Annotated in this window: 42 protein-coding genes and 1 tRNA gene (1 of these 43 cut by a window edge); 28 read left to right on the forward strand and 15 right to left on the reverse strand. The window is 31.6% G+C overall.

Features of this window, described 5'->3' with window-relative positions; all coding sequences use genetic code 11:
• Positions 1–122 precede the first annotated feature (122 nt).
• Positions 123–1,301: an ATP-binding response regulator gene (locus ACFSSE_RS08395; RefSeq protein WP_379100863.1), complete on the reverse strand. Its 1,179-nt coding sequence runs from the start codon at positions 1,299–1,301 to the stop codon at positions 123–125.
• Positions 1,286–2,134, reverse strand: coding sequence for a hypothetical protein (locus ACFSSE_RS08400; RefSeq protein WP_379042102.1), 849 nt, complete (start codon positions 2,132–2,134; stop codon positions 1,286–1,288). The genes ACFSSE_RS08395 and ACFSSE_RS08400 overlap by 16 nt, the downstream gene beginning before the upstream one ends.
• Before the next feature lie 334 nt (positions 2,135–2,468).
• On the opposite strand from ACFSSE_RS08400, the gene ACFSSE_RS08405 reads away from it, so the two are divergent.
• Both ACFSSE_RS08405 and ACFSSE_RS08410 read left to right on the forward strand, forming a co-directional pair.
• Positions 2,469–4,304 carry a DNA topoisomerase 3 gene (locus ACFSSE_RS08405; protein ID WP_379042100.1) on the forward strand — a complete coding sequence of 612 codons (1,836 nt, stop codon included), beginning with the start codon at positions 2,469–2,471 and terminating at the stop codon, positions 4,302–4,304.
• A gap of 180 nt (positions 4,305–4,484) precedes the next feature.
• Positions 4,485–6,257: an ATP-binding protein gene (locus ACFSSE_RS08410; RefSeq protein WP_379042098.1), complete on the forward strand. Its 1,773-nt coding sequence runs from the start codon at positions 4,485–4,487 to the stop codon at positions 6,255–6,257.
• Here ACFSSE_RS08410 and lat read toward each other — a convergent pair.
• The 3 genes from lat to ACFSSE_RS08425 form a co-directional block, all read right to left on the reverse strand.
• Positions 6,254–7,585, reverse strand: a complete 1,332-nt coding sequence (lat, locus tag ACFSSE_RS08415; RefSeq protein WP_379042096.1) for an L-lysine 6-transaminase — start codon at positions 7,583–7,585, stop codon at positions 6,254–6,256. The genes ACFSSE_RS08410 and lat overlap by 4 nt on opposite strands.
• Positions 7,586–7,763: 178 nt before the next feature.
• Complete coding sequence (locus tag ACFSSE_RS08420; RefSeq protein ID WP_379042094.1) at positions 7,764–8,651, reverse strand: 1-aminocyclopropane-1-carboxylate deaminase/D-cysteine desulfhydrase; 888 nt, start codon at positions 8,649–8,651, stop codon at positions 7,764–7,766.
• A gap of 71 nt (positions 8,652–8,722) precedes the next feature.
• Positions 8,723–9,805, reverse strand: coding sequence for a DUF6588 family protein (locus ACFSSE_RS08425; RefSeq protein ID WP_379042092.1), 1,083 nt, complete (start codon positions 9,803–9,805; stop codon positions 8,723–8,725).
• Between the two features lie 370 nt (positions 9,806–10,175).
• Between ACFSSE_RS08425 and ACFSSE_RS08430 the strand changes: the two genes are divergently transcribed.
• The 8 genes from ACFSSE_RS08430 (at position 10,176) to tig (ending at position 18,127) form a co-directional block, all read left to right on the forward strand.
• Positions 10,176–11,207, forward strand: a complete 1,032-nt coding sequence (locus tag ACFSSE_RS08430) for an RluA family pseudouridine synthase (RefSeq protein WP_379042090.1) — start codon at positions 10,176–10,178, stop codon at positions 11,205–11,207.
• Positions 11,208–11,246: 39 nt separating this feature from the next.
• Entirely contained in the window at positions 11,247–12,092 is an 846-nt protein-coding gene (locus ACFSSE_RS08435; RefSeq protein ID WP_379042088.1) for an aminotransferase class IV, read from the forward strand.
• 392 nt (positions 12,093–12,484) lie between these two features.
• Positions 12,485–13,237, forward strand: a complete 753-nt coding sequence (locus ACFSSE_RS08440; RefSeq protein WP_379042086.1) for a LytR/AlgR family response regulator transcription factor — start codon at positions 12,485–12,487, stop codon at positions 13,235–13,237.
• Between the two features lie 7 nt (positions 13,238–13,244).
• Complete coding sequence (locus tag ACFSSE_RS08445) at positions 13,245–15,107, forward strand: tetratricopeptide repeat-containing sensor histidine kinase (protein WP_379042084.1); 1,863 nt, start codon at positions 13,245–13,247, stop codon at positions 15,105–15,107.
• Between the two features lie 112 nt (positions 15,108–15,219).
• A complete protein-coding gene (locus ACFSSE_RS08450) occupies positions 15,220–15,351 on the forward strand; it encodes a hypothetical protein (RefSeq protein WP_379042082.1) in 132 nt (43 codons plus the stop codon).
• A gap of 405 nt (positions 15,352–15,756) precedes the next feature.
• Positions 15,757–16,545, forward strand: a complete 789-nt coding sequence (locus tag ACFSSE_RS08455; RefSeq protein ID WP_379042078.1) for an ABC transporter substrate-binding protein — start codon at positions 15,757–15,759, stop codon at positions 16,543–16,545.
• Between the two features lie 82 nt (positions 16,546–16,627).
• A tRNA-Leu gene (locus ACFSSE_RS08460) sits at positions 16,628–16,709 on the forward strand.
• Positions 16,710–16,780: 71 nt separating this feature from the next.
• On the forward strand, positions 16,781–18,127 hold the full coding sequence (gene tig, locus ACFSSE_RS08465; protein WP_379042076.1) for a trigger factor: 1,347 nt from the start codon (positions 16,781–16,783) through the stop codon (positions 18,125–18,127).
• Positions 18,128–18,341: 214 nt separating this feature from the next.
• Here the strand turns inward: tig and ACFSSE_RS08470 are convergent, their stop codons facing one another.
• The 8 genes from ACFSSE_RS08470 to ACFSSE_RS08505 form a co-directional block, all read right to left on the reverse strand.
• Positions 18,342–19,292: a hypothetical protein gene (locus ACFSSE_RS08470; protein ID WP_379042074.1), complete on the reverse strand. Its 951-nt coding sequence runs from the start codon at positions 19,290–19,292 to the stop codon at positions 18,342–18,344.
• Between the two features lies 1 nt (position 19,293).
• Positions 19,294–20,721, reverse strand: coding sequence for an MBOAT family O-acyltransferase (locus ACFSSE_RS08475; RefSeq protein ID WP_379042072.1), 1,428 nt, complete (start codon positions 20,719–20,721; stop codon positions 19,294–19,296).
• Positions 20,722–20,730: 9 nt separating this feature from the next.
• Positions 20,731–21,831, reverse strand: a complete 1,101-nt coding sequence (locus tag ACFSSE_RS08480) for a glycosyltransferase family 4 protein (RefSeq protein ID WP_379042070.1) — start codon at positions 21,829–21,831, stop codon at positions 20,731–20,733.
• Positions 21,831–23,042 carry a glycosyltransferase gene (locus tag ACFSSE_RS08485; protein ID WP_379042068.1) on the reverse strand — a complete coding sequence of 404 codons (1,212 nt, stop codon included), beginning with the start codon at positions 23,040–23,042 and terminating at the stop codon, positions 21,831–21,833. Before ACFSSE_RS08485 ends, ACFSSE_RS08480 begins: the two co-directional genes overlap by 1 nt.
• A gap of 30 nt (positions 23,043–23,072) precedes the next feature.
• On the reverse strand, positions 23,073–24,572 hold the full coding sequence (locus tag ACFSSE_RS08490) for an O-antigen ligase family protein (RefSeq protein WP_379042066.1): 1,500 nt from the start codon (positions 24,570–24,572) through the stop codon (positions 23,073–23,075).
• Between the two features lie 137 nt (positions 24,573–24,709).
• A complete protein-coding gene (locus ACFSSE_RS08495; protein WP_379042064.1) occupies positions 24,710–25,867 on the reverse strand; it encodes a glycosyltransferase in 1,158 nt (385 codons plus the stop codon).
• A 5-nt stretch (positions 25,868–25,872) separates the two neighbouring features.
• Positions 25,873–28,077 carry an exopolysaccharide transport family protein gene (locus ACFSSE_RS08500; protein WP_379042062.1) on the reverse strand — a complete coding sequence of 735 codons (2,205 nt, stop codon included), beginning with the start codon at positions 28,075–28,077 and terminating at the stop codon, positions 25,873–25,875.
• Positions 28,077–28,742 carry a TolC family protein gene (locus ACFSSE_RS08505; RefSeq protein WP_379100853.1) on the reverse strand — a complete coding sequence of 222 codons (666 nt, stop codon included), beginning with the start codon at positions 28,740–28,742 and terminating at the stop codon, positions 28,077–28,079. Before ACFSSE_RS08505 ends, ACFSSE_RS08500 begins: the two co-directional genes overlap by 1 nt.
• 436 nt (positions 28,743–29,178) lie before the next feature.
• Here ACFSSE_RS08505 and ACFSSE_RS08510 point away from each other — a divergent pair, with 436 nt between their 5' ends.
• The 4 genes from ACFSSE_RS08510 (at position 29,179) to ACFSSE_RS08525 (ending at position 35,819) form a co-directional block, all read left to right on the forward strand.
• Entirely contained in the window at positions 29,179–31,725 is a 2,547-nt protein-coding gene (locus tag ACFSSE_RS08510) for a T9SS type B sorting domain-containing protein (protein ID WP_379042058.1), read from the forward strand.
• 4 nt (positions 31,726–31,729) lie between these two features.
• Complete coding sequence (locus ACFSSE_RS08515; RefSeq protein WP_379042056.1) at positions 31,730–32,653, forward strand: PorP/SprF family type IX secretion system membrane protein; 924 nt, start codon at positions 31,730–31,732, stop codon at positions 32,651–32,653.
• 12 nt (positions 32,654–32,665) lie between these two features.
• Positions 32,666–34,771 (forward strand): OmpA family protein, encoded by a 2,106-nt coding sequence (locus ACFSSE_RS08520; RefSeq protein ID WP_379042054.1) that lies wholly within the window; start codon positions 32,666–32,668, stop codon positions 34,769–34,771.
• Positions 34,772–34,904: 133 nt separating this feature from the next.
• On the forward strand, positions 34,905–35,819 hold the full coding sequence (locus ACFSSE_RS08525) for a polysaccharide deacetylase family protein (RefSeq protein WP_379042052.1): 915 nt from the start codon (positions 34,905–34,907) through the stop codon (positions 35,817–35,819).
• Positions 35,820–36,038: 219 nt separating this feature from the next.
• Here ACFSSE_RS08525 and ACFSSE_RS08530 read toward each other — a convergent pair whose 3' ends face one another.
• Together ACFSSE_RS08530 and ACFSSE_RS08535 are read right to left on the reverse strand one after the other, a co-directional pair.
• On the reverse strand, positions 36,039–36,830 hold the full coding sequence (locus tag ACFSSE_RS08530) for a DUF4249 domain-containing protein (protein ID WP_379042050.1): 792 nt from the start codon (positions 36,828–36,830) through the stop codon (positions 36,039–36,041).
• A 4-nt stretch (positions 36,831–36,834) separates the two neighbouring features.
• On the reverse strand, positions 36,835–39,171 hold the full coding sequence (locus ACFSSE_RS08535; protein WP_379042048.1) for a TonB-dependent receptor: 2,337 nt from the start codon (positions 39,169–39,171) through the stop codon (positions 36,835–36,837).
• A 172-nt stretch (positions 39,172–39,343) separates the two neighbouring features.
• Here ACFSSE_RS08535 and ACFSSE_RS08540 point away from each other — a divergent pair, with 172 nt between their 5' ends.
• From ACFSSE_RS08540 to ACFSSE_RS08605, 14 genes are all read left to right on the forward strand, one after another.
• Entirely contained in the window at positions 39,344–39,865 is a 522-nt protein-coding gene (locus ACFSSE_RS08540; protein ID WP_379042046.1) for a DUF2911 domain-containing protein, read from the forward strand.
• Between the two features lie 339 nt (positions 39,866–40,204).
• On the forward strand, positions 40,205–40,906 hold the full coding sequence (locus ACFSSE_RS08545) for an ATP-dependent Clp protease proteolytic subunit (protein WP_379042044.1): 702 nt from the start codon (positions 40,205–40,207) through the stop codon (positions 40,904–40,906).
• Positions 40,907–40,909: 3 nt separating this feature from the next.
• The gene (gene clpX, locus ACFSSE_RS08550) at positions 40,910–42,151 is read left to right on the forward strand and encodes an ATP-dependent Clp protease ATP-binding subunit ClpX (protein WP_379042042.1); all 1,242 of its coding nucleotides are present in this window, start codon (positions 40,910–40,912) and stop codon (positions 42,149–42,151) included.
• Positions 42,152–42,221: 70 nt separating this feature from the next.
• Positions 42,222–43,076, forward strand: a complete 855-nt coding sequence (locus ACFSSE_RS08555; RefSeq protein WP_379042040.1) for an AMP nucleosidase — start codon at positions 42,222–42,224, stop codon at positions 43,074–43,076.
• Between the two features lie 242 nt (positions 43,077–43,318).
• Positions 43,319–45,112: a family 10 glycosylhydrolase gene (locus tag ACFSSE_RS08560; protein ID WP_379042038.1), complete on the forward strand. Its 1,794-nt coding sequence runs from the start codon at positions 43,319–43,321 to the stop codon at positions 45,110–45,112.
• 48 nt (positions 45,113–45,160) lie between these two features.
• Positions 45,161–46,795, forward strand: a complete 1,635-nt coding sequence (locus ACFSSE_RS08565; protein WP_379042036.1) for a T9SS type A sorting domain-containing protein — start codon at positions 45,161–45,163, stop codon at positions 46,793–46,795.
• A 145-nt stretch (positions 46,796–46,940) separates the two neighbouring features.
• Complete coding sequence (locus tag ACFSSE_RS08570) at positions 46,941–49,964, forward strand: SusC/RagA family TonB-linked outer membrane protein (RefSeq protein WP_379042034.1); 3,024 nt, start codon at positions 46,941–46,943, stop codon at positions 49,962–49,964.
• Between the two features lie 10 nt (positions 49,965–49,974).
• Entirely contained in the window at positions 49,975–51,498 is a 1,524-nt protein-coding gene (locus tag ACFSSE_RS08575; protein WP_379042032.1) for a SusD/RagB family nutrient-binding outer membrane lipoprotein, read from the forward strand.
• A gap of 4 nt (positions 51,499–51,502) precedes the next feature.
• Positions 51,503–52,267, forward strand: a complete 765-nt coding sequence (locus ACFSSE_RS08580; protein WP_379042030.1) for a hypothetical protein — start codon at positions 51,503–51,505, stop codon at positions 52,265–52,267.
• Positions 52,268–52,276: 9 nt separating this feature from the next.
• On the forward strand, positions 52,277–53,899 hold the full coding sequence (locus tag ACFSSE_RS08585) for a PKD domain-containing protein (protein ID WP_379042028.1): 1,623 nt from the start codon (positions 52,277–52,279) through the stop codon (positions 53,897–53,899).
• A gap of 58 nt (positions 53,900–53,957) precedes the next feature.
• Positions 53,958–54,998 carry a glycosyl hydrolase family 18 protein gene (locus ACFSSE_RS08590; RefSeq protein WP_379042026.1) on the forward strand — a complete coding sequence of 347 codons (1,041 nt, stop codon included), beginning with the start codon at positions 53,958–53,960 and terminating at the stop codon, positions 54,996–54,998.
• 103 nt (positions 54,999–55,101) lie between these two features.
• Positions 55,102–56,631, forward strand: a complete 1,530-nt coding sequence (locus ACFSSE_RS08595) for a glycoside hydrolase family 10 protein (RefSeq protein ID WP_379042024.1) — start codon at positions 55,102–55,104, stop codon at positions 56,629–56,631.
• A gap of 62 nt (positions 56,632–56,693) precedes the next feature.
• Positions 56,694–57,500: an N-acetylmuramic acid 6-phosphate etherase gene (murQ, locus tag ACFSSE_RS08600; protein ID WP_379042022.1), complete on the forward strand. Its 807-nt coding sequence runs from the start codon at positions 56,694–56,696 to the stop codon at positions 57,498–57,500.
• Positions 57,501–57,524: 24 nt separating this feature from the next.
• On the forward strand, positions 57,525–57,671 hold the 5' portion of the coding sequence (locus tag ACFSSE_RS08605; protein WP_379042020.1) for a sodium:solute symporter. The gene runs 1,332 nt beyond the window's last position; the window shows 147 of its 1,479 coding nt (coding positions 1–147); the start codon lies at positions 57,525–57,527; its stop codon lies beyond the right edge, outside the window.

A 57,671-nucleotide genomic window follows, 5' to 3' on the forward strand; every position in this document is an offset into this window, starting at 1 on the left:
ATACATGCTGATAGGTCACTATGGGCTTTACACCTGAGGCTGTCAGATATTTCCCAAGATGGTTCATCATCCCAAATCTGGCTTCATCCTGAAAGTACAGGTTCACTTCAGTGTACTTATCCTTATCTAGATGGTTTGGTAATAATACCATCAAAACCAATTTTTAGAATTTCTTTTTGTTCGGTTTGCAATACTTGTGCCGTAATTGCATAAAATTTAACAACACTTGGTAGTCGTTTTTTAAGAATCGGAAACAGAGTTAAATCATCTATTTCTGGCATCCTTATATCCATAAAAATGTAGTGTAAATTTTCATCTATTGAGCATTCAATAACTTCTTTTGGCTTATTAAAAATTTTATGCGGAATTTGATGTTGTGTGAGAATCATATCGCATAAGTCTAAAATTAAATGGTCGTCATCAATTACCCAAACGGTTTTGTTTTTAGATAAATAGACTGGCGAATCTTCTGTTTTTAATAACGGAACTATCTTAATTTTGTAGCTACTATAATTTAGTGCTAACTTAAAAATTGAACCATTATTTGGCGAGCTTTCAATATCTATTTGGCCATTGTGCAGTTCTACCAATTGTTTAACAATACTTAAACCTAAACCAGAGCTATTAAAGTTGTTATCATCAATACTGTTTCTATGTACAAATTCATCAAAAATTGTATTTAGTCTATCTGCACTAATGCCAATTCCTGTATCCTCAATATTTATGCTTAATAAGGTTGTGTTTGCAGTTGGTTTAAGCGATGCATGTAATTTTACAAAGCCTTCATTTGTAAATTTTATAGCATTCCCTAATAAATTGTATAAAATTTGCTTAAGTTTAAAGGCATCGCCTTTTAACCACAGATTATCTTCAAAATTTGTTTGAGCCAACAGTTGAATGCTCTTTTCTTGTGCTAATGGTTGCATAATTAAAAGTACTTCGTCAATAACTGGTTTTAGTTCAAATTCTTCAGATTTTAAGTTGAATTTACCAGATGCTATTCTGCTGTAATCTAAAATTTCATTAATTAAGTATAGAAGGTGGGAAGAAGACTGATAGATTGCATTAACAGCCGCACTTTGTGGGTTGTGATTGTTTTTTATGATTTCTGAATAACCAATAATTGATTGCAAAGGTGTCCGTATTTCGTGGCTCATGTTAGAAAGAAAACGCTGTTTGGCTAAGCTGTTGTAATCTGCATCTTCTTTTGCTTTTTCTATGGCTAATCTGTATTGGTTGCTTTTAGAAATATCTGTAAAAATAAAATAAATTAAAACGATGGTAATTAGTAAAAAGTCAATAAAATAAGTGAAATATGTCTAATGCCTTTATTAACTACATTTCTAGCATGTTTGCCATTTAATTCAATTTGAATTAAAGCTTCATTTCTTACTTCTAATAAAATAGCTAACATTTGTTGCGTTAGTTTATTAGAATTAGTGGCTAATCGGGTTTCTTCAGCAATAAATATGCTGCTTTTTAATTTTTGCCTATTCTTAATCAAATTTAAAGAAGCCTCCATGTTCTTTAAAATACTATCCTCGGCAAAACCATCTAAAGTATCTCTTTTAATTTTTAACTCCTCGCTAACAACTTTGTAAGATTCCGTTTTCTTTTTCCCGAAAATTTTATTGAAAATTCCTTTCCTTCCATCCTCGCTGTTTAGCGTAGTAGTGGATGTTTTATTTTCTGTGGTGTAAATTGCACTGTCAGATTGAAATACCCTTTCAGAGAAAATGTTGTTTAATTTTTCAATTTCATTAGAAAAGTTTTTTGTGTTTAATAAGCTATCTCTTACCCTTAAATATAAAATAAACTGTTTGTCTCTTTCTGCTAATAATTTCCTAATAGATTTTATTCTTCTAAGCTGTAAGCTATCTAAAATATAAAGCTCCTTTAAACTATCTAAACTTGACTTTAAACTTCTTGAATCTTTTAAAAAACTAGTGCTTTTATTTTGGTTGTTGTTATCAATATATCTTTGACTTTGGTCTAATCTTGATACCCGATTGAAAATATCGTTAACTAAACTTAATTTTTCATCAGGTACTGAAACCCTATCATCTGTAGTTACCATTTCGTCAAAAACAAATTTGCTAACTCCCCACGCAGCACCTAAGGCAAGTATAGCCATTAAAAAACCAAAATAATTTTGCCTTTAGTTAGCAAAGCAAATCTCTTTTTAGTTTAAAATGAAATTGTTTAAGCATAATTAAAATACTTTTATATATGTTCAAACGCAATATTGATAATTATCGTACCAAAATAGTACATCAAATTGGCTTAATAATTAGTAAATATTTTCAACATAGTGTCACTTGATATTCAGTAATTTAAAATCTGTTATTTTTAAATCTTCAATAATGTTAGTTCTTTATGCTTTATTAATTAGTTAATCGGGTAAAAAATGTAATAATTTAGTAAGCTGTTATAATATGATTAAACCATAATTATATTTTTTTAAATAAATGAAGATTGTAATTGCCGAAAAGCCATCAGTTGCCCGTGAATTAGCGAAAGTATTTGGTGCTACCAATAAGAAAGCCGGATATATTGAAGGAAAAGGCTATTCTTTTACTTGGGCTTTTGGTCATTTATTACAATTGGCGCCACCGCAAGATTATGGTTTTTATGGTTGGAAGCAACAAAATTTACCCATGCTTCCAACAAAATTTAAATTGGCGGTACGAAAAATAAAAACAAAAGATGGTATTGTAGAAGACCCTGCGGTTAGAAAGCAGTTAAACGTAATTAAAAGTTTATTTGATGAATGTACTGAGATTATTGTTGCAACAGATGCCGGGCGAGAAGGCGAACTAATTTTTAGGTATATCTACTATTATTTAAAATGTAAAAAGCCATTCCGTAGGCTATGGATATCATCGCAAACAGACCAAGCTATTAAAGAAGGTTTTAGAAATTTAAAACCAGGTTCGGATTACGATACTTTGTTTAACTCGGCACATTGCCGCTCAGAGTCTGATTGGTTAGTTGGGATGAACGCCACACAAGCGCTAAGTATATCTGCAGGTAATAGAGCGGTTTTGTCTTTAGGTAGGGTACAAACCCCAACATTAGCTATGATTTGTAGCCGATACATTGAGACAAAAAACTTTGTACCCGAAATATTTTTCCAAGTAGCTATACAATTGCAAAAAGAAGAAAGTTTTTTTAGAGCCATTTCTGCAAAAAATTATAAAACCCGTGAAGAAGCTGAAACTATAATGGCTAAAGTTTTAGATGCCGCAACAGGTAATGAAAAAGGTGGTTTAATAGCTAGCGTTGATGCTAAAGCAAAAAAAGAACCGCCACCGCTATTACATGATTTAAGTAGCTTGCAGCAAGAAGCCAATAAAAAGAAAGGCTACACCGCAGATCAAACTTTGGGAATTTTGCAAAACTTGTACGAAAGCAAGTTGGTAACTTATCCGCGTACTGGAAGTAGGTATATTGGTGATGATGTTTTTGCTACCGTACCAGATTTAATTTCAAAATTTACAGACCACCCTTTGTTTGGTAAAGATGCTACATTTTTATTAAATAATAAACTGAACAAAAGAAGTGTAAATGCTAAAAAAGTAACAGATCACCATGCGGTTTTGCCAACTGGAGAATATGCTGGGCATTTATCATCTGATAGGCAAGCTGTTTATGATATGGTTGTTGGGCGTATGATTGAGGCTTTTCATCAAGAATGTATTAAGGAAACCACAAAAATAATTGTTTCATCTGGGTCAGATTTTGTTGCTAACGGAACAGTGATACAATCTGCTGGGTGGCGTTCTGTTTTTAATGATAATGATGAAGAAAAGAAAGATGAAGATAATGCAACTTTACCTAAAGTAATTAAAGGAGAAAGTTTAGCAATTACTAATAAAGCGGTATTAGAAAAACAAACTAAACCAAAGCCATTATATACAGAAGCTACTTTACTAAAAGCGTTAGAAACTTGTGGAAAAGATATAGAAGATGAAGAGCTTAGGTATGCCATGAAAGAAAGTGGATTAGGTACTCCAGCCACCAGGGCATCAATTATAGAAACACTAATTAAAAGAGAATATATTGGTAGAGAAAAGAAAAATTTAGTACCATCTAAAAAAGGTTTAGCTGTTTATGATGTGGTAAAAAACAAAAAAATTGCTCAGGCAGAACTTACTGGGCAATGGGAAAAAAGATTAGAAGAAATTAGAGAGGGCGCTTCTGTTAAAGATTTTAAAGCTGAAATAACCGACTATACCAAAAACATTACACAAGAGCTATTAGCGGCTGGCACAGGTTTGTATAATCTTTTGAAAGAAGCTTAAATATTCTTGATAATAATAGAAATACTAAAATATTTTTATTACAGCTCTAATAAAAACCCAAGCTAATTTAGAATGATATAAACAATAAGCTAAAACATTTTATATTCTTTTACGTAAAAACATATTCTGTTAATATTTAATTTTTAAATTTCAGTGAAAGTGTAACATAATACTTAATTTATGCGTTCAAAAATTTCAGTTTTTAACTGGTCTTTTAATAAATCTTTTAGTGATGAGAAAAATAGCCTAGATAAGGCAAAGTGTAAAATTTTGTACTCTATTTTTTTAATATTTTTTTTAAAAGTAATCTGCGTTTTAATAACATCAATATATTTTGATCAAAACATTCAATTTATCAGAGCAGTAATTTTCTTATCATTATACCTAGTATTATTTAGATGTTTTTTATTAAAATTATTATCATTTAAAACTATTGCACACATTATAGTTTTATCAAGTTTACTACTCATTTCTTCAAACTTATTTGTTACTGCAAAATCAGTAAATATTATTACAATACAATTTGCCTTTAGTTTAGTACTATGCAGTTTTTTTATCATCAATTCTGCGTATGGTTTTTTTTATTCGTCGCTTGCAATAGCGCTCATCATGACACCCATGTTATTTGGAAGTAAATATGAATTATTTGCTAATTCAGACGGAGCTTTAGCTTCACCAGGATTTGAACTTATTGTGATTCTCAATTTTATTTCTATAATTTTTATACCCTACTTATTTGTCGAAGCTTTTATTAAAACAATAAAAGAAAAGGAAGCATTGAATTTACAGCTTTTAGCTAGTGTTGAAGTTGCAAATGAAGCCGCTCAATCAAAATCAAACTTTTTGTCAACCATGTCTCATGAGTTACGTACGCCGCTTAACGCAGTTATAGGGACTACTAATTTATTATTGTCAGATACCTATCATAAAGATCAAGAATCAAATCTTAACGATTTAAAGTTTTCCGCAAGTTGTTTGCTTGATATTGTAAACGATATTTTAGATTTTAATAAGCTTGACTCCTCGAATCTTAAATTGGAAACAATTAAAGTGAATTTAGAAAATTTAATAGAACGAGTTTGTTCTGGATTAGTGAACCAAGCTAATGAAAAAGGAATTGAGTTGAAAATAGCTGTAAATTCGGAAATATCAAATTATGACGTTTTTACTGATCCTACTCGAATAACTCAGATTATATATAATTTGGTTGGTAACGCCATTAAGTTTACAGCAAAAGGTAACGTTAGTATTTTACTAGATATTTTAAGTAAAAATAACGAATATTTAAAAATAAGGTTTTCTATTAAAGATACGGGAATAGGAGTAAATGAGGATAAAATGAACTCTATTTTTGAACCTTTTAATCAAGCATCTTCAAGTATAACAAGAAATTATGGTGGCACAGGTTTAGGACTGTCTATTGTGAAAAGGTTAATTTCTCTGTTTAATAGCGAAATCAAATTAGAGAGCAAGATAGGAGAGGGATCAAATTTCTATTTTGATATTGACTTTAAGTACAGCCAAAAGACTTTGGAGAAAGAGCAAGAAATATTAACTGAAGTTTATAATATAAGTGACCTTAATATCTTAGTTGCTGAAGATAATTTGATGAATAGGGTTTTAATTAAAAAGGTGCTATCTAAATGGAATAACGAACCTGTTTTTGCAATTGATGGTTTAGATGCTATAGAAATTTCAAAAAATAAAACCTTTGATGTGATTTTAATGGACTTGCACATGCCAAAGATTGACGGTTATGAAGCATCAAAAGCGATCAGAAACGATGCAAGTAATATAAACCAAAAGACACCGATAATTGCGTTTACAGCATCTGTTTCAAATACTATTTTAGAAGATATTGAGCTTGCCGGTATGAATGACTTTATTTATAAACCGTTTAATGTAGATGAAATGTATAATAAACTGAGGAATATTAAAAATCCTAAAGCTTAAATTTGCTTTAGGATTTTTTGCATAGTATTTAAACCCTCGTCTATATGTTGTTCTTCTATTATTAAAGCAGGTCTAAATCTTATGGTTTGGGTACCACAACCTAAAAACATTACATTTTGTTCCATACCCATATTAACAAATTTATTTCTTAGTTCTGGCGTAGGGAAATCAAAAGCAGTTAATAATCCTTTTCCTCTTACATTTTGTATTCTGTTATCGTTTTGCGCAATTTTAATGAGTTCTGTTTGTAAATAAGTACCCATATTTGCTGCATTTTCGCATAAATTATCATCTTCAATAATTTCTAAAATCTTACTAGATCTTACCATATCTACCAAGTTGCCACCCCAAGTAGAGTTGATTCTTGATGGAACTTTAAAAACATTGTCTGCTACTTCATCTAATTTATTGCTTGCTAAAATACCGCATACCTGCATTTTTTTTCCAAAAGCAATAATGTCTGGTTGGGCATTAGCACCAAAATGTTGGTGGCACCAAAACTTACCGGTTAAACCAACACCAGTTTGTACTTCATCGTAAATTAACAATGCTTCGTTTTCGGTACATAAAGTTCTTAATTCTTCTAAAAACTCTTTACGCACATGGTTATCGCCACCTTCAGACTGTATCGGTTCTATAATAATGGAACATATTTCATCTTTATGGGAAGCAAAAGCATTTTTAATTTGTGATATCGCTAAAGCTTCGCTTTTTAATAATTCGTCAAAATTAGCACCTTCCAAAGGGAATTTCATTTTAGGCACACTTACTCTTGGCCAATTAAATTTCGCAAACCATTTGGTTTTATTTGGAAGGGTGTTTGTTAAACTTAGTGTATAACCAGTTCTTCCATGAAAAGCTTGGTCGAAATGTAAAACCATAGTTCCTTTTTCTTCTCGGTAACCTTTGCTAAAGTTTTTCTGCACCTTCCAGTCCATTGCAGCTTTTAAAGCGTTTTCTATAGCCAAGCCACCACCCGCTACAAAAAAAGCATGAGGTAAATAATCTGGAATACCAACTCTTGAGAAAGTATCAACAAATTGTGCATACTGTGTGGTGTATATATCAGAATTTGACGGGTTAGCCATTGCTGCTAACAATAAATTCTTTTTAAACTCTTCATCTCCAATCATTTTTGGATGATTATAGCCTAAGGGAACAGAAGCAAAGCAAGTAAAAAAGTCTAATAAAGAGCGGTTGTGTTTAGAATCGTACATTCTTACACCGTTACTTTTTTCCATATCAAAAGTAAGGTCGTATCCGTCTGTTAACAAATGTTTAGCTAATGTTTTTTGAACCTGGTTAGGAGCTATATTAAGTTTATACATAAAAAGTCTTTTCTCAAATTTATTAAAAAAGGCTTAAAAAGGCAAATCAAAGGCGTTTTTAGACTTACTGATGAAAAATAGCTTTAAACGATTTAAAGTGTGTTTTTAAACTGTTTGCACAAATAGATGAAATAAAAGATTGCGTATTAAAGAATATTTATCAAAAAATTCGGCGTATTTACCTAAATTTTTCTGGCATACCCAATAAACCAAACAAGCCACCGGTATGTATCATTAAAATTTTTGCAAATGGTTTAAAATAATTTTGAGCTGCTAAATCTTGAATAGCAAACAATGTTTTTGCAGTATAAACTGGGTCAATTAAAATGCCTGTTTTTTGTATAAAATTTTTGGTGAAACCTATTAAGTCATCTTTAGTTTTTGCATAACCACCAAAATGATAATTGGTGTGTAGGTTATATTCATAATTGCCGGTAAGCAATGTGTTTATTTCTGTTTTTAAAAAATCTGCGCCTTTTAATGTGGCTATGATATTTATCTCAGCCATTATGTTATACAAGTTTTTACCGTTAATTAAACCAGCGGCAGTAGCTCCAGTACCAGCAGCACAAAAAATGTAATCGTAATTAGTTTCTAATTCACTTATAATTTCTCGGCAACCTAATTCTGCTTCCATGCCATAACCACCTTCATTAATTAAATAGAAATCAGTACTGTGTTTAAATTTTTGATTAAATAATTTGTCTTTGTCCTTGTAATCTTCTCTGCTTACAAAAAACAATTCCATTCCAAAAATTTTACAAAAATCTAATACAGGGTTTTCAACTAAATCGCCTCTAACAAAAGCAGTAGTTTTAAACTTAAATTTTGCCCCAGCGGCAGCGGTTGCCAGTAAATGGTTTGAGTAAGCGCCACCAAAAGTTACTAAATGTTTTTTGTTTTCGTTTTTAGCTTTAATAAGATTATATTTTAATTTACGCCATTTATTGCCAGATATAAAAGGATGAATTAAGTCATCACGTTTTAAATATAACTGAACATTATATTTATTTATAGGCTCATAAATAACTTCTTCTTCTGGACTATAAAATTTTAAATCTATCATTAAAATTGGGTGTAAAAAATAAATCCTAATTGATAACATCAATTAGGATTTATAAAATGTTTTGAATAAAATTATTTACCAATACCAAAACCAAGACCTGCCGTTACTGCTTGGTACTCGCCAATACTATATGATCCGTATAGTCTGAAAAACGCAAGGTGTAATGAGAAGCCCACATTGCCTCTTAAACCAGCAATGTCTTTCTGTTTGATATTAACAGGGTCAATAAATGTTGTGAATTTATCATCATTTGTTGCGTTAGGATCTGTAACTGTTGGCGCACCAGTTCTTGCTACATAAGTGCCTAATAAACCTAACTCTGTTTTTGCTGTATTGTATCCGATTGACGCAAATGGGGTGAAAATAGCAAGCTTTTTAGATACAATTGCATCAAATGTATATCCTGATAATTTACCTTCTACTCTTTGATTCAGATTTGACCCCGAGTTTTTATCATCAAGTTGGTCTTCAATTGGAATGCTTTTATCATAAGTTAATTGGTTGTAACCAAAAGCCAAAGCAATATCAATAGGTATAATCTTTTCTGTTTTACCAGGCATTAAAAGTTTGGTGATTTCATGTTTAATTCCAAAACCTAAAACTTGTAGAGTTCCATAATCATCACTTTTTCCAAGTTTTGGAGAGTAACGAACAGATATATCTGTGTTTTTAATTACACCAACTGTTAATTGAATTTGTGGAGAAGGAACCATGTTAAAGCCTAATCCGTTTGGCATGTTAAAAGAACTAACATTATTGCCATTATTGTCTTTTAGGGTAATCTCTGCTCCAGTTACGTCTTCACCAAATAAAGTAGGAGTTGAAGCGTTAGAGTTAAAAGATGTCCTAGATGATAAGCCTAAATCGCCAAGTCTGAAAAATTGATCAGAGGAAGGTACGATTGCAGCCGTACCTTGAATTCTTAAATCAAATTTACCTAAGTTTTTTGCTTTGGCCGAGTTGTACCAAGCACTATTCATACCGAAACCAAAACCTTTAAAAGCTGGCATTAGGTAAGCTTGTGCTAATTTGGTAGCATCGCCGGGACCAGATTTTATTAAATCTGAAACATCTTGAGCTTTAACATTACTGGAAATGCTAGCTGCTAATAATATTGAAAAAGTTAATTTTGTGACAGTAATTATTTTTTTCATCTTGGGAATAAAATTAATTATTCCGAAAGTAAATCTTTCTGATTAGAAATGGAAAAAAGTTTAGTACAAAAATTGTTTTAGTGTAAAAATTTTTCATTTTAATTATGTTTAATAGTTTTATAGAATAAATCGGTATTATCAAATATAATACCAAATGATGTTTTTATGACAAAGCTTTTTGAGGATGGTTTAAAATGAATTTTAAAATTCTATGTTTTTTTTCTAAAATATTTATGGATTTAACCAAAGTATCTCAGCTTAAACTTTTTTGTATTTTAAACAAATTTGGCTTAAAATATATATCTAATTAAATAATTAGTTTAAAAAATCTTATTGGCTATAATCTAAACAGTTTCTTAGTTTTGCAACAATGAGTATAGATAACGATTTACCAGAACAAGAAGATAACGACCTTTTTGAACATTTTCAAATTGTAGTTGATAAAGGACAATCTTTATTAAGAATAGACAAGTTTTTAATGCTGCGTATAGTAAATGCGTCACGTAATCGTATTCAAAATGCAATAGATGCCGAGAATGTTTTAGTAAATCAAAAGCCAATTAAGGCAAGTTATAAAGTAAAACCTTCTGATGAAATTAGTATTGTACTGCCTCACCCACCCAGAGATAATGAGGTTTACCCAGAAGATATTCCTATTAATATAGCCTACGAAGATGATGATGTTATTTTAGTAAATAAGGAGCCTGGTATGGTGGTGCACCCGGGCTATGGTAATTGGAGCGGCACTTTGGTTAATGCTTTGGTGTTTCATTTTAAACAATTACCGCAGTTACCAGGTAACGATGGCAGGCCTGGTTTAGTACACCGAATAGATAAGGATACGTCTGGCTTATTGCTAATTAGTAAAAACGAAAGAGCTATGACTTATTTGGCAAAGCAGTTTTATAATCATTCCATTACTAGGCAATATTTAGCTTTGGTTTGGGGCGATTTAGAACATGATGGAACCATAGAAGGATATATAGGACGAAGTGCCAAAGACCGTAAAGTAATGGATGTTTATGATGATCCTGAAAAAGGAAAATGGTCTGTTACACATTACAAAGTAATAGAACGTTTTAATTATGTAACACTAGTACAATGCGAATTAGAAACAGGAAGAACACACCAAATTAGGGCACACATGCAACACATTGGGCATCCTTTATTTAGTGATGCCTCTTATGGAGGCGATAAAATAAGAAAAGGTACTTTGTTTGCTAAATATAAATCTTTTGTAGAAAATTGTTTCAACATTATCCCTAGACAAGCTTTACACGCTAAAACATTAGGCTTTTTACACCCAACTACTAAAAAACACATTCATTTTGAAACAGATTTACCACAAGATTTTGTAGATGTTTTAGATAAATGGAGAAATTACATAAAAATTGAAGATTAGTTGAAATATCTTCAATCCAAATCATAGCTTTGCAGCCTTATGCAAAAAAACTTTATCAATTATAACGGAGAAATTTTAGATGAAGATGAGAAACTTTTCACTATCACTAATCGTGGTTATAAATATGGTGATGGTTTATTTGAAACCATGCGTGTATCAAACGGAAAGTTAAATTTTGCAGATTTACATGCAGATAGGTTACAAAAAGGAATGAAAATATTAAAATTAGAAGGTTATTCTAATTTTGATACCTATTTTTTGAAAGACAAGGCTGATGAACTTTGCAAAAGGAATAAAATTACTAAAAATGCAAAACTAAGACTAACCGTTTTTAGAGATGCAGCTGGTTTGTACACTCCAACAGAAAATAAAAGTGCTTACACTTTAGAAATAACCCCTTTAGACTCTCCTTTTTACCAAATTAATCCTAAAGGTTTAATTATGGATGTTTATGATGAAATTCACAAACCAATAAATAAACTATCAAATCTAAAAACTTGTAATGCACTTCCTTATGTAATGGCGGGTATTTACAAAAAGCAAATGCGTTTAGATGAAGCTTTTATTTTAAACCAAAACGGTTTCTTATGCGAAACAATTAGTGCCAATGTTTTTTTAGTTTATAAAGGACAAATTTATACACCGGCATTAAGCGAAGGTTGTATAGGCGGTGTTATGCGGCAAGTAGTAATGCAACTTACTAAAGAACATGATTTAAACATGATTGAAGCTCAAATAAACCCAGAAATTTTAGATGAGGTTGAGGAAGTTTTTATCACCAACGCATCAAAAGGAATACAATGGGTAATGGGTTTTAACCGTAAAAGATATTTTAACGAGGTATCTAGGTTTTTAGTAGAAAAGCTGAATAAAAAAGTTAAATAATCTTCGATTATTGATTTTGAAAATTTTTTGAATTAAAATAAGCACATCAAATACCTCAAATTTAAATATCCGTTTTCAAGCTCCCTTAATTTCAAATTTTTCATTAAAGAAAACTATTTTTAAAACTTTAAGAATTGTAGAAAAAGAACAATAAATAAATTATCAGGGGACTCTTTAACTGCTACTTGTAATTTTCTAAAATTAAGTTTTTAAACTTTCAACAATAGGAGGTTTTATTTCTTAAAACCATTAAAATTATCTATAAACATTAAACTTAGCCAAATTTTTATTCACTGATTATTAATTATTTAGTAAAACATGATTAGAATTTTGATTAATTTCTTAGTTACAGATTTTTTAATTAATTAATTTGTGGAACACAAACAGATTTCATGGTAAAAATTAAAGCCATTATAGTTGATGACGAAGAAAATGCTAGGTTATTATTGCAAAGTTTTATAACAGAATTTTGTGAAAACATTGAACTTGTTGGGCTTGCATCCGATGTTAAAACTGCTGTAAAATTAATCAATAACAACGAGGTTGATTTAGTGTTTTTGGATATTGAGATGCCTAACGAAAATGGATTTGCATTATTTGAATATTTTGAAAAACCCAGTTTTAAAACTATTTTTTGCACAGCATATTCAGAATATGCTTTAAAAGCTTTTGAAGTATCTGCTGTTGATTATATTCTAAAGCCAATTGGCATTAAAAAGTTGCAAGAAGCGGTTGAAAAATTAAATGAATTTAAACTCCCGAATCATCAGGTGGGAGAAGTTTTAAAAGAAAATTTATTCAATAATAAAATTAAAAAAATTGGTCTTCACTTAGGTGATGCTACTGTTTTTTTTAATTTAGAAGATATCTATTACTTTGAGGCAGATGGATCTTACACTTACATGGTACATAAAAATGGAAGAGAATTGGTTGTTAAAAAAATCAAACATTTTGAGGGTTTATTAGGAATTGATATTGGTTTTTTTAGAATACACCGTTCATATTTAATTAATTTAATTCACATTAAAAAATACACCAAAAAAGAAGGCCTATCTGTTGTTTTAGCTGATGATAAAACGCTTGCAATTTCTAGAGAACGTAAAGAAGATTTTGAACAATTTTTAAAAGTTAGCAACTTTCAATAAAATATATATGACAAAATCTTTAAGCCTGTATTTATGTTTAGTTTTAATTAGCGTTTTTAATGTTTTTGGAAATATTGATAGTGCCGCCCTTAAAATTGATAATTATAAAAAAAATGACACCATTAAGGTTGAAATGATGGTTGATTATTGTGTGGCAAATACGTTTTCAATATCAGATCAAATGCTTACGTATGCTACCCAAGCTTTTAAATTATCAAAACAATTAAATTATAAAATTGGAGAAATTAGGGCGCTAAATTGTTTAGGGAATTATTATTACCAACAAGCCATTTATGATAAAGCCATCAGCTTTTACACAAAAGCATTAACACTTGCTGAAAAAAAAGCAGATATAAAAAATATTGTTATAGGGAAAAGTAATTTGGCTAGTTTATATACCCGCAATAAACAACCAGATAAGGCTTTAAAAATGTTTAAAGATGCCGATAGCTTATTGGTAAAGTCTGGTGAATCGTTCTCGCAAAACAGAGCGGCTATTTTAACAAATACAGGTGCACTTTACTCATCTATTGGGCAGCATTTACAAGCTATTAATTTGCATACTAAAGTGCTTCAAATTTGCGAAAAATTAAATATTCCGTTTGGTATAGCTTTAGCCAAAAGTAATATTGGCGAGGAGTATGTTTACTTAAAAAACTATAATGCAGCTATTGGTTATTTGCAGCCTGCTTTAGCTGTGTGCCTAGCACATAACTTAAATAATTTGGTTTCAAACGTTTATAAAAACTTAGGGAGAGCTTATGAACTAAAGAAAGATAATACCAAAGCATTATTTTATTTTAACAAAGCAGTTCTTATTGCTAAACAAACAAATAATCAAAATACTTTACTTACAGCAAGCCAAAAACTACACGAAATTTATGCAATAAAAGGAGATTTTAAAAATGCCTATCAACTTGCTTTATTGTTTTTGAATGTTAATGATAGCATAAATGGTAATGTAAAACAAAAAGCAATTGCAGAAATTAACACCAAATACGAAACCGAAAAGAAAGAAGCCACCATAAAAGCCTTAAGTCAAAATAAGCAAATTGCCGAATTAAAATCTAAACAAAAAAACATACTCATATTTAGTTTAATTGGTGCTTTTATTACAATTGCTTTATTGGGTTATTTCCTTTTTTCAAGGTATAAAATCAATAAAAAGAACGAATTATTGAATGCAAAGTTACTAGCAGCCGAAAAACTTTTAGCATCAGAAAAGAAAGTAACAGACAGCGAAATTAAAGCCTTAAAAAGTCAGATGAATCCGCATTTTATTTTTAATGCTTTAAATGGTATTCAACAACAGTTTATGTACGGCGATAAGTTAGTGGCTAATGAGCAAATGAGTAATTTCACTTATTTAACCCGTCAAATTTTAGAAGTTTCCGGAAAAAAGAATATTACTTTAAGTACAGAAATTGAAATTATAACTAAATACTTGGAGCTTGAGAAAATGAGGTTTCAAAAAGATTTTTTTTATGATATAACTGTTTATCCAAATATTGACGATGAATACTTAAGGTTACCTCCTATGTTGTTACAGCCGTTTATAGAGAATAGCATTAAACACGGCCTTATGCATAAAGAAGGTTTAAAGAAACTTCACATTAATTTCGAATTATCTGATAATGAAGAATATTTGTTAGTTAAAATAACAGATAACGGAATTGGAAGAAAAAAATCAGAAGAAATAAAATCGCAGCAAATTCTACAACACAATTCTTTTTCTAGCGAAGCAATTTCGCAAAGATTGCAACTAATTGCCAAAAACAATACCGACGATTTAATGGTTTACATCGATTTATTTAATGATGAAAAACAATCCTCTGGAACTCAATTATTGGTAAAAATTTATTTAGGATAAACATTAGTGGTGAAAAATTTACCGTTCGTGAAGTTTTTTATACGTTTCGTGAGGTTTTAAAAATTCAGTTATTACATTTTATAACCTTTGAATTATAAAACAATTTAAAATCATGAAAAAAATACAAACTATCATTATCATTACATTTTTAGCTTTTTCAACAGCTTTAATGTCTTGCAAAAAAGACGAAACCGCTACCAACAAAGATTTATTAGTAGGTAAAAAATGGTATTATAAAACTTAAATAAGTACAAATTTATCAACAGATTCTAAGAGAACTTATGAACTATCAAACCCTAGTTACTTTTGGTTATTTAAAGCAGATGGAACATACGAAGAAACATGGGATTGGGGTAATGGAACATATACTTTAAGCGATGACCAAAAAAACATTAATGTTAAAATTGGAACATCTACATATAATATGAATATTACAAAAATAACTGATACTGAATTAGAATTTAATTATTCCTATTCTGGTAAAGGCGCTGGTAATTCTGCTTTTGTATTAACTACTGTGGTTCCTGTTTCAATAATAAAACAATAGCCTAACTATTTTATAAAAATATTTATTCGAAGCAAAAAACTGGACTTAGTTCCAGTTTTTTGGTTTAAATTTATTTCTTGGATTTAGGCTTAACAAAGAATAATGATATTTATAGATCAGTTGAGTAAAGAAATAGAAATAAAGTATCCGCCTAAGCGCATTATTTCTTTAGTGCCCTCGCAAACAGAATTATTATTTGATTTAGGTTTAAATGAAGAAATTGTTGGAGTGACAAAGTTTTGCATACATCCAAAAGATAAAGTTAAGCAGGCAACCAAAATAGGAGGGACTAAAAAATTAGATATTGATAAAATAAGACAATTGAAACCCGATTTAATTATTGGCAACAAAGAAGAAAACCAAAAAGAAGATATTGAATTACTGATGCAGGAGTTTCCGGTTTGGATGAGTGATATTTATAATTTGGAAGACGCTTTAAACATGATTTTAGGGATAGGAGCGTTGGTATGTAAAAAAGCAGAAGCTAAGTTTATTATTGATGATATTGAAAACTCTTTTAGCAACTTATTACTATCAATAAAAAACAAACCGCGTAAAAAAGCAGCTTATTTTATTTGGAAAGCCCCAAATATGTTAGCGGGCTCTAATACTTACATTAATGAAATGTTAAAATATTGCGGTTTACAAAATATTGTTGAACAACAAAGATACCCAAGTTTTACAACTGATGAACTGCTGAATTTGCAGCCTGAGGTTGTTTTACTATCTTCAGAGCCATATCCTTTTACACAAAAACATGTTTTAGCATATAAAAATATTTGGCCTAATGCAAAAGTGGAATTGGTTGATGGTGAAATGTTTAGCTGGTACGGGAGTAGGTTAAAGTTGGCTGCTAATTATTTTAAACAATTAAATTCAAATTTATTTTGAAAAGCATTTGTATTAAAGCTGCTAAATCATATCTTTGCAATCCAAAATAATTACTAATTGTTTTGAGAAAAAAATCCTAAATGCGGAAGTGGCGTAATTGGTAGCCGCACCAGACTTAGGATCTGGCGCTTCACGGCGTGGGGGTTCGAGTCCCTTCTTCCGCACTAAAACCAATCCCTCCCACAAAATGGGAGGGATTTTTGTATAAAGACGTAGCAATAATAAATAATTCAGTATGAATATTACACAGGAAAAAATCAATGATCTTAATGCAGTTTTAACTGTAAAAATCTCTCCTGATGACTACCAGGAAATAGTAAACAAAAAAATAAAAGACCAAGCAAAAAAAATGAAACTTCCAGGATACCGTCCAGGAATGGTTCCGGCTGCACATGTTAAAAAAATGTATGGCAAAAGCATTTTGGTTGAAGAAGTAAATACTTTGCTTTCAGATTCTGTTAACAATTACATCCAACAAAATGAAATTGAAATTTTAGGTCAGCCTTTACCAAAAGCTACTGATGACCATTTTAACTGGGATTTTAACGATGAGTTTGTATTTGAATACGAATTAGGTTTAGCACCGGAGGTTAATGTTGAGTTTTCTGCAGATGATAAACTTACACAATATATCATTAAAGTTGATCCCGATACTTTAGCAGAAAGAACTAAAAATATTAGAAGAAGCTATGGTAAAATGACCAACCCAGAACTTGTTGCTGATGGTGATGTTGTTTTTGGCCAATTTGTGCAACTAAATGCAGATGGTTCTGTGTTTGAAGGCGGCATTGATGTTACTACTTCTTTAAGATTAGATATTGTTAAAGATGCATCGGCTTTAAAATCTTTAATTGGTTTAAAAAGAGAAGATGTTGTTGAATCTTTTGATTTAGTAACTGCTGTAGATGATGAAAAGCAATTGATTAAAATTTTAAAATTAGACGAAGAAAATCCTATTATTCCTCAATCTAAATTTAAATTAACTGTTAAAAACATCAATAGATTAGAAGAATCTGATTTGAACCAAGAGTTTTTTGATAAATTATTTGGTGCTGACGTAGTGAAAACTGAAGAAGAATTTACTGCAAAAATTACCGAAGAGCTGGAAGCTATGATGACGCAAGATGCGGATAAAAAATTAGCCGGAGATTTATATAAATATGGTTCTGAAAAAGCAACTATGGAATTACCAGATGAATTTTTGAAACGTTGGTTAAAAGTTGCAAACAAAGAAGTAACCGACGAGGAATTAGACGGCGGTTACCAAGATTTTGCTAAAAACTTAAGGTGGACTTTAGTTGAAAATAAAATTGTTAAAGACCAAAAATTACAAATTAAATATGAGGATGTTTTTGAAACTGCTAAAGCCAGATTAGATGCTCAGTTTAGAATGTACAGCCCAACTGCTTTAACAGAAGAACAATTAGGTCAATACACTGCTCAGTTTTTACAAGAGAAAGAAAATGCTAACCGTATTTTTGACGAAGTAAAATCTCAAAAAGTATTTGATTATTTAAAAACCGTAATTTCTTTAGATAAGAAAGAAATTGGATATGATAAATTTCAAAAATTAGAAGCTTAATATTGATTTTTTAAATTAAAAGAGCAGAGCAGCCATTTCGATATTCATCGAGATGGCTGTTTTTTTTTAAATGATTTCTATTCTAGTAAAACAAACACATTAATTGCCTATAAAACTTGAAATAACTTTTGTTTTTAGGGTTTATTAATGACAATACTTCAATTACCATTTTATAACTTCTAATAAACTTACCGCTCAGAATTTATAAGCTGTTTTATCTTCCAATAATTTCCCCTAATTCTTTAGAAAATTTATTTGCACCAACATCATTCAAATGAAATTCATCAGCAAATAAACTATAATTGTTATTATAAGTTTGGTTGTTGCTATAATCTAAAAACGTAACGTTAGGGTAAGCTTTTGCAATTTCTTGTAATAAAAATTTCTCTTCACTTTTAGGTTCTTCTAATATTGTAGGTGAGATGATGACAAATGTTTTTATTTTTAAATCTTGTGTTTTTTGTAAAAACTGCTTGTAATATTTTACCGCTTTTTGATCTATAATTATTTTTTGTAAAGCCCTTTTATCATTATAAGTTTGCTGGTTAATTTTATAATTATCAAATTCTTTTTTAGCAACTGTTCTTACTAGCGGAGAATATCCTCTGTCATCTTCGGGCAGTTTATTGCTGAAAATATTATCGTAAAGTGAAATGAGTAAAGTAGAATTGTAAGGGTAGGTTTTACTAAGTAGTTTAAGGTTTTCGAACTCACTTATTTCTGCAGTATATTTTCTTAAAACAGGATGCTCTGCAACATAAGGCAATAGTTGCGCAAGCTTCATATATTTTTGCTCATTAGGTCCTAATTCCCAAATATTAACATCTAAAATAATGATTTTAGGGATTTTACGCTCTAAAATAACATCTTGAGCCGCACAATAATAAGGTAAAAACTGTCCGTCTCTGCCTGCATTATAAATTGAACCACCTATTTTCTTGCTCAATATTTCTGATGAATAGTGGTGTAATGCCCTAGAACTTCCAAAAATTAAAATATCCGGACTAGCATAGTCTAAAGCATACGTAGTTTGGCCAAATTGCCCTTGTTTTAAATTAAAGTAAAGTTTGTTTAATCCATAGCCAATTACAAAATCGACCACAAAAATTACAGCCACAAAAATGATGAATTTTTTAATAAACGATATGAGGTTTTTTTGCTGCATCTTAAAATTGGAAATAAATGAACTGCCCTCCGTTAAATACACCAAAAATCAATATAATAAACAAAAGACCAACTACAGAAGCCCATCTTACGTAACTATTGCTGTGCCCAAATAATTTGAAATTTGGCTTAAATTCCATAAAATACTCTATGGTAAAAAGTAAAGCTATCGCTAATAAACAATGCCCAAATTGGTTTATGCCATTCCCTAAAAATGGGAACTTCCCAAATGATTCTAAATTACTAATCAATAAAAAGGCATCATCTAATGTAGGCGCTCTAAAGAAAATCCATGCAAAAGTAACTAAACAAAAAACGCCAACTCCTTTGGTGAAATTCCAAAACTTTAAGCTAATAGTATTTAAATGAGATTCAACACTTACAAATAAAGGTTTACTTACCAACCCTAAAACCTGATAAATACCATGCAAAAAGCCCCAAATAATAAAATTATAACTTGCGCCATGCCATAAACCACTAATAATGAAAACCAGAAATAGGTTAAAATATCTTTTAGATTTAGAAACTCTATTGCCACCTAGAGGAATGTATAAATAATCTCTAAACCATGTGGATAATGAAATATGCCATTTGCTCCAAAATTCTGAAATTGATTTAGAAAAATACGGTCGTTTAAAGTTAGTCATAAAATCAAAACCCATGGTTTTTGCGCAACCAATTGCAATATCCGAGTAGCCAGAGAAATCGCAATAAATTTGAATAGCAAAAAATATAGAACTTATAACAACCGTTGTTCCGTTATGTAATTCCGGATTTGGATAAACAGTATCAACATAAATAGAAAGCCTATCCGCAACTACAAGTTTTTTAAAAAAGCCCCAAATCATTTGCTTTAAACCTTCAACCATGTTTAAATAGCTAAAGTGATGCTTTACATGCATCTGTGGAAGTATATTTTGAGGTCTTTCTATTGGCCCAGCAACTAATTGCGGGTAAAACATCACGTATAAACTGTAAATGCCAAAATGCCTTTCTGCTTTTTGATTTCCTCTGTAAACCTCTATGGTATAACTCATTGCTTGGAATGTATGGAAAGACAAACCAATAGGCAAAAGCATTTTTAAGTAAGGAATTTGATTTTCTAAATTTAGGCTATTTGCTAAAACACTAATATTATCGTTAATAAAATTATAATATTTAAAAACCGCAAGCACCCCAATATTAGCTACCAAACTTACAATCAGTAATACTTTTTTATTTTTACCCTCCGCTTTTTCAATGTAGATGCCGGCAAAATAATCGATAACAATTGTAAAAGCTAAAATTAAAATGTAAACTGGCACAAAAGCCATGTAAAAGTAACAGCTTGCTGCTAGCAATAAAAACCATCTACTTTTGTGCGGCAAAACATAGTAAAGTGTTGTTACTATTATGAAGAAGAAAGCAAAAGAGATAGAATTAAACAGCATAATGATATTTTAGGCCAAAGACTTATACAATTCTAATGTTTTTGAAATTGATTTTTCAATAGGGAAATCTTGTAATCGGATATTACCATTAGCTACTAAGTTTTCTCTTAAACTTTTATCAGAGATAAGTTTTTCTATCATATTAATTAAGTCTTCCAAAGAGCGTTGATAAAAAAAAGCAGCTGCGTTTTGAGCGATTTCTTTAAAACAATCTGTATCGCTCAATAAAATTGGGCAATTGGCTTTAAAAGCTTCTAAAATAGGTAATCCAAAACCTTCATACAACGATGGATAAACAAATAATAAAGCCTTACTGTATAAATAGTTTAGTTGCTCATCAGTAACGTTGTAATGGTGTACTTTATCTTGTAATTTTAAACGAGCTATAATCTCAACATCAGCACCAATTAACTTACCACCGCCAGAAAGTACCAAATGTAAATCAGGGTGTTTTTTTGACAGCACAGCAAAGGCATCTAACATTAGGTAAAAGTTCTTATAACCACTTCTATCTCCAACAAAAAACAAGTAATTAGTTGGTAAATCATTAACTTTTTCAAGTTTTAGTGGAGTTTTAATATCAATACCATGGTAAATTACTTCAACTTTACTTTCGTCAACTTCTAAATAAGTTAATAAATCTCTTTTTGTTGTTTCAGATATTGCTATAATTTTATCAGCTCTTTGCGCACTTATTCTTTTATAAGATGTTAGCGGATCTTGTACCCAAAAATATTCTGGCAACCGTTCATAAGTCATATCATGAATAGTTGTTACCATTGGTTTTTTTAAAAATTTTATAAAGTATGGGTCGTAATAAGTTGGGTGAAAAACATCAAAATTGTTTTTCTTTAAAAGGTATTTACAATAAAGTTCGTTGGTTTTAAAGGTTCTAAAGCCGTATTCAGATTTTAGAAAATAATTAGCTAGGTTGTTATTTAAAAACTGAGGCTCGTCTTTAATGTAATAGTTTTGCGAGTTTGCAACTCCTAAAAGGTAATCAAATTCACTTTTTTTCTTTATTTCATCAATTATATTAGCGAAGTACCTACTTATACCTCCAAATTTTTGTGTACTAAATTTTTGATGATCAAAAAATATCTTCTGCATTAATTTTGCATTTTTTTATCTAAGTATTCTTCCAATAATTCCGAAAATTCTTTAGCTCTAATTGCCCAAGTATTTTTTCTTGCTGCAGCCAATCTTTCTTCTTGCTTTTCTAAATTATCGTTTTCTAAGGCATCTATAATTGCATTGGAAAATTCTTTTGTATTGGAGCAGTAAGGTACAGTATTTTCTGTTTGTTCTACCAAATCAGCATTAAAATTAGTGGCAACAACTGGTTTCCCACTCCCTAAATATTCAAATAACTTAAGCGGATAAATGGTTTGGTTAATTTCTTCTTGTTTAAATGGGATAATCGCAATATCAAAACCTTTTAAAACGCAAGGCATACTTTTATAGGGTACGCTATCAACAATATGAATATTATTATTAGGACTATTTAATTTAAGTCGGAATTCTTTTTCTATTGGGCCAACAAAAACAAAGCTTTTATCTTTATGTATTTCTGCAAGTTCTTGAATAAGGTTATAATCCGTACGGCCCTCTATGTTTCCAAAATAACCAATAATAGGTTTTTTTATAGCGGCTATTGCAGGATAAACAACTGTTTCTGTTAGTCTCGCTTTTTCACTATGAGAAAAATCTGCGGCGTTTGGTATAAAATAAGTGTCTGGATGTTGTTGTTTTTTTAATCGATATAATTCTTTACTGGTACAAATAATTAAATCGCTATCATTTACTATCAGTTTTTCTGATAATATCCCATGTTTTGTATCATAGCTAGAAACCAAAGGATCTACACAATGGTAAACCTTAAGATTTGCATTTAAATAATTACCAACAGTAGGGTAGTGGATGTTGAATGAATTGATGAATATGTAATTTTCTATGTTTTGCTCTTCAATAATTCTTTTTATCCTTTTTACAATTAATTTTTCGTTGTATTGAAGGAGTTTACGGTATAAAAATCCTTCTGGTAAAAAATTAATTGACATCAATAATGGAGTTATTACGATGTTTAAATTAGGGTTGTCTGTTTCTAGAAGTCCGTTTGATTTTTTACTAAATAATTCTTTTTTTTTTAAAAACTGAGGTGAGTTTTTAAGCTTAAAATAATCTCTAAAAGTAGCCGGATATTCTATATAAAAAACTTTATTGTTTTCTGCCAAATGCTTAGACATGGTGTACCCAGTAGATTCAATAGCTGCATCATATTTTGCATTACTTAAAATAAAAACTACTGTATTTTTGAGCATTAAAGGTTAAATATATTATTCTAATTTTTTTTAAACCACTCTGTAATCAATTTTTTTAACTTTCTTTTCTTCTTTAACTTCTAATTTAATAACCCCATCATTAATTTGGTTATCAAGTACTTTTGATACTGTAATGATAGCTAAAATCATGTAAAAATAAATACTCATAGGATATTGTACAATAGCCTCTTGTGGGTAATTTGCAATCGTAAGTGCAAAAACAATAAGCACCATTGCTAAGCAATAAGATTTAAGTTCTGGGTCTCTAATTTCGAAAAAGTTTTTTATACCAACGTACAAACTTGTAAACATAATTCCACAAATAATCAATAACCCAACCCAGCCTAACTCCATTGCAACCCTAACATAGCCACTATCTGGCGGAAATTGCGCTAAGAATGAGTTTGGTGCAAACCTGTAGCCCCAAATACCCGAACCTCCTAAACCACCACCAAATGGGTGCGTTTGTATAAATGGTTGTACTTTTTTCTGGTTGAGTTTTCTTACATTAAATGAAGCATCATTATTTGGTCTAAATGCCGATTGAAACCTAGCCAAAGTTCTATTATTAGTTGGTACCTTAATTAAAATCAAAAACGCAAACGCTACGGGTAACGATAAAACGAGCGCAATTCTGCTTAATTTTAAAATAAAGAAAAGTGATAATGCTGCAGGAATTAGCACATAAGCTGCTCTTGTACCAGAATAAGGCATTACCCAAGCAAATAACATCGCTAAAAAGGCTAAAATCAGTTTTGTTTTTAGCTTGAATGGCCCAGTTAATAAACCAATACACAACAAAGAGCTAATTGCCATATTAAAAGAATAGGAAACAGGGTCTGAGAATATGGAGCTTTTACGCCAATGTCCGTCAATAAACATTAAACCAATTGTAGCGGGGTCGTAATGGTTCCTTTCTTCAAATGCAAAAAAACCAAAGTATTCCTGTTTAATCGCATAAAGAGCTGCAAAAAAAGAAAGGCTTAACCATAAAATAATAATAGTTCTTAAGAACTTTCTAGAGTCTAAATAATAGGTAAAAATGAAATAAGAAAGCATTACAGCGGCCACATTTCTGATGGTATAAACCCATGCTAATTTTGAGGCTGCATCTAAATTGAAAAATTGTAAAACATTGTAAGACACCCAAATAAGTATGATGTATGAGATAGGGTTTTTAAATATCCAATAATTTCTTCTATACTTTTGTTGAATAAAAAAACCTAAAATCATTACCGCAAGCATCCCATCCATTATGGTACCTAAAGGTAAAGAAGTGTTAAAATAGCTTATGATAAACATGATGAAATATGATAACACCATGATAGATAGAACGGCGAATTTAGGTTCTTTAATTACAATATATACAAAAACTAAAGCTACAGTTACAACTAAAGGTATAACCCCGGCTCTTGAACCGTAAAAAGTAAATATTGCTGCTGTAGCCGCAGAAAGTACTAGAAGTACAATAAATAAAATTGTATTTGAAGAAGTTATTTTACTTTCTGATTGTATGTTAATATTTTCCATTAAAAGAATACTATTTTAAAAAAGAAGAAAAAAGCGGTAACAAGGCATATTAAAATGGCAAGCCATTTTTTAAATAGTATAAAATTAGAGGTTTTCTTTTGTTCTATATTTATGTCTGGGTTGTACCTCATTTTAATTTATTTTTGATGTTTTGTAGCTACAGATATTTTATTTGCAACCCTAATTTTTGTTAACGCTAACATTTGGTAAAACATAAATTTAGGTATGTTTAAAAGCGAGGCATAAATTCTTTTATCAGTATCAGATTTTTTTAATGCTAAGAAAAAACCAGCAATAAAACTTAAAAAACCAATTAACCATACTATATAATTTAAGCCCAAAACAAAATTGATAATGGTTGCAAATACCCCTAAAATCAAAAATATAAATAGGGGTGGTCTTAATAAAACCAATCCAAAAAGAAATTGATTTATTGAGCTGTTTTTGAGCCCTTTAAAGGTTAAACCAAAGCCGTAACCGAAATATTTAAACCAGGTATTAATCCATCTTGATCTTTGTTGCACCAACTGATTTGCATGTGTTGTTTTTTGATCAAATACTATTGCATTTTTATTAAATGCGATTTGCAAATCTTTATGAACTAAAGATGCTTGTAAGACTTTATCAAAACCGGCACCGCTTACTTGTGTTTGTTTTAAGAAATCAATGTATAAATTAGCTTTAAATGCCATTCCAGATCCTGCTAAAGTTGCTGATGAACCTGATTCATAAAGTAACTCTCCGTCATAAAAGTGATAATAAATATCTCTTGCAGCATCTAAACAAGCATAATTTGTATCCAAGTTTTTAGCAGCTCTTAAGCCTTGTACGGCAACATATCCGGCTGCAAAAGTTTTATTAATCTCGGTTAAATAATTGCCATCAACAATGTTATCGCTATCTATAATTGTGATTATTTCATGCGTTCTTATAAAATTTTTAACAGCAAAAGCATGTGAGCCGGTATTGCTTGCAATTACTTTTTCTGGAGTTAAAACTTTAATTCTATCGTCCTCAAAAATTAAATTACTGGTATCACATTTATCAGCGACTAAATAAATAATGTAATTTGAATAGGGTTGGTTAATAATAGCGTTTATAACTAAAGGCAAATGATACGTTTCTTCATAAGCCGTTACAATAATAGCAATGTCTAATTGTTGTGGAGTTATTAAAACTTGTGGTTTCTTTTTTTTTCTTAAATTTTTAAAGAAAAACAAAGCCAGAGGAAAAAATAGGTGAAAGCCAATTACAATTTGCAATACAATCCAAGCAATATGTAAGACTTTCACCATTAAAATTATTCTATTAAGTTTGCGTTAAAATTACCAGCTAATTTATTATTATTGGTATCTATTGAAACTTTATTAATTACCCAACCTATAAAACTTCCGTTTAAAGATTTTAAATAATTAATGTGTTGTTTTTTACTTGCTGATAAACTTTGGTTGGCTTCAAACACGCCCATTACTTTATCAGAAATTAAATTCCACTCTTTTGCCTTACTTAAAGTCTCTAAAGATGGTGTTTCTATTAAAATTATATCAAATTCATTTCTCAATTGATCAAATCTTTGTTTAACAACTTCCTCGTCTTCAATTTCAAATAATGATTTATCTTCTCCTCTATTACCCATTACCATTATACCTGCACTAAATTCTGATGATCCTAAGTTGCCTGTTTTTAAATAATCTTCTATAAAGAATTTAGAATTTGAGTTTTCTGTAATACTTGGATGTTCAAAATTTCCATCAATCAAAAGTACTTTTTTTCCAATTACCACATAAGAATAAGCAATACAAGCAACTAATAAAGTTTTACCTTCAGAATCATTCATACTTGTTATGTTTAAAACCTGACCTTTTGTATTGCTGGCTTTGTGTACCATTTCTCTACTAATTTCATACCTAGCAGAACGTAATTGCTTTTTAAGCTCTTGCATCTCTGGATTAGAATTTAAGTTGCTCCAAATTTCTTTTAAAGCTAAGCTGGCAGAATTTACTCTGTTTATTTTACCTAGAACAGGAATCTCTGTTATTTGAGCTAATTCTCTAGGAGTTCCAATTTTATTGTCAAAATAGAAAATGATAAAGAAAATTAATAAACAAAATATAAAACTAATGATACCACTTAGTATAATTAACAACATCTTTTTAGATGGTTGCTCTGTACCAGGGTTTGCAATTTGTACTTGTCTTAATCTAGATGATAAACTTGCTTCTAAACTAGCGCTATTGTATTTCTCTAGTACATCTAAGTATTCTCTACTTGCAATATCAATTTTACGTTCTAAAGATTGAATAACAGCTTCATGAGGAACCAATTTATCAAACCTATTGTTCATGTCTGATAATTCTCTTTTTAAGCTGCTTAGGCTATATCTTGCAATATCATACTCAATTTGTAAATTTAATTTCTGAGTTATTAAATTTTGTTTTTGCACTAACGGATTATCAATATACTTGCTAGATGCCGTAATTATTTGTTTATTAATTACTTCTTTTAAAGAATCTATTGATTCTAAATATTGTTCTTCAAAACCACTTTGAATATATTTTTCTGTTAAAAGACTCAACTCTTTTTTAGACTGCACTAAGTCTTGATTTATCTTAGCTAACGAAGCTTCAAAATACCTTCTCTGGTTAGGGTCAAATTGTTTATCAATGTTTGCGATAGCACCTTTTAAAGCGATGATACTTTTTTCAGCATCTTGCTTGCGTCTCTCATACTCGGCAGATAGTTCATACATTTTTCTAGATTGCTCTAATAAATTGATGATTCTGTTTTTGATTTTGTATGATTTTAAGGCGGCAACATTTTTGTTCAAAGTATCGCTCTTCTCTTTTGATCTGTCTGATAAAAATTTAACAGCTTTTGTTTGGTTCTCTTTTAAAATTGCTGTGTAGTAGCTTACAAATTCTTTACATTCTGTATTTACCACAAACGCTGATAATTCTGGGTTTTCAGAAACAAACTTTACTGATATAAAATCACTGGTTTCAAGTCTATCGGCATTTAGGTTCTCTAAAATAAAATCAGAGTTATAATTCATAGACTCTAAAATTTCATAAAGCTCCTTATCCTCAGCATTAAAGCTGTTTAAAGTTTCGCGATTAGCAAATTTTCTTTTAAAATTATTTAAAACTTTGCGTCTATCAACCTCCGCTAAATCCTTAATCATTGGGCTTAACTCTCTAAAAGGCTTTTCTTCTGTCAAATCATGAATAATTAACTGATAAGATACCAAGTTGATTATTTTCTGAAGTTTCATAATTTCAATTAAATTACTAAACTCTCTAATCACACTAGATTCTTGCTTATCTGCATTGTTGGTTAAAATTTGAGTTTCATCAACAATACCGGTTGCAATTTGACCTTCTGCTACATATTGATCAGCTAAATTTCTTACTAGAAAATAGGCAATAATAATTGTTACTAAAGGTACCGCTATAACGATAAATCTAAATCGGTATAGTAGGTTGTAAAATTTCTTTAACTCTTCCATTATTTTATATCTTCTAGTTTTGTAACTGTTAATTCTTCAATTGCTGCTTTTGCGGTTAATAAACCTGCTTCTGATTCTATTTTTGATTGACTTATGGTACTAAAACTAATTAATCCTTCGCTGTAATTCTGGAAGGTAACTTCACCTCTTTCGTAACGCACCTTCAAATCGTTTAACAAGCCTTGCGAATCTTGTAAAGATTTAGTAAAAAGCTTAACGTTATTTAATTGTTGTATATAAGTGAAATAACGTTTCTTAACTTCCATTTCTAAATTATTATCGAATTGTGCGCTTACCTGTTTTGAAACATCTAATTGTTTTCTGGCAATTCTTACATTATTCGGGTTTTGCGCTAAATCTCCTATGTTAAAGTTTAGTGCCACCTGAAATCCCGAAAAGAGTTGCGGGTTTGAAAGATTAACACCATTATTAGGTTGTGAAAAATAAATTAGATTAAAAGGTGAAAGCCAGTCTAATTGATTATTTCTGACTTGCAGCGAAGCAATGTCTTCTCTTAATTTGTTTTGCTTGACTAAAGGATAATTTTCTTTGGCGTTGGCAAGCAACTTTTCTAAAAACAGATATGATATATCTGGCACCATAGATTCTTGGGCTTTAGCTTTTGTTGAGCTAAACACAATTAAACTTGCTGATAAAAGTAGCAAGTGGGTTAGTTTATAAAGAGAGCATTTCATATCGTTGTTTCTAGTTTAGCATATTATTTTGTTTACAAAACAATTACATACGCTTTCATTATAATGCAATATGATGCCAAAAAGCAGTGCGAATTTTGAAACAATCATTTATCATAGCCTTAAGGTACCTAATCAATGAAAATTGCAAATATTTAGGCTTTCTTTAAATTTAATCTCTTAATTAAAATAGGGGATATTTGAGAAATTTTATACCTATGTGTAGAATGTTATTCTTAATTGTATTTTTATTGTTACCCATTTTTATTCTATAAATAAATATAAAAACATCTTTAAAGTTACAGTTAAGGTATATACGATGCATAACAACATATTTTTAATTAAGTGGATTGATATTTGGATAAATTGGGAATCAGTTTAAATATATATTACTAAATAACGCTCAATTATGAAACTTAAACTTGTACCAAAACTATGGTTATTGTTTGTATTTGTTTTGTTGGCTAAAATATCAACAGCGCAAACAGTACTTCCTTATTTCCAAAGTTTTAAAGAAACAACAGCACCTAATATAGAGTTTGGAGGAAACCCAGCCGCATTATTAACCGCTGCTCAAGGTATTGACCCTCCCTCACAAGGTTATCTACGCCTTACTAACAATAACACTAATCAAACAGGTTTTATTTACAGTAAAGAAAATTTTAACACTAGTCAAGGTTTAAGTATCTCATTTGAGTACTATACTTATGGCGGTTCTGGTGCAGACGGGATTTGTTTCTTTTTGTTTGATGCTACCGCAAGTAGTAATTTTAATATTGGTGGTTTTGGCGGCTCTTTGGGTTATGCACAATATCGTCCTTATAATTCAAATACAGTTTTGCCAGGTGTTAGTAAAGGTTATTTAGGCGTTGCTTTAGATGAGTTTGGTAATTTCCCAAACCCGATTGAAGGAAGAGACGGAGGTATAACAGGCCCGGGTTTGTTTGGTATTTCTACTAAATCTGTGGTTTTAAGAGGAAAAGGTAACGGAAACGCTACAACAAATAATTACAAGTATTTAACATCTGTTACTGCGAGTGCTAAAGGCGTTGATTTAGTGAATGATGCTAATGAGAGGTTCCCAGATAGTACGCAATTAGGTTTTAGGAAAGCATTTATTGATTTACAGCCTAACCCTGCTGGAGGTTACAATGTTTCTGTTAGAATTCAAGTAGGTGGAAGTCCAACCAAAACTACTACAGTTATAGATAATTATTACTATGCTGATGCAGCACCAGCTAATCTTGCTTATGGAATTTCATCTTCAACTGGAGATTTAACCAATTTCCATGAAATAAGAAACGTTGCAATTGATATTTACAGACGTCCGTTTACAAGCCCTATTGCTTTAAATGATAATTTATCAGAATGTTTAAGCAAAATATCAACTGTAAATGTTGTTTCTAACGATGCTTCAACAAATGTAAATGGTACAATTGTAAACAGTTCAATAGATTTAGACCCTGTTTTAACCGGAGAGCAAAAAAGCTTTATTGTTTCTGGTAAAGGAGTTTTTACTGCTAACTCTAATGGTACTATCACATTTACACCATCTGGTCCAAACGTTACTGGGCCAGTTGCTGTTAGATATACCATTACTGATAGTTTTGGATTTGTATCGAGCCCAGCTACGTTAACTATTACAGATCCGGTTACAACTGTTCCTTCAAATGCAGGTACAGATCAGTTGATTAATATATCTACTGCTTTAGGTGCTACAACACTCAATGGTAACTCACCAGCAAGCTCTAGCGGTCAATGGGTTCAAGCATCTGGACCAAGCAATTCAATTTTCGCAAATTCTACATCAGCTTCAACAAATGTTACTAATTTAACTTTAGGTACTTATGTTTTTAATTGGAATTTAACCGTAACGGGGCAGTGTTTATCAACAGATGCTGTAAATGTAATTGTTAATGCAATTCCGGTAGCTGTTAATGATGTTGTTATTGGAAGGGTTAATACACCTTCAATTATTAACGTAATTAATAACGATACTGATAGAGATGGTAATGCTACAATTGATAGATCAACGGTAATTATAAAAACCATCCCAGCAAACGGAACCTTAGCTATAGATCCTGTTACAGGCAATGTAACTTATACTCCAAATACAGGTTATGTTGGGCCAGATAGTTTTACATATACCATAAAAGATGTTAGAGGTGCAGAATCTAACGCTGCTTTAGTAAATATCACAGTACCCGTACCTCCAAAAATTGGTTTAGCAAAATCTTTAGTAAGCACAGTTGAGCAGCTAGATGAATCTTTTAATGTTACGTTTTTATTCACCGTTAAAAATTATGGAAATGTAATGTTGCAAAACTTGTCTTTAAAAGACGATTTAGTAACAACTTTTAACGCTACGCCTTATACTATTGTTAGTTTAACTTCTGTAGGTAATACCTTAACAGTAAACCCATCATACAATGGTAATCCTAATACAGAAATGCTAGCGATAAACAACCAAATACAAGGTGGCGCAACTGAGCAGGTAGAGTTGGTACTTAACGTAAAATTAAACAGAGGAGTTTTTACATTTTCAAATACTGCATTTGTTGAAGGTGTATCTTCTATAGATGGCACAGTAACTAGAGATCAATCAACAGATGGTTTAACTCCAGACCCTACTACTCCAGGAGATGTAACTCCAAATGTCCCAACACCAATAAAATTTATTATCGATAAATTATTTATTCCAGAAGGTTTTTCTCCAAACGGAGATGGTAACCACGATTTGTTTGTAATTCCAAATGGAGGCTTAACGCCATTAAATTTAGAAATATACAACAGATGGGGTAATGTGGTTTACAAATCAACAGATTATGTGAATAATTGGGATGGAAGATCTAATAAAGGACTATACGTTGGTCAAGACTTACCAGTTGGAACCTACTATTATATTGTGAATTACAACGCTCAAAAGTACGTTGGTTATATCACTTTAAACAGATAAGATTATGAAAAAGTATATCTATATAAGCCTCTCATTTTTAACATTGATTGCTTTTACAAACAAAGCAGGTGCGCAGCAAGATCCAATGTACACACAGTACATGTTTAACGCACTTTCTTTAAACCCTGCTTATGCGGGTAGTAGAAACGTAATTTCTGCAACAGCACTTTTCCGTAACCAGTGGACTGGTGTACCTGGCGCTCCAGAAACTGCAACCTTTACAATAGATGCTCCAATTAAGGATAAAAAAATAGGTTTAGGTTTGCAAGTATTTAACGATAAGTTAGGAATATCAAATACTACTGGAGTAGTAGCAAGTGGGGCTTATCGTATTAGAATGGATAGGGGAACTTTATCTTTTGGTTTGCAAACAAGTGTTTCAAACTTTAGGGCAAATTACCAAAACGTTCAACTAGACCAAACCGGCGCAAATAACGATTTAGCTTTTCAAGATAATTTTAGTTCTACTTTGTTTAACGTAGGTACTGGTGTTTATTATAATTCTGATAGGTTTTATCTAGGATTATCAGCACCACAATTAATAAACAACAGGTTAACCAATACCACTACATTATCTAAGCAAGAAATTCATTTGTTTTTAACCGCAGGTATTGTACTTCCTTTAGGAACAGATTTTAAGTTGAAACCATCTGTTATGGTTAAAGGAGTAAACGGAGCACCAATACAAGGCGATTTGAACGCAACCTTTTGGATAAAAGATGTGATTGGTATTGGAGCACAATACAGAAGTAATGCAGATGTATCTGGATTGTTTGAAATACAAGCAACTCCTCAAATTAGAATTGGCTATGCTTATGACCATAGTGTTACCAGATTGCAAAGTTTTAATAGTGGTAGCCACGAGATTATGCTACGTTACGAGTTTGGATTTGAAAAAGACAAGTTTATTTCACCTAGATTTTTTTAAACCAATAAAAACATGAAAAAGATAGACATAAAAATATATTTTGCCGCTTTACTATTGGTTTTTGCAGTTTCTACTAATGCTCAAACCAAAAAAAACGAATTAACTGCTGCAAATAACGCGTATAAAAATTTAAAATACACGCAAACTATAGATTTGTTAAAGCCAATTTTAGCAAAAAGCCCAGAAAATACTACTGCTATGGAAATGATGGCTGAGAGTTACAGGCTTACTAAACAATATCCAGAGGCTTTAAATTGGTACGAAAAACTAAATAAAAAAGATGTTACTAAGCCCGAGTGGGCTTTACGATATGCAGAAGCTTTAGCAAATAATAAAGAATACGAAAAGTCTGAACTTTGGTACCGTAAATATTTATTGCTAGTACCAAGCGATAGAAGAGCAGAATATTTTTCTGAATTAGATATTGATAAATTAGGTAAGGGTTTTAGTTGGGATATTAACTATTTAAATATCAATACACCAGCTTCTGAATATAGCCCCATGATTTATAAAAATGGTTTGGTTTTTACAAGTAATCGTTATTACTCTAAACCAGTTAAACATGTTTTTGGTTGGAACAATACCCCGTTTTCTGATTTATATTTTTTAGAAGATATCAATTCACTAACTTTTACTAAAGTAGATACCAATAGCAAAGCTAATACAGTTACAACTACAAAAGGTAAGGTTAATGATGATAACACCGCAGTTACAAGTAACGATTCGAAAATAATTGGTGTTTTTGATCAGTCTGTTTATACAGCTGTTAGTGTAAATGATAACGGATCTACTATTAAAGGAATAGACGGAAACATTAACTCTAAATTTCACGAAGGTTCATCAACTTTTTTACCAGATGGTTCTATAATTTTTACCAGAAACAATTATTATAACGGTAAAAAACAATCAAGTAAAGACGGTAAAGTAAAATTGAAGATGTACACCGCTAAAGGCGAAGATCATAAAGAAATTGTACCATTTCCTCATAACAGTAACGATTATTCGGTAGGTCATCCAACAGCAAGTAAAGATGGTAAATTATTGATTTTTGCTTCTGATATGCCCGGTGGTTCTGGCGGTACAGATTTATATTATTCTGTAAGGTTAAGTGAAAAAAGTGAATGGGGCCGTCCGGTTAACTTTGGTAGAAAAATAAACACCGAAGGAGACGAAGAATTCCCATATTTAGATAGCGAAGGGGTATTGTACTTTGCATCAAATGGTTTAGCAGGTTTAGGAGGCTTTGATGTTTTTTCGGTAAAACTTAAAGATTTAAAACCAATTGGTACACCGCAAAATTTAGGCGCTCCGTTTAACTCTTCTTATGATGATTTTGGAGTTGCAAAAACCTCTGATTTAACTGGATTTTTAAGTTCTAACAGAGCAGGAAATGATGATATTTATTCTTTTGTTAAAAAAGAGTTTGGTATTATTTTAAAAGGTAAAGTTACCGATGCAATTACTGGATTACCATTAAAAAACACAATCGTAACTTTGCGTAACGGTAGTAATGAAGAGATTTTAACCTTAAATGATGAAGGTGAATTTAGTAAGCCTTTATTAAAAGATACTGGTTATGAACTAACAGGTAAGCTAAAAGAATTTTTGCCAGATAGAAGATACGTTGGTACAGATGGTATTACAAAAGATTCAATTATTTATGTACCTCTTAAATTAAAAGGAACAAATGATGTACAGAAATTTGTTATTAACAATTGCGATTCTTTAAAGAAAGTATTTGCTGTAGAAAATATTTATTACGATTTAGATAAGTTTTTTATTAGAGAAGATGCTGTTAATGATTTAAATAATTTATATGATTTAATGACCAAGTATCCAGATATTAAAGTGATTACGAGAAGCCACTGCGATAGTAGAGCATCTGAAAGTTATAACAGGGTTCTTTCTTTACGAAGAGGAGAATCTGCTAAAGCTTATTTAGTAAAAAAAGGCATTGCTGCTAGCAGAGTAAGTGTGCAATATTATGGTAAAAGCAGATTGGTAAACGGCTGTACAGATGGTGTAGATTGTTCTGAAGCAGAACAACAAAAAAACAGAAGAACAGAATTTGAAATAATTTATAACGGCATTAATTTAGCTTTAATAGATTGTAAATAATTTTTTAAATTTTATGATAAAGCCCAATAAGCAACAAAAGCTTATTGGGCTTTTTTTGTAGAAATTGTTTAAAACTCGTCATTATATATATTGATAATTCATTTACTTTCGTGTTTTAAAAATCAATCATTATATGAAAAAGAAAATATTAGGCATTAGCTTATTGGCTTTAATTTATTTAAGTTCTTGCAATTCGTCAGCTTCTAAAACAAGTAACACTACAACTAATAATAGTGATTCTGTTAATACAGAAGAGACCCCAAAAAACACAAATCAAAAAACCTCAGAAACAGCTGTTCCAAACCATGATGGTAAAAAACCAGCAAATGCTGCAACCATTTTAGCTCGTAAGCAAGTTCCTATACTTTGTTACCATCAAATTAGAGATTGGAAATCTACAGATTCGCAAAGTGCTAAAGACTATATCATCCCTGTACAAACATTTAAAGATCATGTAAAATTACTTGCAGATAGTGGTTATAACAGCATTTTACCAGATCAGCTATATAATTATTTAGTTTATGGCGATCCGTTACCTCCAAAACCAGTAATGTTTACATTTGACGATACGGATTACGACCAATACGAGGTAGGAGCTAAGGTGTTAGAAAAATACGGGTACAAAGGTGTTTATTTTATCATGACGGTTTCTATTGGACGCAAAGGCAAGGTGCATTATATGAGCAAAGAAGACATTAAAGACCTAGCAGATAAAGGCAATACAATTGGTAGCCACACCTACGACCATAAAAATGTTAAGAAATACGTTGCCGAAGATTGGGTAACGCAAATTGAAAAACCAACAGCTAAACTAGAAGAAATTACTGGCCAAAAAATGGAATACTTTGCTTATCCATTTGGTTTATGGAATCCAGAAGCCATACCAGAATTAAAGAAAAGAGGTTTTAAATCGGCATTTATTTTAGCTACAAAAAGAGATGAAAAAGATCCTTTATTTACTATTAGAAGGATTATTGCCAGTGGTTATTGGAGCGCTAAAACTTTACATAATAGTATGGTAAATAGTTTTGGAGAAAGTAGAAATTAGGTTTCTAGATTTTAAAAAAAAGACTCGATTTTTTACATCGAGTCTTTTTTTTTGGAACTATTTATTATCGATAAAATTATCGAAATCTTAAATGAAGCCTTCGGCGTTCAATATTATATAGATTTCGATAAATAATTACACAAATCGACTTTATAATCTCCAGTATTAAAATATTTTAGCTTTAAGCTTTGTGTATTTAGCTTTTGGCATTTACATAAACTATGGTATAACTGCCGTTTTTGTTTGTGATGTATGAGCGCTAAAATAACCTAATGCCCCATTGTTAAAATTAGAATCTGGATTTGATGGGGCGGTAGGAGGACCGCCATTACCAGAGATTTGTGATATTGCAAAAAAGTACCGGTAAATAGTCATATCAATACACTGAAAATCAATTTTAACACTATCGCCTTTTACTAATTCAGGGTCATCATTAAAAATTGTGTTCGTTACTTTTTTTCCGTCATTAAATCTGTCAGAATCAACGTAAAAAGCATTTCTCACCTCTCCGTTAACAGTTAAAACATAATTGTATTGATTTGCTACACCTAAAGGATCGTTGTAGTTTACTTGTAAATATTTCTGAGTGTTTCCAAAAAAAGATAATTCTGTTACAGATAATGAATCTATATTTACTTTTTGTGGCATTTTACATGTTGCAGTATATAAAATGTTATTTACTGTTGCTTCAAGCTGGTAGGTGTTACCTGATTTTCCTCTAAAATTAGACAATATGTAATCATTACCATTAAGAGGTCTTGCAAAATTATAGGTTCTATTTTCAGTTAAATCTTTTAAAACTACATCTGCGTTATTAATACTAATCACAGTATTATCTTCTGTAAAAGGTTTAGTTTGTGATATTTTAACAATATGAGAACCAAATACATCGTTTATATTGGCTTCAATAACTACCACCGGGTTTGTGTTTTTTAAATCTATTTCAATTACATCTTCACAAGCACTAAAAAGTAATGTAACAGATAATAATATTAAATATATATTTTTCATGTGTTTAAAATTTAAAATTCCAAGTTACTGAAGGAATAATACCAAATAATGATGTTTGTACTGCTTGTGTTCTATTTACATTATCAGGATTATCCTGAAAATCTATAGAAAAAGCATTCTTTCTATTATATGCATTGTAAATACCAAAAGACCAACTTGATTGATATTTACGGTCAGGTTTAATTTTAGGTTCTAAAGTGGCAGATAAATCTAAACGATGGTAAGCTGGGGTGCGGTAACTATTTTTATCGGCATAATCAAAAACTGTTGTACCATTTATTTGATATTTACCATTTGGATAAGTAACTGCGTTTCCTGTGTTGTAAACAAAGGTTGATGACAATGTCCAGCGTTTGCTTGCCTTATAAATACCTACAACAGATAAATCGTGTGTACGGTCTTGTCTTGCATTAAACCATCTACCTCCGTTAATTTGATCAAATTGCCTCTCTGTTTTTGATAAAGTATATCCAATCCAACCATTAAAATCACCATATCTTTTTTTCAAAAATAACTCAATACCGTAAGCTCTACCATCTCCAAATAAAAGATCTGCTTCTATATTTTGGTTACCCCTTAAATCTGTGCCGTTTCTATATTCTATTTGGTTTTTCATATCCTTATAGTAAAATTCGGCAGAAAACTCATAGCTGTCATTTTTAAAATTACTGAAATAACCAACAGCAAACTGGTCAGCAATTTCTGGTTTAACATTGTTGCTATTCATTATGTATAAATCTGTTGGCGATGTAGCCGTTGAATTAGACATTAAATGTAAGTTTTGTGTGTTTCTAGTGTAGGAAGTTTTAATAGATTTATTATCTGCTAATTGATAAGCTGCAGAAACACGAGGTTCTAAATTAAAATAACTTTTAACAATTTCGTTAGACTCAAAACTTTGTGTGTTGGTGATATCTCCATTAACATCATAAGTATTAAAATTTCCGCCTCCAAATAATGAAAAAGCACTAAATCTTGTTCCGTAAACCAACTTAAGCTTATTGCTAACACTGTATTCATCAGAAAAATAAGCGGCATACTCAACACCTTTCCTATTTTGTATAGCTGTTTCGTTTACACTTGATAATGCAGATGCAGTAATTTTACCCGGTGCTAAAGTATGGTGTATTACGTTCATCCCAAATTTAACATCGTGAGCATTGTTTGCAGTGTACTGAAAATCTTGCTTTAAATTAAAATCTTTGATAGAAGAATTAACCTTAAAATTATTTGCTTCTAGCAAGTTTTCTATAATGTAGTTGTAATTACTATAAATTAAAGATGTATTTGAAAACAGCCTATTAGAAAACAAATGATTTAACCTAACGGTGCTTGTTGCATTTCCCCATTCAAAACCAAAGGTATCTCCTAATCCTAGTTTGTCTCTTCCAAAATAACCCGATACAAATAGCGTGTTTTTATCATCTAAAATAAAGTTTGCTTTTGCATTTAAATCATAAAAAAATAGGGTATTATTATTTAAATTACTATCCGGACTAAACTTTAAAAAAGCATCTGCATAAGTTCTCCTTCCACTAATCATAAAAGAGCTTTTATCTTTTTTAAACGGCCCTTCCACTTTTAACCTCGAGGCAATAAGTCCAATTCCACCTTCAACAGTATAATCCTTTTTATTACCGTCATTCATTTTAATATCTAAAACGGATGCTAACCTGCCGCCGTATTGAGCTGGCATACCACCTTTATAAACTGTCACATCTTTTATAGCGTCAGAATTAAAAGTAGAAAAGAAGCCCAATAAGTGCGATGCATTATAAACTGGTGCTTCATCTAACAATATTAAATTATGGTCAATTGCACCACCTCTAACATAAAAACCGCTATTTCCTTCTCCGGCTGATGAAATACCTGGTAATAATTGCAGCGTTTTTAAAATATCTCTTTCTCCAAATAATACCGGAATACTATTAATTTCTTTAACATTTAGTTTTTGAACACCCATTAAAGGGTTTTCAATATTGTTATTCTTTCTTTCAGAACTTACAACAACTTCTGTTAGCTGATTGGCAGATTCTAAAGAAACATCTTGCTTTAAATCTTTTGATATACTGACGTTTTTTGTAATTGTTTTATAACCAACATAGCTAAAAACTAGCTCATAAACGCCATCTGGTACGCTTAAAGAATAATAGCCATAAGCATTTGTTACAGTACCAATTTTAACTGCCCCGTAAACTTGTACAGAAGCACCAATTAAAGTTTCACCGTTGGCACTATCTTTAATTACACCATTTATAACACGATTTTTTTGAGCGTATGCTATATTATTGATAATGAGAAAGGCAAATACGTAAATGATGATGGGTATTTTAAATTTCATTAATATTTTTTTTAGACATTTTTTTGCAAATGTAATAAAGCATAGTGTTATTTTGTATATTATAAATTTGTTAACGCTAAAAAGCATATTTTGTTCTTAACCTGAATATTTTTACAATAAAACCATTTTCTTTTAATATTAAAACACTTTATTTACGTCAAAAAAAACAATTATGAAAAAACGAATCGTATTTATTGCCGGCCTTTTTATTTTATTTACTTCGTTACAGGTTAGTGCACAAGTTGACAAAAGTAAAAGAGCTAGTTTACCAGCTAAAGTTACAGAAACTATAAAATCTGGCGCAACATTATCTGTAGATTACAGTCAGCCCTTGCTTAAAGGACGTACTATTGGTAAAGAACTTGCACCTTACAATGGTAAAGTTTGGAGAACTGGAGCAAATGAAGCTACCATTTTTGAAACCAACAAAGCCGTAAAAGTAAACGGTAATGATTTAGCAGCAGGTAAATACAGTTTATACACTATTCCTGGAGAAAAAGAATGGACTGTTATTTTTAACAAATCTTGGAACCAATCTGGTACAAAGTATGTTGAAGCAGAAGATGCTTTACGTATTATGGTTAAACCGATGATGGCAAAAGAATCAGTTGAAAAAATGACTTTTACAATTGAAAAATCAGGCGATGTTAAATTGCATTGGGGAAATGTAGTAGTTCCGTTTAAGGTCAAATAATTAATTCTTATTGATGATGATAAATCGGCTTATGTAAATAAAGCCGATTTTTTTGGTTTAGGAATTTATAGAAACATTAGCAAGACCCTGGCATTAGGTCAAATAAATTCTCTGTGATAATATTTTAACTATTTAAGAGCACCTTGTGGTTCGTTTTATAAAAAACAGCTTAAAGTATTTACTAAACTGGAGAGAATACAATCCGCAAACACTCAAATAAAAATTACTACGCCATATTGTAATGTCTTTAATAAAAAAATAATTTGCTTACAAATAACGTTGATAAGAAAGATAAAATTTTAATACATTAGCAGGGTAAAATTTGTAAAACATATAGATATGAATATTGATAAAAACGAATTTCGTAAGTATGCTGTAAAACACCACAGAATAGGTGGTTTACATGTAGATAGATATATTAACCAAACAGAAGGTATTTTAAGACCAACCGGTATGACTCCTTATATTATAGAAGAGCGCCAGTTAAATGTGGCCCAAATGGATGTTTTCTCTAGGTTAATGATGGATAGAATTATTTTTTTAGGAGACGCTATTTATGATCAAAATGCGAATATTATACAAGCACAATTGTTGTTTTTACAATCAACAGATGCCAAAAGAGATATTCAAATTTACATTAACTCGCCCGGAGGTTCTGTTTATGCCGGTTTAGGTATTTATGATACTATGCAGTTTATATCGCCAGATGTAGCAACAATTTGTACAGGTATGGCGGCGTCTATGGGTGCGGTTATTATGTGTGCAGGTACAAAAGGTAAAAGAGCTGCATTGCCTCACGCCCGCATCATGATTCACCAACCATCTGGTGGTGCGCAAGGTGTTGCATCTGATATGGAAATCAACTTACGCGAGATGCTAAAGTTGAAGAAAGAGCTTTATGATATCTTATCTACACACTCTGGGCAGTCTTACGAATGGGTAGAAAAAGCTTCTGATAGAGATTATTGGATGAAAGCTGATGAAGCAAAAGAATATGGTATGATTGATGAGGTGTTAGGAACACACGCAGATAAAAAATAAGTAATGAGTAAAAGTGTAAAAGACGTGAAATGTTCTTTTTGTGGATCGGGAAAGCAAGATAGTTTAATGCTAATTGCTGGTATTGATGCCCATATTTGTGATAAATGTGTGCAGCAAGCCAATGATATTTTAGCAGAAGAACTTAATTTAAAGAAGGGAAAGACAATGAATTCTGTACTTACTCTTTTAAAGCCACAAGAAATAAAAGCGCATTTAGACCAATATGTTATTGGCCAAGATGATGCTAAAAAGGTTTTGGCTGTTGCTGTTTACAATCATTATAAAAGACTAAACCAAAAAGTAGGTAAAGACGAGGTGGAGATTGAAAAATCTAATATTATGATGGTGGGCGAAACCGGTACCGGTAAAACTTTACTTGCAAAAACCATCGCTAAAATTTTAAATGTTCCGTTTAGTATTTGCGATGCTACCGTTTTAACAGAAGCTGGTTATGTAGGGGAAGATGTAGAAAGTATTTTAACCCGTTTACTGCAAGCTGCAGATTATGATGTTACAGCTGCCGAAAGAGGAATTGTTTACATTGATGAGGTAGATAAAGTTGCTCGTAAAAGTGATAACCCGTCTATTACCCGTGATGTTTCTGGAGAAGGTGTGCAACAAGCTTTATTGAAAATCTTAGAAGGTACAATTGTTAACGTTCCGCCGCAAGGAGGGCGTAAACACCCCGACCAAAAAATGATTCCGGTAAACACCAACAATATATTATTTATATGCGGCGGTGCTTTTGATGGTATTGAAAAGAAAATTGCAAACAGGTTAAGGACGCAAACCGTTGGTTATAAATTTAAAGCGGATGTAGATGGTATTGATTTAAAAAATCTGTACAAATACATTACCCCCTTAGATCTAAAATCTTTTGGAATGATACCTGAATTAATTGGTCGTGTACCAGTGATTACTCACTTAAACCCTTTAGATAGAGAAACATTGTTGAGTATTTTAAAAGAGCCTAAAAACTCTTTGGTAAAACAATATCAAAAATTATTTGAATATGAAAACATAGTTTTAGAATTTAAACCAGATGTTTTTGAGTATATTGTTGATAAAGCAATGGAATTTAAACTAGGAGCAAGGGGTTTGCGATCTATTTGTGAAGCAATAATGATTGATGCCATGTTTGATATGCCCTCGGAAAAGCAGGATAATAAAAAATTAATAATTGATTTAGCTTATGCTAAAGAACAATTTGAAAAGTCGGATTTGACAAAATTGAAAGCGGCATAACCAAAAAAAATGCAACTTAAATTTAAGCCTTCCGAATAAACGGGAGGCTTTTTTATATAAATATAATTTTATGAACGAAGAAAAAGATGTAAAAAAACAACCAGTAAATACGCCAGCGAAAGAAGTTAAAAGTCCTATAAAAAAAGGATTAAAATCTAAAGAAGATATTGTGGCCAATTGGTTACCACGATATACTGGCAGACCGCTTAGCGAATTTGGTGAGTATATATTACTAACCAATTTTTCCAAATATGTGCAACTATTTTCCGAGTGGCATAATAATGCACCAGTTTATGGTTTAGATAAACCTATGCAAAGCGTAACTGCAGATGGTATAACTATTATCAATTTTGGTATGGGTAGCCCGCTTGCAGCCACCATGATGGATTTATTAACAGCTATACCTACCAAAGCGGTGTTGTTCTTGGGTAAATGTGGTGGTTTAAAAAGGAAAAATGAGATTGGCGATTTAATTTTACCAATTGCTGCCATTAGGGGAGAAGGTACATCTAATGACTACCTGCACCCAGAAGTACCGGCTTTGCCAGCATTTGCTTTACAAAAAGCAATATCCACAACCATTCGAGAACATTCAAGAGATTACTGGACAGGTACTGTTTATACTACCAACCGTAGGGTTTGGGAGCATGATAAAGAATTTAAGAAATACCTAAAAGAACTAAGAGCAATGGCAGTAGATATGGAAACGGCAACTGTTTTTGTAACAGGTTTTGCAAATAAAATTCCAACTGGTGCACTTTTATTGGTGTCAGACCAACCAATGATACCAGAAGGTGTAAAAACAGCCGAAAATGATTCATCTAAAACATCTGAAGATCATGTTATATCTCATTTAAAAATCGGAATTGATTCTTTAAAACAGCTAATTAATAAAGGACAAACTGTAAAACACTTGAAGTTTTAGTCTGTAGTTGATGATACAAAAATAAGGAGATTTTACGCTCCACAATGATGCCTTCCAATAATTTGGGAGGCATTTTTTTTTATTTGAATTATTGATGTTAGGTTAATTTTTTATCCATGTAGTTTAGATTCGTTTTCTATAAAGTAATATTTGCTTTTATATGCATGTTAATAACTTATTTCATTGCAGTTATTTGCGTTTTTGCGATATAATTCCTATAATTACAATTCAATCAATGTTTTATGAATAGAAGACTATTTTCTTTTTTTATATTTTTTCTTCAAGCATTGTCCTTATTTGCGCAACAATCGCCTAAGAGAGAATTAAGAGGCGCTTGGTTAACTACGTTTTTCAATATTGATTGGCCAGTAAGGAGTCAAAGTTCTCAACAGCAAAAAAACGCACTAATAGATATTTTAAATCACCATCAAGCAACAGGAATTAATGTCATTTATATGCAAGTGCGAAGCCAGTGCGACGCCATGTATCCAAGTGCAATTGAGCCATGGTCTGCAGATTTAACAGGTACGCAGGGCAGGGCACCATCTCCATTTTACGACCCATTAGCATTTGCATTAGAAGAGTGTAGAAAAAGAAATATGGAGTTTCATGTTTGGTTAAATCCTTACAGGGCGATAAGTTCAATAACTAATCTTAATTCTTTTGCAGACAATCATATTGTTAAAACCCAACCAAATTGGTTATTAAGTTCTGGCAATTTAAGAACATTAGATCCTGGAATACCGGATGTTAGAAATTATATTTTAAGTGTTATCAGAGATTTAGTTACAAGATATGATATTGATGGTGTTCATTTTGACGATTATTTTTATCCTAACGGTGCTTTTAATGATGACCAAACATTTGCGAATTTTGGCAGAGGTTTTACAAACCGAGCAGATTGGCGCAGAGATAACATAAATATTTTAATTAAGGATACTTACAATACAATAAGTGCCATTAAACCTTGGGTTAAGTTTGGTGTTTCACCATCTGGTATTTACAGAAACAGTACTAACCCAGCTATTGGAACTCCAACTGCAGGTTTAGAGCATTATAGTACATTATATGCTGATTCTAAAAAATGGATACAAGAAGGTTGGGTAGATTATCTAATACCTCAAGTTTATTGGCATCGGGGGCAAAATAATGCAGATTATAGCAGAATTGTACCATGGTGGAATAACAATAGTTTTAATAGACACATGTATATCGGCTTAGCTGGTTATAAAGTTAATGATGCTTCACAAGGTTCGCAATGGTTGCAATCATCAGAAATACCAAATCAAGTTCGATTAAATAGATCTGTACAAAACAGCAACATAACTGGGCAAGTTATTTATAATACTGCGAGTATGCGAAGTGCTGCTAATGTTGCCTTTAGAGATTCGTTAAGATTAAATTTGTATTCAAAACCTTCATTGCTGCCCACTATGCCTTGGAAAGATAATACAGCCCCGGCTGCTCCAATTGCATTGGTAGGAAATAAATTCGGTACCGACTCATTGGTTTTAACATGGACTCCACCATCAGCTAGTGTCAACGAATTTGATAAAGTAAGAGCTTATGTAGTTTATAAATCTGCAAACCCCACTATAGATTCGCTTTCTGCTAATGAAATCGTAGCTATTGTAAGCCAACCAATATATGTGGACAAGCAGTTATTTAACGGACAAAATTATATATATAAAATAACTGCTTTAGATAGGTATCAGAATGAAAGTTTAGCAAGTAACACCATTTCTACACTTTCAACTTCAATAGATGATATCATTTCTAGGCCATTAGTTGGGGTTTTAGTATATCCTAACCCAAGCAGTCAGCAAATTACAGTACAACTATATAACCAAACTGCTAATAAAATTTCAATAACTATTACAGACTTGCAGGGTAAAACTGTTTATAAAGAAACATTTAGAAGAAATACAGAAAACAATTACACTGTAAATTTCGGCAGCAACTTAACAGCTGGGCAATACATTGTAAGCGTTAGCGGAGATAATTTTCAGGAGCAAACAAAAATAATTGTGCTTTAAAAATGCACTAAACATTAACTATTTATTCACTTTTTTAAATTAATTATTATGAAAAAATTATTACTATTAACTTTTGTATCCCTTATTAGTTTTACAGCATATGGGCAAAATTCTACAAAAAATTGGGAAAAATTAGCTGGAAATGCTGAACCTTCTTTCTCGTGGTTTACAACGACCGGTGCTAACGTTAATAGTTGTGCATATAATCCAATAACTGATAAGTTATATGTTTCAAATAGACAAGTTGGGATTTATATCATAAACCCAGCAACTGGAGCTATAACAGGTAATTTAAATATAACTGGAATCACTTTGGCAGGTTCTTTAGCGTTCCATAAAATTAGAGTAACTCCTACTGGTGAAATTTTCGCAGCATCATTAAGAACCTCAACGGCAAATGGAAATACTTTTGTTTATTATTGGGCTAGTGAATCGGCTGTGCCAGTTTTGATAGGTAATGCAACAACTGGAATATCTTTATTAAGTGAAAGATCTGCTGATGCTTTCGCCTTAACCGGTTCTGGTAATAATGTTGTTATGTATTTTGGAGGAAGCGGAACTAGTAATTTACAAGTAGTAAATAAAAATGGAACTGGAATTACAAACTTTGTAAAAATAAACAATATTGCTTTAACCGTATCTGGCTCGGCAAGATCTAGCATTGCACCGGTTACAACTGGTATAACCTCAAGCGTCTGGATAAGTGGAGCAGCTGCTCAAAAAAAGTTAATTACTTCAACAGGAACAGTTACAAAGGCATTAGCAGACAATGTTTTATCTTCTACAGGTAGTTATACCTCTTTAAATTCTATTAGTAATAAATTTGCTAGTTTAGAATATTTTGAAATTGATTCTAAACAATTTTTAGTCGCTACAGGTGCAAATGATAGTCCCACCTCAACCGGTGGTACGACAGGTGAAGGTTTGATTTTACATATTTACGACGTAACAGACGTTAATAATGTAAAATTAGTTGAAACTACAAAGCTATCAAATACTTATAATGCCAATACTACTCCAGGAACTGATGTTACAATTAAAAAAGTTTTGAATGTTGATGGTACATATACAGTAACATTTTTTCAGCTTATAAATCATAATGGTTTAGCTTCTTACACTTTAAACTTTAAAGCAGACGGCACCCTTCCAGTTTCCCTAACCTCATTTGCAGCAGCCTTCACAAACAACCAAAACAGTTTAACTTGGGCAACAAGTTCAGAAAGTAACAGTGCTGGTTTTGATATTGAAAGTAGTATCGATGGATTAGCATTTAATAAAATAGGTTTTGTTGCTTCTAAAGGAGTAAATGGAAGCTCTTCTGTTAACTTAAATTATTTTTACGAAGATAAAACAGCAACATCTGGCACAACTTACTACCGTTTAAAACAAATAGATAAAGACGGAAAATTTGAATACTCTGAGATTAAATTTGTTAAAAATCTACTTTTAGAAAATCAAAACTCTTTTAAAATTTATCCTAACCCAACTACAGATTATGTGGAAATAACAGGAAAAAACCAAGAAGAAGTTACAGTACAATTATTTACTAGTTTTGGTAAAGAAGTTAAAGCTGAGTTAGTTAACGGAAGGATAAACATGTCTGCTTTGGACGCAGGAATTTATGTTTTAAGAATAAGCAAAGAAGGTAAAGTATTGCAAAGCAACAAAATAGTAAAGCAATAAATAAATATTGCAATAAACTGCGTTTTTGTGTGTGAAAAATAAAATATCTGCACAAAAACGCATATTTAAAAAATTATTCTTATCTTAGTTATTCGATAATTATCAAGCGGTTAAACAAAATTTAATTAAACAAAAATCATTAATTATGAGATTAAGACTAATTGCTGTTGCTTTTGGGCTCATGTTGTTTTCATTGCAGCTTTTGGCGCAAGAAAAGCGAGTGACTGGAAAGGTAACTAGTGCAGATGATGGATTGCCCTTACCTGGCGTTTCTGTTTCTATAAAGGGTGGTGCTAAAGTTACCCAAACAGATTTAGAGGGAGCTTATGCAATTTCTGTTCCTTCAAACGCAACATTAGTGTTTACTTTTGTTGGGATGACGCAACTGGAAAAAGCAGTCGGCGAAAATGCTGTTTTAAACGTTGCGCTTTTAGCGGATGCAAGAGCGCTAAACGAAGTGGTAGTAACTGCTTTAGGTATTGAAAGAGACAAAAGAACTTTAACTTATTCTGTACAAACAGTTAAAGGCGATGATTTGAGAGAGTCAAATCAGTCAAATATTATTAATGGTTTACAAGGGCAAATTGCCGGAGCGCAAATTACCTCATCAGGTGGTTCTCCAGGTTTACCTTCAGAAATTATTTTAAGGGGGGTTTCTTCTTTAACAGGAGATAACCAACCGTTAATGATTGTTGATGGAATTAGGGTAAGTAATGCTTCAACAAACGGTACGATAAATAGACTTGCGGATTTTAATCCAGAAGATATTCAAGATATTTCTATCCTTAAAGGTGCAGCCGCTGCAGCGCTATATGGTATTGATGCTGCTTCTGGCGCAATTATCATTACTACTAAAAAAGGAAAAATAGGAGACATTCAAATTAATGGAGGATACAAGTCATTTTTAGAAACCGTTGGTAAAACACCTAGTCAACAAAGTTTGTTTACAACAGGTATAGGTGGTATTTTTGATGAAAGATCAACTTCTTCTTGGGGTCGTAAATTTAGATTTGACGAGCCTATTTACGATAACATAAATAGATTTTTTGAAACTGGTTTAGTAAATGATGTTAACTTAAATGTTAACGGTGGTACAGAAAAATATAATTATTACATGTCTGGAAACTATAGAGATGGATCTTCTATAATACCAAACACAAATTCAGATAAATTATCTTTTTTAATTAAAGGTACTGCTAAACTATCAAAAAAATTAACTCTTGGCGCATCAGCTAATTACATTAACAATAATATTAAAGAGGGTATAGTAGGCGGTACATCAGGAGGCTATGCCAATAGTATTTATTTATATCCAAGACGTTTTGATATATTAAATTATCAAAACCCAAATGGTACTCCGGCTTACGAGTTTCAAGATTTAACAGGCTCTGATGAGACATTGATACTTTCACCATTGTGGAATGTAATGAGAAATCCGAGAAATACTGCAACTCAACGTATAGTTTTAAACAGTAATTTTGATTACAAGGTAAATGATTGGATTAATCTTTCTTACAGGGTAGGTCAAGATTTTTATAATCAAACTTATTCTAACATAACTACGGAGGGAACACCAGGGTCGTTACCAGGTAGGTTATTTGAAAACAAAGGTAATTACTTATTTAATACAAACATTTTTAACAGTACGTTTGATAAACAAATAACCAAAGATTTAAGAGCTACCGCAATTTTAGGGGGCTCCTCAGAATATTTTGAGGCTAAAACTAATGCATTTGCTGGTGAAAATTTTATAGTTCCTGGGATATATAGTGTTAATAATATTGATAGGAGCAACCTTACAGTAACAGAAGGATTTTCTAGAAGAAGACGCTATGCTACCTACGGTGATATTAAATTAGATTACAAAAATATGTTAAGCATAGGTATTACAGGAAGAAATGACTGGACATCTACTTTACCTCTTCAAAACAGATCTTTTTATTCTCCTTCATACTCCGGTAGTTTTGCATTTTCAGAATTGTTTGACAACAGAAATTCATGGTATGGTAAGTTAAGAGCCAGTTATGCAAAAGTTGGTAAGGACGCACCAATTTATAGAACAAATACTAATTTAAGACAATTTCAAGGTGTTGGTGGTGGTTATCAAAATGACCCAACCGGAGGAAATTCAGATCTATTACCAGAAACTACTATTGAAAAAGAATTTGGTGCAGAATTTAAATTGTTTAAAAACCGCTTAAGCATAGATGCAACTTATTATGATAAAGAAAGTAGCAACCAAATTGTTACCGCAAGAGTTCCACTAACCACTGGTTTTGTAATTAAAGCATTTAATGCTGGTAGGTTACGCAACAGAGGGGTGGAAGTTTCGCTAAATGGTAATCCTATTAAAACCAAAAACTTTAATTGGAATGTTACTTTAAACGGTTGGAAAAATACATCTAAAATGTTAGAATTTCCCGGGCAAATTACTGTTTTTCCATACACATTTGGTCAACCCTATACAGCAGCTATTGCCGGTTCTATGTTAAATATGCCAGTGTTAGGTATTATAGGTACAGATTATGCTAAAAATGAAGATGGATTTACGATTATTGATCAAACAGGATACCCTGTTATCAATTCTCAAAACTCACAACAATATATTGGAAACAGAGAGCCAAAATTAAATATTGGCTTATTAAACAAATTTAATTATAAAACTTTTTCACTATCCTTTTTATGGGATTTCCGTTTCGGAGGCGATGTTTACAATGCAACGCGTTTAGGTATGGTTTCGAGAGGAATTGCTGAAGATATTGGAGAATACAGAGACAAAATGTATGTATTTAATGGAGTTGTGCAACAAACAGATGGTTCATTTGTGAAAAATACAAGGGAAGTTGCATTAGATTTTCCATTTTTCACAAACAGATACACACCAGTTGGATCCAACTTTATAGAAACAGTTAATTGGGCAAGAGTTAGATATATCACTTTTGCGTATTCTGTACCTAAAAGTATAGCAGAAAAATTAAAAGTAGGAAGATTAAGTTTTGAACTATCTGCACAGAACCCTATTTTAATTACTAATTATTCTGGCGGAGACCCTGAAGTAAATAGCGCAGGACCAAATGCCGGTGGCGGTGGTGGTAGCACAATGGGCGTCGATTTTGGAAATATTCCACTTTCTAGATCTTATTCATTAGGACTAACAGTAGGATTTTAAATATAAAAACATGAAAAGTACTTTAAAATCAATTTCAGTTTTATTACTTGCTTTAACATTATCAACTTCTTGTTCTAAACTTGATATTAATGTTAATCCTGTAAACCCGGTAACATCACCTTCAAACTTAAGGTTGCCAGCTATTTTGGGTAATATGGCCTACCATAATTATTCTCATGCTCGTTTTTCAAGTTTTCATTCTTTTTACATAACCACTAGGTTAAACAATTCAAGAATCGAGTCTCAATTAGATTACAGTGGGATCACTCGTTTGGGTGCTTGGAGATGGCATTATTTTGATGTGGGTAGTAATTGCAGAGGCTTAATTGAAACCGCTGAGCGTGAAGGATCTTTTAATTATTTGGGTGTTGCTAAAATTATGTTAGCTTATTCTTATTTAACAGCAACAGATTCTTTTGGCGATATGCCATATTCTGAAGCTTATGGTGCAAGTTTCAACCCAGTTTATGATCGTCAGGAACAAGTTTATGATGGTATTGAGCAACTATTAGACGAAGGATTGGCCGATCTTGCAAAAGCAAATTCTGCTACTGATAGAGTGATGAATGCTACATCTGATTTGCTTTATCAAGGAGATTTACAAAAGTGGGCTGCATTTGCTAAGGCTGTAAAATCAAGAATGTATTTACATACTGCTAATTTTGATAATGGCTACGATCGTTTAATTACAACGGTTAATGATGCCTTAACAAATTTTGACGGTGCTATTTACAAGTACCCAATAGGTGCAGAAAGAGAGTGGGAAACTAATTTATGGGGACCAAGGGTTGCAAGTCCTGAGTTTAATTTTGCCGACATTAGAAATAATTTGGTAGAATCAGTTCATACAGATTTTTTGATGAATTTTTTAACTATCAATCAAGCAAACTCAGAATATGATCCTCGTTTATTCAAATTAACAACTCCAGGAGCAAATAACCGATACTTATCTGCTAAATCTTCAGAAGGTTTATCAACTTTAGGTTTACCTACTGGTACCACATTAGCAGATTTTGCCAATCTATACAATGGCACATGGACAAGAAACGATTCTCCATCTCCCTATATACTTAAAGAAGAACTGTATTTTATAAAAGCCGAAGCAGCTTTTTACAAAGGAGATTTACCTACAGCACATGCGGCTTATAAATTAGGAATTGAAACTAATTTAAATACTGTTGGCGTTGCGCAAAATGATATTACGGCATACATGGCATCAAACCGTGTAATTGCCGACCCGCTCGCTTTAAAAATTAGTGATATCATGATGCAAAAATACGTTGCATTGTACTTACAGTCTGAAAGTTGGGTAGATATGCGGAGATATGGCTATAGCACAACAGCTTATCCAGGTATATATTATCCAAGAAATGCGCTTGCAGAGTGGCAAGGAAGATTTATACAACGTCTTCCTTACGATAGACAAACAGAATATATTTATAATCCACAAGAAATTGCAAGATTAGGTGCAGACGCTAGAAATTGGGTGTTTAATCCGGTATGGTGGGCAGAACAGTCACAATTAAAAAACTAACAGTATGAAATTTTATAAAATATTTTTAGTGGCAGGCTTGGCAATCGGTATGTTGTCATGTAAAAAAGAAAGTCAAATTACAGATTTAGGTAATCCAACGGCAAGTAATGCAGCCCGAGCTACCTTAAGGGTAAGTTTAAATAACAGAGCTCCCGCAGTTGGTGATTCAATTGTACAAACTGCATCAACATGGCATGTTAATGATAATATAGACAAAATTGAATTTTCTGAAACTGTTGTAGAGAAATTTGCAGTTAATATTACATTGGCTAATACTACTTTAAATTCAGTTGTTGATGCTAAACCTGTTTTTTTAATCGTTGATTCAGTAGCTAAGAACAACATATTTAGAACGATAACTAATCAAAATAATGAATTTGATAGCTTTTTTGAAACGTTCTCTGATGCTTATGTAATTAGAGATGTATATAAAAAGTTTATTCCTAAAGACATTAAAGATGCAGATTTAATAAATTCACTAACAAATGAAGGATTTGCTTCACTTAAAAATCATTTAGGATTTAATATTAACATAGCTGATTACAGGCTTCTTTTTCCTGGTGCTCCAAGCACTCATTTCTCTGGTGCAGTTCTTAGTTCGATTGGGAGAGCAAATTTAAATGCAAATTTAACAAAACAGCTTTTAATTTCTAATGGTTTACAAACAGCTACTAAAAAAGGCGATTTGATAGTAAGCTTAAAAGTAAAAGTATTTTCAGAAACCACTGCTTCTAATGAGGTTGTAAATGTATTTATTGCAAAATATTAAAACATGTTAATGATGAAAAAATATTTAATTTATTTAACAACTATAATTTTACTTGTTGCAGGCTGCAAACAAGATGAAATTAGTAGAATTACTCCAACTGGAGATTTCGATGTTTATTTTGATTTTCCAATAGGTACAATTACAGCACCCACAAAGTTGATTTTAACCAATCGATCTAGATTTTCAGATCGGTTTTTATGGAAGTTTCCACAAGGGAAAACCTTAGTTGGAACAAATTTACTAGATGTTAGTACTTCTGAAAAAGTAATTCCAGATACCATTGTGTATGCTATACCTGGCACTTATAAAATTACTTTAACAGGCTGGCAAGATGGTAAAATTGATTCTATTACAAGAGATTTAATAGTTAGAAAAAGACAACCAACCATTACTGCCCCTGCAAATATCGAAGTTTTAAATAGCTATCAGTTTTTTGGTGCAGCCTTTAAATTTCCAGATAAAGACATTACTTTTTCTTGGAATTTTGATGAACCTGGCTTAGTATCTAACGAGCAAAATCCTACAGTTGCATTTACACGAGAAGGCTTACATACAATTACGTTAACAGTTAATGATGGCGACGAGGTTTTGGTTGTAACCAGAATTGTTGATGTAAGAGGCGAATTAGCTAAAAGCTTGTATTTTACTGATGCGATAACACAAAGAATTTATCGTTATAGTTTTGCGCAAAATGCAGTAGTACAACAAATTCCTATATCAACAACTATTCATCCATTATCAATAAGTATCGCCAACAACAAAATATATGTTGCAGAAACTGGCTTGGGCTTAAGATTTAGTAGTGGTATTAATGCCGCAGCAGATGGAAGCATAACATCATACAATTTAAATGGATCTAATCCTGTTGTGTTAACAAAATCTTCAGTTGCTGCTGGAACCGTTGACTATAGAAACGACCCTTGGATGCACACTTTTGATAACAGCGGAAACATTTGGTGGACAGAAAGAAACGGTGGTATAAGAACTTTACCAGTTAATTCTGTGGAAGCTCCTTATCCTTTAGCCAAAATGGCTTTAACAGCTGCAAATGCAGGGGTATCAACTGCAACTTATTTTGATGGAGGTATTCAGTTTGTAAACAATGAAATTTGGTTATCAAAAACTGCAACAACAGGTAAAGGAATTTGGCGTTTTAATACTGATGGAACTTTTATAGGTCCGCTTGGTGGCGCAATTATGAATTCTGCCATTAGGTCTTTTGTTATAGATCCTGTTAATCAAAAGATATATTATGCTGTTAATGTTGGTGCGGTTGGTCTTTACAGAGCAGATATAAATGGAAACAACATTATTGCCATTGATAATGGAGCCGGTATGCAAATTGGAACTAATGGTTTCTCTGCCGAAGGTTCTGCAAACGAACATATTTATATTACCGGTTTAGCAATAAATAACGACTCAACTTTACCAACAGGTGGATTTATATACTATGGTTATAGAAGTGATTTAGATATTACAGGAGATCCAAATGCACCAACCATAAGGAATAGACCGGCAATAAATTCTGGTGTAAAAAGATATCCATTAAATGGAAGTGCAGCGCCAAGTTTTATACCAGCAACTATGGGTTATGCTCCTTATGGTATCGCAATAGATAATACAAGAAGATAAATATTTAAACACAGATGTCATTTAAAAAAAATGACATCTTCATAAAAATAAATCAGATATGAAAAAGTTATTTTTTTTAGCCTTTCTAAGTATCATTATGCTACAGGCATGTGAAAAGGAGGTCGCAATTGTTCCTGATGGATACAATACTGGAATTTTAAATGTAAAACCTACCACACCTTACGTTTCAAATCAGGATTTCAAAATTGTTGCCTATTATTCTGAAGCTAGAGAAATAGATTCTATTGCCTTAGCGAAGTTTAAAATGGTAACTCATATTCATTATGCTTTTGCTTATCCAAATGCAAATGGCACTATAAAAGCAATTTTAAGACCTGCGAATTTCAGTAAGATGAGAAATTTAGCGAAAGAAAACGGACTTAAATTTGGTGTATCCATTGCTGGAGTATCTGCTGCTGAGAAAGAAATTTTTGAAAACATCATCAAGGATCCTGAGTTAAGAGCTATATTTATTCGTAACATAGTTGAATTTGCAGTCAATAACCAATTAGATGGTATTGATATAGATTGGGAATACCCTAACGCAAACTTAGGGCAGCATATCAGTTATGAGTCTTTTATGAAAGATTTATCAGTAGAATTACATGCTTGGCATAAATATTTAAGTGCAGCTGTAACAGCTGGTGTTTTTCCGGGTGGTATTAGAGATGGTATAACTTTAGGAGCAGTAGAAGCTATGGATTTTATAAATTTAATGGCTTATGATGGTGCGGGTTATAAAAGTAATCCAAACCATGCATCTATGGTTTTAACACAAGATGTAATAGATTATTGGTTAAACCAAAAAGGTATACCAAAATCAAAGGCAGTTGTTGGAATACCTTTATATGGCAAAAATCCAGCAAATGCAGCACTAACATTTAGGGATATGCTGAGACAAGGTGCAAATCCTCTTGAAAACTCGTTTACAGTTGCAGGTACAACTTACTATTATAACGGAATACCCACTGTTAAAGATAAGGCAACATTAATTAAAGAAAAGGCTAATGGCATTATGTTTTGGGAATTTTTTCAAGATGTTAACGGATCAAACTCTTTAGTTAAAGCAGCAAATGATGCTATAGGCAGAGCTTATTAATATATTATTAAGACTTGAAAATTTAACTCAATTTATTAAGTATTAATTGGCAACTGATTAAAAAATATAATCGGTTGTCAATTATTCAAAAACTAAATTTTTTATGTTAAAAAAGTATGCTCTTTTATTTCCATTATTTTTTGTTGTAGCTAGCAATTATTTGTATGCACAAAATAAAGATAACGCTTCAAAAAGAGAATTTAGAGCGGTTTGGATAGCAACCGTTAAAAATATTGATTGGCCATCAAAACCCGGGTTAAGTACTAGTAAGCAACAAAAAGAGCTAGTTGATATTTTAGATGCGCATCAAAAAAATGGTATCAATGCCATTATGTTTCAAATAAGACCATCTGCTGATGCTTTATATGCTAAATCTGAAGAACCTTGGGCTTCTTTTATTACCGGTAAGCAAGGTGTTGCGCCAAATCCTTTTTACGATCCTTTAGATTTTGTAATAACAGAAGCTCATAAAAGAGGGATGGAGTTGCATGCCTGGTTTAATCCATACAGAGCAACAAATGATTTGGATGAAAAATCTATCAGCGAAAAGCACATTACCAAAACAAAACCCGAATGGTTTTTTACCTACGCATCAAAAAAGTATTTTAATCCTGCTTTGCCAGATGTAAGGACATATATCAATAAAATAGTGATGAATGTGGTACGCTCTTACGATATTGATGGTGTACACTTTGATGATTATTTTTATCCTTACCCAAGCAAAGAACCTTTGCCAGATAGCACTTCTTTTGCTGCTAATAATAGGGGAATTAAAGATATAAATGATTGGAGAAGAGATAATGTAGATTTGTTAATTAAAGGGATAGCTGATAGCATCCGCAATTCCAAAAATCATGTAAAATTTGGAATTAGTCCTTTTGGAATTTGGAGAAACTTAAAAGAAGACCCTCGAGGTTCGGATACCAACGGCTTATCTGGTTATAGTGCTTTATATGCTGATGTTTTAAAGTGGACAGAAAAAGGATGGTTAGATTATGTGAATCCTCAAGTTTATTTTCCTTTTAATTATGCTCCGGCAGCTTATGAAAAATTAACAGATTGGTGGGCTAAAAATTCATTTGGCAAACATGTTTACATCGGTCATGGAGTTTATCGTTTAACAGAAAAGAAAAACGGTTGGGAAATACCAAGTCAGATGCCAGATCAAATTCAGTATTTGAGAAAAAACAATAATATACAAGGAAGTATTTTCTTTAGCTCAAAATCTGTTACTAATAATTTAGGTGGTTTTCAAGATTCTTTAAGAACCAATTTATATAAAACAATAGCTTTACCACCAACTATGGCTTGGTTAGATCATGTTCCACCGTCGGCACCATTGTCCTTAAAATTTATAAAAAACAATAATTCTGTAATCTTAAGTTGGGATAAACCTTACGCTGTTAGAGATGGCGAAACGGCTTACGGTTACGTAATTTATAGAACCAGCGGCAAAGAAACATTAGACATTAACAACCCTAAAAATATTTTGAAAGTAATTTATGGTGATGTTTTAACATTTGTAGATAATAGCGTAAAAAAAGGACGTAGCTATAATTACACCATTACCGCAATTGATAGGCTAAAAAACGAAAGTAGCCAAGCAAATCAATTACAGGTTATTTTTGATTAACAAATAATTATAAATCAATTAAAATATAGCCTTAATTTAAGGCATTTAAATATATGGCAAACATGGAAATAGTTACAGAAAAAGAATCCAATTATAAGAATTTGGATAAAATGTCTGTTAAAGAAATTCTTATTAATATAAATAGAGAAGATAGTACTATTACTGCGGCAGTAGCAAAAGTAATTCCTCAGATAGAGGCATTGGCAATTGTTACTGCCAATAAAATGGCCAAAGGTGGGCGTTTGTTTTACATTGGGGCTGGAACAAGCGGCAGGTTAGGTGTTTTAGATGCATCTGAATGTCCACCAACTTTTGGAGTTCCGTTTGATTGGATTGTAGGAATTATTGCAGGCGGAGATGTGGCAATTAGAAAAGCCGTAGAATTTGCTGAAGATGATACTGAACAAGCTTGGAAAGATTTACAAGAATATAATATTACAGATAAAGATGTTGTGGTAGGTATTGCAGCATCAGGCACTACGCCTTACGTAATTGGAGGCTTAAAAAAAGCCAATGCAGAAAATATTATTACTGGTTGTGTGGTTTGTAACGCAAATAGCCCAGTTGGTGCAGTTGCTTTATATCCAATAGAAGTTGTTGTAGGACCAGAGTTTGTTTCGGGTTCAACACGTATGAAATCTGGTACGGCACAAAAATTAATTTTAAATATGCTAAGTACCACAGTAATGATTAATTTAGGCAGGGTAAAAGGTAATAAAATGGTTGATATGCAATTAACCAATCATAAATTATTTGAACGTGGTGTGAAAATGATTATGACCGAAACTGGGGTTGATGAAAATACTGCAAGAACATTATTAGAGGTGCATGGCAGCGTAAGAAAATCAATAGAAAATATTAATAAATAAGTTTAAAACAGTTTAAATATCAATATGGAACCAATTTTACTTTTATCATTTTTAGTAGTTTATTTTGCTGTTTTAATTGGTATTTCTTACTTCACATCTAAAAACACATCAGATAATTCTAGTTTTTTTATAGCCAACAGAAACTCAACTTGGTATTTTGTTGCTTTCGGA

Source organism: Pedobacter alpinus, from assembly GCF_042684645.1.
Lineage (GTDB): Bacteria > Bacteroidota > Bacteroidia > Sphingobacteriales > Sphingobacteriaceae > Pseudopedobacter > Pseudopedobacter alpinus.

Coding starts and splice junctions, on each gene's coding strand:
- ACFSSE_RS08595 (WP_379042024.1), top strand. CDS start 55,102: ATGTTAAAAAAGTATGCTCTTTTATTTCCATTATTTTTTGTTGTAGCT.
- ACFSSE_RS08440 (WP_379042086.1), top strand. CDS start 12,485: ATGGTAAAAATTAAAGCCATTATAGTTGATGACGAAGAAAATGCTAGG.
- ACFSSE_RS08475 (WP_379042072.1), bottom strand. CDS start 20,721: ATGCTGTTTAATTCTATCTCTTTTGCTTTCTTCTTCATAATAGTAACA.
- ACFSSE_RS08575 (WP_379042032.1), top strand. CDS start 49,975: ATGAAAAGTACTTTAAAATCAATTTCAGTTTTATTACTTGCTTTAACA.
- ACFSSE_RS08445 (WP_379042084.1), top strand. CDS start 13,245: ATGACAAAATCTTTAAGCCTGTATTTATGTTTAGTTTTAATTAGCGTT.
- ACFSSE_RS08510 (WP_379042058.1), top strand. CDS start 29,179: ATGAAACTTAAACTTGTACCAAAACTATGGTTATTGTTTGTATTTGTT.
- ACFSSE_RS08425 (WP_379042092.1), bottom strand. CDS start 9,805: ATGAAAAAAATAATTACTGTCACAAAATTAACTTTTTCAATATTATTA.
- ACFSSE_RS08560 (WP_379042038.1), top strand. CDS start 43,319: ATGAATAGAAGACTATTTTCTTTTTTTATATTTTTTCTTCAAGCATTG.
- ACFSSE_RS08520 (WP_379042054.1), top strand. CDS start 32,666: ATGAAAAAGATAGACATAAAAATATATTTTGCCGCTTTACTATTGGTT.
- ACFSSE_RS08435 (WP_379042088.1), top strand. CDS start 11,247: ATGCAAAAAAACTTTATCAATTATAACGGAGAAATTTTAGATGAAGAT.
- ACFSSE_RS08480 (WP_379042070.1), bottom strand. CDS start 21,831: ATGCAGAAGATATTTTTTGATCATCAAAAATTTAGTACACAAAAATTT.
- ACFSSE_RS08565 (WP_379042036.1), top strand. CDS start 45,161: ATGAAAAAATTATTACTATTAACTTTTGTATCCCTTATTAGTTTTACA.
- tig (WP_379042076.1), top strand. CDS start 16,781: ATGAATATTACACAGGAAAAAATCAATGATCTTAATGCAGTTTTAACT.
- ACFSSE_RS08455 (WP_379042078.1), top strand. CDS start 15,757: ATGATATTTATAGATCAGTTGAGTAAAGAAATAGAAATAAAGTATCCG.
- ACFSSE_RS08540 (WP_379042046.1), top strand. CDS start 39,344: ATGAAAAAACGAATCGTATTTATTGCCGGCCTTTTTATTTTATTTACT.
- ACFSSE_RS08400 (WP_379042102.1), bottom strand. CDS start 2,134: ATGGCTATACTTGCCTTAGGTGCTGCGTGGGGAGTTAGCAAATTTGTT.
- ACFSSE_RS08495 (WP_379042064.1), bottom strand. CDS start 25,867: ATGGTGAAAGTCTTACATATTGCTTGGATTGTATTGCAAATTGTAATT.
- ACFSSE_RS08410 (WP_379042098.1), top strand. CDS start 4,485: ATGCGTTCAAAAATTTCAGTTTTTAACTGGTCTTTTAATAAATCTTTT.
- ACFSSE_RS08590 (WP_379042026.1), top strand. CDS start 53,958: ATGAAAAAGTTATTTTTTTTAGCCTTTCTAAGTATCATTATGCTACAG.
- ACFSSE_RS08535 (WP_379042048.1), bottom strand. CDS start 39,171: ATGAAATTTAAAATACCCATCATCATTTACGTATTTGCCTTTCTCATT.
- murQ (WP_379042022.1), top strand. CDS start 56,694: ATGGAAATAGTTACAGAAAAAGAATCCAATTATAAGAATTTGGATAAA.
- ACFSSE_RS08420 (WP_379042094.1), bottom strand. CDS start 8,651: ATGATAGATTTAAAATTTTATAGTCCAGAAGAAGAAGTTATTTATGAG.
- ACFSSE_RS08405 (WP_379042100.1), top strand. CDS start 2,469: ATGAAGATTGTAATTGCCGAAAAGCCATCAGTTGCCCGTGAATTAGCG.
- ACFSSE_RS08490 (WP_379042066.1), bottom strand. CDS start 24,572: ATGGAAAATATTAACATACAATCAGAAAGTAAAATAACTTCTTCAAAT.
- clpX (WP_379042042.1), top strand. CDS start 40,910: ATGAGTAAAAGTGTAAAAGACGTGAAATGTTCTTTTTGTGGATCGGGA.
- lat (WP_379042096.1), bottom strand. CDS start 7,585: ATGTATAAACTTAATATAGCTCCTAACCAGGTTCAAAAAACATTAGCT.
- ACFSSE_RS08525 (WP_379042052.1), top strand. CDS start 34,905: ATGAAAAAGAAAATATTAGGCATTAGCTTATTGGCTTTAATTTATTTA.
- ACFSSE_RS08555 (WP_379042040.1), top strand. CDS start 42,222: ATGAACGAAGAAAAAGATGTAAAAAAACAACCAGTAAATACGCCAGCG.
- ACFSSE_RS08515 (WP_379042056.1), top strand. CDS start 31,730: ATGAAAAAGTATATCTATATAAGCCTCTCATTTTTAACATTGATTGCT.
- ACFSSE_RS08530 (WP_379042050.1), bottom strand. CDS start 36,830: ATGAAAAATATATATTTAATATTATTATCTGTTACATTACTTTTTAGT.
- ACFSSE_RS08545 (WP_379042044.1), top strand. CDS start 40,205: ATGAATATTGATAAAAACGAATTTCGTAAGTATGCTGTAAAACACCAC.
- ACFSSE_RS08430 (WP_379042090.1), top strand. CDS start 10,176: ATGAGTATAGATAACGATTTACCAGAACAAGAAGATAACGACCTTTTT.
- ACFSSE_RS08470 (WP_379042074.1), bottom strand. CDS start 19,292: ATGCAGCAAAAAAACCTCATATCGTTTATTAAAAAATTCATCATTTTT.
- ACFSSE_RS08580 (WP_379042030.1), top strand. CDS start 51,503: ATGAAATTTTATAAAATATTTTTAGTGGCAGGCTTGGCAATCGGTATG.
- ACFSSE_RS08485 (WP_379042068.1), bottom strand. CDS start 23,042: ATGCTCAAAAATACAGTAGTTTTTATTTTAAGTAATGCAAAATATGAT.
- ACFSSE_RS08500 (WP_379042062.1), bottom strand. CDS start 28,077: ATGGAAGAGTTAAAGAAATTTTACAACCTACTATACCGATTTAGATTT.
- ACFSSE_RS08585 (WP_379042028.1), top strand. CDS start 52,277: ATGATGAAAAAATATTTAATTTATTTAACAACTATAATTTTACTTGTT.
- ACFSSE_RS08570 (WP_379042034.1), top strand. CDS start 46,941: ATGAGATTAAGACTAATTGCTGTTGCTTTTGGGCTCATGTTGTTTTCA.
- ACFSSE_RS08450 (WP_379042082.1), top strand. CDS start 15,220: ATGAAAAAAATACAAACTATCATTATCATTACATTTTTAGCTTTTTCA.